The sequence below is a fragment of the Enterobacter cloacae complex sp. SHL012 genome (assembly GCF_049237505.1).
GTDB classification, from domain to species: Bacteria; Pseudomonadota; Gammaproteobacteria; order Enterobacterales; family Enterobacteriaceae; genus Enterobacter; species Enterobacter kobei.
In genome coordinates this window covers 1-57,671 of sequence record NZ_JBMKIZ010000006.1, presented here as the reverse complement: position 1 = coordinate 57,671, position 57,671 = coordinate 1, and the positions used below count along the sequence as shown (strand labels likewise).

The window sequence follows — 57,671 nt, the reverse complement described above, 5'->3', positions numbered from 1 at the left end:
GGAACAGAAACGTCAGATTGTGGCGCAGTTCCGCCAGAACTCGCTGCTGCGTCTTAAGCCGGGTGATGAAGCAGAAGTGGTGTTTAATGCGCTGCCGGGCCAGGTATTTACCGGGAAACTCACCAGCGTCCTGCCGGTGGTGCCGGGAGGGTCGTACCAGGCGCAGGGGGCGTTGCAGGCATTGACCGTCACACCGGGCACGGATGGTGTACAGGCGCTGATTGAACTGGAGCCTAACGCCGACGTCGATGCGCTACCAGACGGTATCTATGCCCAGGTGGCGGTCTATTCAGACCATTTCGCCCACGTCTCGGTGATGCGTAAAGTGTTGCTGCGCATGACCAGCTGGATGCACTACCTCTACCTCGATCATTAATCCCGCCAGGGCAGGAATGCGACATCCATACCTGCCCTTTTTTCATCCCGTGATCCATACTGACCTTTTTCCGGCATCAAGGATCAGGCAATGAAACTCATCGGTAGCTACACCAGTCCCTTCGTGCGAAAAATCTCGATTCTCCTGCTGGAGAAAGGGATGACATTCGAATTCGTCAATGAACAGCCCTACAACGCTGAAAACGGCGTCGCGCAGTACAACCCGCTGGGAAAAGTTCCGGCGCTGGTGACGGACGAGGGTGAATACTGGTTCGACTCCCCGATTATTGCGGAGTATATCGAGCTGTTGGGCGTGGCCCCGGCCATGCTGCCGGCTGACCCAAAAGCGGCGCTGGCGGTGAAGCAGATTGAAGCCCTGGCCGACGGCATTATGGATGCGGCGCTGACTTCCGTGCGTGAGCAGGCAAGGCCCGCCGCACAGCAGTCAGAAAACGAACTGCTGCGCCAGCGGGAAAAAATCAACCGCAGTCTGGATATGTGCGAACAGCTCATCCGGGAGGGAAAAATTCACACCGATAGCCTGAACCTGGCCACCATCGCCATTGCCTGCGCCATCGGGTATCTCAATTTCCGCCGCGTGTCCCCCGGCTGGTGCGTTGACCGACCGTTGCTGGTGAAGCTGGCTGAAACGCTCTTTAGCCGCGAGAGCTTTGCCCGTACCGAACCGCCAAAGGCTTGACGCGGGTTATAACACTTCGCTGCAGGAGGCGGTACAATCTCTCCACATGTTAACTCCCTCTCCCGTCGGGAGGGGGGAAGATATTTACTCGCCAGGCGCTTTCATGACTACTCATCATTCGCTCTACAGCCAGATCCCCGCTACCGATCGTCTTCTTCGCGAACCTCGCATTCATGCTGTTGTGGAGCGTTTCGGCCATACCGCGACGGTTGAGATGTTACGCCTGCTTCAGGACGAAGCCCGATGCGCCATTCAGGCAGAAAATAGCTTGCCCGACTGGTGTAGCGCGTGGGAGCTGGAAGTGGAACATCGGCTGGACAAGAACGCGCAAAGCGCATTACGCCCGGTGATCAACCTTACCGGTACCGTGCTGCACACCAACCTGGGCCGCGCGCAGCAGGCGGAAGAGGCCGTGGCTGCGGTCGGGCAGGCCATGCGAACGCCGGTGACGCTGGAGTACGATCTGGACGGCGCAGGACGCGGGCATCGCGATCGTGCCCTGGCGGATCTGCTGTGCCAGCTGACCGGTGCAGAAGATGCCTGCATTGTGAATAACAACGCCGCAGCGGTGCTGCTAATGCTGGCGGCCACCGCCAGTGGCAAAGAGGTGGTGGTATCCCGCGGCGAGCTGGTGGAAATTGGCGGGGCGTTTCGCATTCCGGACGTGATGCGCCAGGCGGGCTGCACGCTGCATGAGGTCGGTACCACCAACCGTACCCATGCGAAAGATTATCGCGCAGCGGTGAATGAAAACACCGCCCTGCTGATGAAGGTTCACACCAGCAATTATCAGATTGAAGGCTTCACCAAAACGGTTGATGAGGCCGAGCTGGCGGAAATTGGGCGCGAACTGAATATCCCGGTGATTGCCGATCTCGGCAGCGGTTCGCTGGTGGACCTGAGCCAGTACGGCTTGCCAAAAGAACCGATGCCGCAAGAGATGATTGCGGCGGGCGTCAGCCTGGTGAGTTTTTCCGGCGACAAACTGCTGGGCGGGCCGCAGGCCGGGATTATCGTCGGCAAACGCGAGCTGATTGCCCGGCTGCAGCAGCATCCGCTCAAGCGCGCCCTGCGAGCCGATAAAATGACCCTTGCCGCGCTGGATGCGACGCTGCGGCTCTATCTCCATCCGGAGAAGCTGGCCGACCGCCTGCCTGTGCTGCGTCTCTTAACCCGTGATGCCGCCTCGATTCGTGCGCAGGCCGAGTTATTGCTGCCGCGCATCGCCCCGCACTACCCTGATTTTGACGTTCGGATTGAGCCCTGCCAGTCGCAGATTGGCAGCGGTTCGCTGCCGGTGGACAGGCTGCCGAGCGAAGCGCTCACGTTTACCCCGCGTGACGGGCGCGGCAGCCATCTGGAGGCCCTGTCGTTACGCTGGCGCGCCATGCCTGTGCCGGTTATCGGGCGGATTTACGATGGACGAATGTGGCTGGATCTGCGCTGCCTTGATGATGAAGAGCGATTTCTGGAGATGTTGTTGAAATGATTATTGCCACCGCCGGTCATGTCGACCACGGAAAAACTACGTTGCTGCAGGCGATTACTGGCATAAACGCCGATCGTCTGCCGGAAGAGAAAAAGCGCGGCATGACTATCGACCTGGGCTATGCCTACTGGCCCCAGCCAGACGGCCACGTGCTGGGTTTTATTGATGTACCAGGGCACGAGAAGTTTCTGTCTAACATGCTGGCGGGGGTGGGGGGTATCGATCATGCCCTGCTGGTCGTGGCCTGCGATGACGGCGTGATGGCGCAAACCCGCGAGCATCTGGCAATCCTCCAGCTGACCGGCAACCCGCAGCTGACCGTAGCGCTGACGAAAGCTGACCGCGTGGATGACGCGCGCGTCGGCGAGGTGCGCGAAGGGGTGCAGGCCACCTTACGGGAGTATGGTTTTGCCGATGCGCCGATTTTTGTCACCGTGGCCACCGAGGGACGCGGCATCGACGAACTTCGTCACCATTTGCAGCAACTGACGTCACGTGACCACGCAAGTCATCATCGCTTCCGTCTGGCGATTGATCGGGCATTTACCGTAAAAGGGGCGGGCCTGGTGGTCACCGGTACCGCGTTGAGCGGTGAAGTGAAGGTGGGCGATAGCCTGTGGCTGACGGGCGTTAACAAACCGATGCGCGTGCGCGGCTTACATGCACAGAACCAGCCCGCAGAGCAGGCGCATGCCGGGCAGCGGATCGCGCTGAATATTGCCGGAGATGCGGAAAAAGAGCAGCTTAACCGCGGCGACTGGCTGCTGGCCGATGCTCCGCCAGAGCCGTCTGAACGCGTGATTGTCTCTCTGCAGACGAATGTGCCGCTGACTCAGTGGCAGCCGCTGCATATTCACCACGCGGCCAGCCATATCACCGGACGCGTGTCGCTGCTGGAAAACGATCTTGCCGAACTGGTTTTCGATTCACCGCTCTGGCTTGCAGACAACGACCGTCTGGTTCTGCGGGATATCTCCGCGCGGGAAACGCTGGCCGGGGCACGGGTGGTGGCGCTTAACTCGCCGCGACGCGGCAAGCGTAAACCGGAATATCTGCAATGGCTGGCCGCGCTGGCACAGGCCCCTGATGATAACGCCGCGCTGCGGGTGCATCTCGATCGCGGTGCAGTGAACCTGGGTGATTTTGCCTGGGCACGCCAGCTGAGCAGGGAAGGATTAGACCCGCTGACCCGGCAGCCGGGCTTTATTCAGGCCGGTAATAGCCTGTTGAATGCCCCGGTTGCCGCACGCTGGCAGCGCAAAATACTCACCACTCTCGCGACGTATCATGAACAGCATCAGGATGAGCCTGGTCCGGGGCGTGAGCGTCTGCGCCGCATGGCGCTGCCGATGGAAGACGATGCGCTGGTGCTGGTGCTGATTGAAAACATGCGCGAAAGCGGGGTGATTAAAAGCCACCACGGCTGGCTGCACCTGCCGGATCACAAAGCCGGATTCACCGCAGAGCAGGAGGTTATCTGGCAGAAAGTGGCTTCGCTGTTTGGTGATGAGCCGTGGTGGGTTCGCGATCTGGCGCGCGAAACGAACACCGACGAGCAGGCGATGCGTCAGGTATTGCGCCACGCGGCGCAGCAGGGGCTGATAGTCGCGATCGTGAAAGATCGTTATTACCGTAACGATCGTATTGTGGCGTTTGCTAACCTGATACGCGAGCTGGATCAGGCGCGCGGCTCTACCTGTGCAGCCGATTTTCGCGATCGGCTGAACGTAGGGCGCAAGCTGGCGATTCAGATCCTGGAATATTTCAATCGTATTGGGTTTACGCGTCGCCGCGGTAACGACCATGTTCTGCGAGATTCGTTATTATTTCCTGAAACTCCGTGACCCCCGTCGTAAACACCGTTACCGGTTGGCGAGAAAATCGCCAGCCGGGACTACCCTTGTTGTACACCAACAGCAAGGAGACGGTCATGACAAACAATCCTCCCTCTTCGCGTATCCAGCCTGGCGAGTATGGTTTTCCCCTCAAGCTAAAGCCTCGTTATGACAACTTTATTGGCGGCGACTGGGTAGCCCCCGTCGACGGCGAATACTATTCCAACCTGACCCCCGTTACCGGCCAGCCGCTGTGTGAAATAGCCAGCTCCGGCAAGCGCGATATCGATCTGGCGCTGGATGCGGCGCACAACGCGAAAGACAAATGGGGGCATACCTCCGTTCAGGATCGGGCAGCCATTCTGTTCAAAATCGCTGACCGGATGGAGCAGAATCTGGAACTGCTGGCGACGGCAGAAACCTGGGATAACGGCAAGCCGATCCGGGAAACGATGGCGGCAGACGTGCCGCTGGCCATTGACCACTTCCGCTATTTTGCCTCCTGTATTCGCGCTCAGGAGGGCGGAATCAGCGAGGTCGACAGCGACACCGTGGCGTATCACTTCCACGAACCGCTGGGCGTGGTAGGGCAAATTATTCCGTGGAACTTCCCGCTGCTGATGGCGAGCTGGAAAATGGCGCCCGCGCTGGCAGCAGGCAACTGCATTGTGCTCAAACCGGCGCGTCTGACCCCGCTTTCGGTTCTGCTGCTGATGGAAATCGTTGGCGATCTCCTGCCGCCGGGCGTGATTAACGTGGTGAACGGTGCGGGTGGCGAGATAGGGGAGTATCTGGCTACGTCTAAACGTATCGCCAAAGTGGCATTTACCGGGTCGACGGAAGTGGGCCAGCAGATCATGCAGTACGCCACGCAGAACATCATTCCGGTGACGCTTGAGCTCGGGGGCAAATCCCCGAACATCTTCTTTGCAGACGTGATGGAAGAAGAGGATGCCTTCTTTGATAAAGCCCTGGAAGGGTTTGCGCTGTTTGCGTTTAACCAGGGTGAAGTCTGTACCTGCCCGAGTCGCGCGCTGGTGCAGGAGTCTATCTATGAACGCTTCATGGAGCGCGCCATTCGCCGCGTAGAATCTATCCGCAGCGGGAACCCGCTTGATAACGTCACGCAGATGGGGGCGCAGGTCTCACATGGACAGCTGGAGACCATCCTCAACTACATTGATATCGGCAAGAAAGAGGGCGCAGATATCCTGACCGGCGGACGCCGTAAGGTACTTGGTGGCGATCTGCAGGACGGGTATTACCTTGAGCCGACGATCCTGTTTGGCAAGAACAACATGCGCGTCTTCCAGGAGGAGATTTTCGGACCGGTGCTGGCGGTGACCACCTTCAAAACGATGGAGGAGGCACTGGAGATTGCCAACGACACGCCGTATGGCCTGGGGGCAGGCGTCTGGAGCCGCAACGGTAATCTGGCCTATAAAATGGGCCGGGGCATTCAGGCCGGGCGCGTCTGGACCAACTGCTATCACGCCTATCCGGCACACGCCGCATTTGGGGGTTATAAGCAATCCGGCATCGGGCGTGAAACCCACAAGATGATGCTGGAGCATTACCAGCAGACGAAATGTTTGCTGGTCAGCTACTCCGATAAACCGCTGGGCCTGTTCTAGTCGCCCTGCTCAGGCCGTCCCTGGGCGGCCTGAGCAATTTGCTGGCGCAGGCAATTGAGGACGCCATCAAGGACGTACTGCACACGCCAGGGCTGGTATTCACGTTTGCGGAATATCGCGGTCAGATCGAGCCACCACTCTTCCTGATGCGGGAAGCAGGGAACCAGCATGCCTTGCGCTAATTCTTTTTTCAGGCTCTCTTTAGGTGCGAATACGATGCCAAGGTTATTTCTTGCCAGCTCCAGCGCCGTCTGCGTATTGTCACAAATATAATTTCCGGTCACCCTGTAATCTTGCACGTTATCACTACCATGGGTACGAAAACGCCAGATATTTGCATCGTCGACCAGCATGGAATCGATCAGAATACATGAGTGATTAATTAAATCGTCAGGTCCGGCTAACGGATGATTATTTAAATATTCCTGAGTGGCGAATGCCGTAACGGAATATTTTGTTAATACGCTGGCGACCAGACTTCCATCTTTTGGTTGTGCATAGGTAATTAAAATATCGCAGTCATCCGGGAAGGAAACGCCTTCTGAAAATTCATTGCGGTCCAGGTTGTACGTTTTCAGGGAGATACGAATGTCGCCGATGTCTTTTATCTGATGGATGACATGGCGCGCGAGGTAGGTGACAATTCCCGTGGGTGCGTAAAGGGTCACTTTGCCCCGCTTTTCATGCTTATAATCGGCAATGAAATTCACGAGCTGATCGTTTTTGTCCAGCGAAGCGTCAATATAGGGAAGTAACGCTTCACCAAACTGAGTAAGCGCAAGCTGACGGGTCGTGCGCTCAAAAACCTTTAGTCCAACCCGCGCTTCAAAATCAGAGAGATATTTACTGACGTTAGCCTGCGCCATACCCAACAGGGCAGCAGCATCACCAATGCTGTGAGTGGCGGCGATGACGGAGATTATTTTTAATTCGCGTGGCTTTAGCTGTAATTTACTCATCATGCGTGCCCATCTATATCATTATATATATAATATTATATAAACCGCAGCGTTGCATTGGCAAATTTGTAACCATTATTATTCGCCCCGCTTGTTTGGCGTTTAAATGGATTACTTTGATGACTATTAAATACAATTTACTTATCGCTGCCACGTTATTTGCAGCCACGTCTGCGATGGCCGGTGACTTTTCAATAGGGGCGGGGGCTGTATTTAATGAGTCGCCTTATAAGGGGTATAACGAAAATACCACTGCGGTGCCGTTAATCAGTTACGAAAGCGATCGTTTTTATGTGCGCCAGACCACGGGCGGCTGGATCCTGTGGAAAGACGCAAAAAATGAACTCAGCCTGACCGCATCATGGATGCCGCTGCATTTTGATCCCGATGACAATGACGACCATCAGATGAAACAGCTTGATGAGCGTAAGGCGTCCGCTTTCCTCGGTGGCGCGTACTATCACCATGAAAGCTGGGGTTCTTTGAAAGTGGCGGTCTCTGGCGATGCCACGGATGAAAGCGGCGGCATGATTGGAGAAGTCTCCTACTTTCGACCCATCAGGATGGAACGTCTGACCCTGACGCCATCTGTGGGTGTTTTTTATACCGACGAAAGCTATAACGACTACTACTACGGCGTATCCGGCAACGAGTCTCGCCGCTCAGGTCTGAAGCAATACACCGCCGGTGACAGCTGGACGCCATACGTTGGCCTGGCGGCTAAATATCAGTTAACTCAGAAGCTGTACCTTAACGCCAGCGCGGTCTACACCGTGTTGCCTGACGACGTGAAGAACAGCCCGATGATCGACCGCGACGACAGCTTCGTGCTGATGACCGGGCTGACCTGGCGCTTCTGATACGTTAAAGCCGGTTTACTCCCTCTCCCCGTGGGTGTGTACAGTCCGGGGGGAGGGCAACAGACCGCAAATATTCAGCCTTCATCCACCCATATCCGCATCTCCCCTTCTCCCCGGTTTGCCCAACTGAACCAGGGAATAAAGGTCAGCGTCTGGGGCTGACGCTGTACCGGCGAGCGATCGTACTGCCACAGCGCATCCGTATCCTTCGCGTGATAACCGCGCCCCTCCGCCTGTATCAACATTTTGTGCGCGAAAATGCCTTTGCCTTCAAATACCCGGAACGCACTGTTTTCAGGCAAAGAGAGGTTATGCAGATTTGCGCCGTTATCAGCTTCTTCCAGACAGTAAACCAGGGGCCCGCGCTGAAGCGCGACTTTACCTGCCTGCTGGCGCACCTGCGGGTTACCGTACACGCGGCGAACCGGCATAGGGAGTGTCAGAGTCAGCGTGTCGCCCTCATGCCAGCAACGGTTGAGGTAAAGATATCCACGAACGACCTCCCCGGTGACGCGTTCACCATTCAGCGAAACAGCCGGTTCGGCGCACCAGTCCGGCAGCCGCAGGGCCAGCGTGTGAGTCACCGGAACAGGCGAGGTTATTTCGATGGTCACCTGATCCTGCCACGGATAGTTACCGCTAATACGTAGCCGGAGTGTGTTTTCATCAATCTGTATGGCGACATCGTTCCCCACATACAGGTTGATCAACAGGGCATCCGGGCGAACGGTATAAATGTAATGTCCCAGTGAGGTCAGCACGCGGGCGATATTCGGCGGACAGCAGGCGCAGCCGAACCATCGCTGGCGGACGGGCTTCACGTGATCGTAGATATGGTTGAACGCCAGCGTTTTCGGATGTACCTCCAGCGGGTTCACATAGAAGAAGTGTTTTCCGTCCAGCGCCATGCCACCGAGTACCGTGTTGTATAACGCGCGCTCCATCACGTCGGCGTAGTGGCTATCTGCCTCCATCTCGAGCATCCGGCGTGCAAACATCATCAGGCCAATGGAGGCGCAGCTTTCCGCGTAGACCGTATCGTTGGGCAGATCGTAATCGCTGCTGAACGCCTCGCCGCTACTTTGCGAGCCAATCCCGCCGGTAATGTACAGCTGGCGCTGCGCCATGTTATTCCACAGCCGCAGGCAGTCCTGGCGTTTACCTTCGTCGCCGCTCAGGCGCGCCAGATGCGCCATGCCCGCCATCAGGTAGACAAAGCGTACCGCATGACCGATGGCCGTTTGTTGTTCAGCAAGAGGCTGATGTGCCTGGCTGTAGGCTTTGTCCTTGACCATCCACGCAGGTCCATAGGTATTCCAGTATGACGTTTTGCCACGCTTCTCGTACTCGATATCGTAGAAGTGAGGCTGGGTGCCGCGTTCCTCAATAAAGTATTTCACCAGATTGAGGTAGCGTGGTTCCTGCGTGACGTCGTACAGCCGCATCAGCGCCAGCTCGATTTCCGGGTGGCCAGGATAACCGTGCAGCTGCGTTTCGCCAGGGCCAAACACGCTGTCGATATGGTCTGCCAGCCTGCACACCACATCCAGCAGGTTGCGTTTACCGGTTCCCTGAAACCAGGCCACGCCAGCCTCAATCATATGCCCGGCGCAGTACAGCTCGTGGCATTCGGCCAGATTGGTCCAGCGCGCCTCGGGGGCCTTAACCGTAAAGTACGTATTGAGATAGCCATCTTCACACTGTGCTGCGGCAATCAGTTCAATGACCTCGTCGGCGGTTTTTTCCAGTTCAGCATCCGGTTTCTGGCATAGCGACCACGCCACGGCCTCCAGCCATTTCGCCACGTCGCTGTCCTGAAACACCATCCCGTAGAATTCACCCTCTTCCAGACCCGCGGCAATGCGGAAGTTGGTGATGGCGTGGCTGGGTTCAGCCTCTGCCACGCGATCGTTCAGCGCTTCCCACTGGTAGGGGATCACCACATCACGGACCAGTCGTTGATACTGCCCGAGAAACGGGTCATTGATTTTCAGTTGGTGCAGATCGGGTTCCATTACGGACATCGTATTCTCCTCAGGAAGGGACATGACGCTGGCGCAGATCGGTGGCAATGCGCGACATCAGTGGATTGTTAAGCCTGCACCAGCGGATAGTGACCGCCAGCAGCAGATGGAAAAGGGCAGGCAGCAGTGTCTCCATGGCGGTGATGCCCTGTAACGAGGCTGGCGTCTGGTTACCCATGCCCGGCTGATAGGCTACGGTGATAAACACCAGGCTGATGATCCCGGCGCTGGATGCCCATGCGAGCTTGATGAAAAACAGGTTGAAGGCGAAGTTCATGCCCGATGAGCGCACGCCGTTTTTCCATTCACCGTAGTCATCGGCAAAAGCCATCAGCGAGAAGTGCAGTGGCAGGGTAAAACCGAGGATCACGCCATTGCTTAAAATAATCACCAGCCAGAGCGTCTGGTGCGCCGGGCCTCCCGGCAGAAACCACATGCCCACCGCAAGCGCAGCGAGCACCAGGTTGGTGTAGTAGTAGAGTTTGACGGTATCAATACGGCGCGACAGCGGATTGACGATCACCGCACCCAGAATGGCCGCAAAAGTCACCATCGTGAAAAACAGCGAGGTATAGGCCGTGCTGCCCTGCAGGACGTAGGTGATGAAGTACATGTATCCGCCGCCGCGAATGTTGAAAACGTTGATCAGCAGAAACGACATCACCAGCATCAGGAGCAGTTGATCGTTTTTACGCAGGCCCGCAAGGTGCTCGCGTAAGGTGAATTTACCCATCAGCGCCAGCGGAACGCGCTCGCGAACCCAGAAGAAGCAGCAGAGAAACATCATCACGGCGACAGCACACAGGACGCCGACGCCAAGCTGATAACCCTTTGCGGCATCGCCCTGACCGAGCTCCGCGACCAGCCATGGCAATCCCACAGAGACCAGAAAACCCGCCACGCCGCACAGCACAAAGCGCCATGACTGGCAGGCGATCACCTCGTTGTGTCGGGTAGTCATGGTGTTAATCAGCGCGCAGTAGGGCACGTTAATGGCGGTATAACCAACGGACAACAGCAAATAGGTACCAAACGCCCAGGCGATTTTCACCCCCATGCTGGCTTCCGGTACGGTGAACGTCAGCACGCCAATCACCCCGATGGGGAGCGCCACCCATAGCTGCCAGGGACGAAAACGTCCCCAGCGGCTCTGCGTGCGGTCAGCAATCACGCCCATCACCGGATCGGAGATGGCATCAAACACACGAAGAGCAATAAATAGCGTGCCCACGAGCGCGGGAGTGAGGCCAAAGACATCGGTATAGAAAAAGGTCAGGAAATTCATGATCAGGCAGGTAATTACCGTCCCGCCCGCATCACCCAGGCCGTAGCCAATTTTTTCGCGGACGGACAGCCGGTCATCTGCCGCCCCTTGTGTCACGTCTGATTCAGTAATCGGTGTGGAAGTCATGAAGTAACTCCTCGATGAACGAATTTATTATCGTATTTATGCAAGGTACCCATTTATTCTGCATTGAACGGCAAGGCCAACAAGGGAAGGGAAAAGTATAAAAAGGTGACGATTCCGACCTGATGAAGAAAATGTGATTTCGATCGGACAGTTATTCAGATATTAGTTAATAATCAATGCGTAAATTGAATATTGATGGCAATAAAAGCGGAATGGTGAATATCCATGCTCGAATTATCCATAGCGCTTCCGATTAAGGTCCAAAATGGCGGGCTATTTATTTCCCGGGGCGTGGGTCGCCATCCTGCGCGGAAATTAACATCGTGGGAGATTATTTTTGTCGAAAAAGGGACATTAACGATCCAGGAAGAAAATACGGTGTTTGAGGTGCGTGCGGGGGAGACGTTACTGCTTTGGCCTGACAGGCGACACGTGGGCGTAGGCGAATTCCCTGTCGATCTTAAATTTTACTGGCTGCATTTTGAGATTGAACATTACCCCTCTTCACAACCCAATCTGGCGATAGAACAGCATTGTCGCGTGAGGGACGCCCAGTCTGTCATTTCTCTTTTCCGCCAGTTCTTAAGCGAGCAGGAGAAATTACAGCGAACCATGGCGCTTGAAATCATTTTACTGCTGATCTTACAGCAAATTTCCCGTCCTTCCGGATATGAAGACAGCGCCAATGAAGCCGGTGCGGCCATGGCGTGGAAGGCGAAACAGCTTATTCGCACACAGTTTCATTTACCGCTTTCAACGTCGCTACTGGCAAAAGAGCTGCACTGCAATGCGGATTATCTTGGGCGAGTATTTCGCCGGACATTTCATTTAACCCTGACGGAGGCCATTCATCGCCAGCGTGTCCGGGCGGCAGAAAAATTACTGCTCAACGAGGCCGCATCATTAACCGAAGTAGCGACACGCTGCGGTTTTAATGATGTGGGCTATTTTCGACAGATTTTTTCTAAGCACACCGGTCTAACGCCCGCCGTCTGGAAACGGCGGTACTGTAAAGAGCATATTAATTCTGGTTGACCTGTCTCGGGGTCGCCAGATTATGCCCGCTGTGCAGCATCATCTGGCGTAACGCGTCACTGACCGTCTTCGCGCCAGGCTTTTTCGATTTCTTCGGCGAGAATTTTGACGCCCGCTTCAATTTTTTCCGGATCGGGCACGTAGTTCATACGCATGCACTGGTGCGTGTGCGGCCACGGCTTATCCAGACCCGGGAAGAAGTAATCACCCGGCACCATCAACACACCGCGTTTTTTCAGACGCTGGTAGAGCAGTTCGGTGGTGATCGGCAGGTCCTTAAACCACAGCCAGAGGAAAATCGCCCCCTCAGGTTTGTGGATCAGGCAGCGCTCTTCCGGCAGGTAGCGGCGAATCGTCGCGATGGTTTCCTGAACGCGCTGATAATAAAACGGCTTGATAACCTCGTTAGACAGGCGCAGCAGGTCGTTGCGCTTAATCATTTCACACATCATTGCCGGACCGATGCCGCCCGGTGAAAGGCTGATAATGCCGTTCATATTGGTAATGGCGGTGATGATTTTCTCGTTGGCGATGATGATGCCGCAGCGGCTACCCGGCAGGCCCAGCTTAGAGAGGCTCATACACAGAACGATATTCGGGTTCCACAGCGGACGCGCTTCGCTGAAGATAATGCCCGGGAACGGCACGCCGTAGGCGTTATCGATCACCAGCGGAATGCCGTGCTGATTTGCCAGCGCATCCAGTTTCATCAGCTCGTCGTCGGTAATGACGTTGCCCGTTGGGTTAGTCGGACGGGAGACGCAGATCATGCCCGTCTCTTCACCGATATGCAGATGTTCAAAATCGACGTGATATTTGAACTGGCCTTCCGGCAGCAGCTCAATGTTAGGGCGTGCGGAGACGAACAGATCCTCTTCCAGACCGGAATCGGCATAGCCGATATATTCCGGGGCCAGCGGGAACAGCACTTTTTTGGTCGTGCCGTCGGCGCGACGTCCAGCGAACAGGTTAAACAAGTAGAAAAACGCGCTCTGGCTGCCGTTTGTTAGTGCAATATTCTGTGGTTCGATATCCCAGCCCAGCTCGTCACGCAGCATTCCAGCGAGGAGCGCCAGCAGTTCAGTTTTGCCCTGAGGACCGTCGTAATTGCAGAGCGCATCGGTCGCTTTGCCGTTTTCCAGCATCTGAGCGAGCAGCGTCTGGAAATAGGTATTCATCTCCGGAATTTGAGCCGGGTTTCCGCCGCCGAGCATGATTGCGCCCGGTGTGCGCAGCCCGTCGTTGAGGTCCTCCATCAGGCGAGTAATGCCTGAATGGCGGGTGAATTTGTCGCCGAAAAGTGAAAACGTCATAGCAGGTGATCTGTCGAGCTTATTTTGAAAGTGGGTAACCATAACGCTAGCACCGTGTTGGTGCAAATCGGGTGGTGTGGTCGGATTTGTTGTTTTGTGTGGCGGGTAAGGATTTATTCAGTGAATTGTTCTGGCGGTTTTTTCTCCCCTCACCCCGGCCCTCTCCCCTGTGGAGAGAGGGTTAGGGTGAGGGGGGGATTATTGATTACCAGCCCATACCACCATGACTTTATCGCCCTTGTGCTCGCGCACAAAGCCATACCCTTCTTTCAGCGACAGCGTGGTTTGCTTGCCTTCGCCGATCGCCGGGTGACGGGCGCGGAACTGACCCAGCATTTGCCAGTGGGCGACGGTTGACGCCTGCGTGCCCGTGACATCCTGCCAGTTCATATCCGAACGGGTGCCCTGAAGCGGGTCGGAGCCCGTCGGGCCGAACGGACGTTCGGATTCATCCCCGTAATAGATTTGTACGCTGCCCGGTGCCAGCAGGAGCAGCTCAGCCGCGCGCTGACCACCTTCGCGGAACAGGCGTGTGTCATGGGAGGAGAGGTAGCTCAGAACGTTGAAGCTTTGCAGCTTTTCTGCCATCTGCTGCCACGTCAGGTCGATATCGGCCAGGCAGTTCACCGCCTTTGCCGCCTGCTCCTGATAATCAAAGTTGATCATCGCATCGAAACCGTGGCGGTAATAATCACTCTGCATCACCCCGTGACCCCAGGATTCCCCGGTCATCCAGAACGGTGCGTTGTCGAGCTTTTTGTCCGGGTTCGCCCCTTTCCAGGCCGCCAGTGCCTGACTTGTCTGATCTTTTAGCTGCTGCCAGGCCGCAAGCTCGACGTGCTTCGCGGTATCGACCCGAAAACCGTCGATGCCGTAGTCTCGTACCCACTGGCTGAGCCAGTGAGTCAGATAGTCGCGCGGGGTATATCCCGGGATGGCCTTCGCGTGGGTATCGGGTTTGTGCTGATAAAAATTGGGTAACCCGGAAGGGACGGTGGATTCCGTTTTCAGGTCGGGCAGGAACGCCAGCGACATCGTCAAATCATCAAAGCCAGGGTTGTCGTAATCACCGATGTCGGTACGGATCCATTTCTTGCCCCACCATTTTTCCCATGCGGCTTTGTCGCTGAAGTTAATGTAGTCATTGAAGCTGTGCCAGGTTTGGCCTGCACCTGGCTTCCAGTCGGTCCAGTGTTCACCCAGCGTTTTTTTCAGCTCATCACCCTGTAAATACAGCGCGCCAAACTGATACGCCTGCATGTCTGCTAGCGTCGCGTAGCCCGTGTGGTTCATGACGATATCGAACAGGATGCGGATACCACGCTTGTGTGCTTCATCGACAAGATGGCGCAAATCTTCTTCGGTACCCATGTTGGCATCAAGCTTTGTCCAGTCCTGGGTGTAATAGCCATGATACGCATAGTGAGGGAAATCCCCTTTGGTCCCCCCGCCTACCCAACCATGGATCTGCTCAAGCGGAGAGCTTATCCAGAGCGCATTCACCCCCAGTTGCTGTAAATAATCGAGCTTGCTGGCAAGTCCCTTGAGGTCGCCACCGTGGAAGGTGCCAATCTCCTGCATGCCGTCTTTATGGCGGCCATAGCTGTTGTCGTTGCTCGGGTCACCGTTCACATAGCGGTCGGTCAGGACAAAATAGACGGTGGCGTTCTGCCAGCTAAACGGTGCGGGTTTATCCGTTTCGGCGCGCTCAAGCAGCAGCAGGCCATTACTGCCAGCGGCGGGCTGCAGGGTAATGTTTCCGTTCTGTACCGTCGCGGTCTGTTTGCTGTAGAAATCACGCACTACTGTCCCTTCCGGGAAAGTATCGCTAACGTTCAGCGTCAGCGGTTTACCATCCCACTTCGGACACTGGCGGGTAGCGGTTGCCACCGGTTGTTCTGCTGCACTCTGAATTGTCAGCAGCAGTGTGGGCGTGCCGGAGCGAGTATCAATCCGCATCTGATATTCACCGTCGCGGAAAAGGCGCCACTGCGGCGGCGTGCTATCGCAGGGTTTGAGCGACAGCATCTCATTGAGTTTTATCGCCTCTGATGGCTGCCAGCACGTCTTGTCAAAACTCAGCGTAAGAGGACGCGTACCCTTCGCAAGCTTTGCCTGGCTGGTGAAAATCCCGGTGCCTTCGGCGCTAAAACTATTAAACCCCGGTGATGACCAGTCAGCGTGTGCCAGTGCGGGTAGCATCAGAAAAGCCAGAGCGGTGCGTTTCATTCCATTTTCCTGTCGCGGCATTTTTAACCAGTTTGCCATCAGGCGGAGGGTAAAAACTCATCCTCCAGCGCTTTCTGCCAGGAGGACGTGTGAGGATGAGTGATCCCGCGCAAAATTAGGCAGTTATCTGCGATATCGCGCACAAATTTTCAGGAGTGCTGTTTTTATAAGCAAGTTTCAGGTGACATAGTTTCGGATTTGGACTATTTCTATACGTGCTCTTGAAGTCTATTTTTGATATGATTTGAGATTCCGCTCTCAAATTTGTGAAAAAAATAAGGTGTTAGGATGATGACATCCGACCAGGAGACCTAATGATATCGACTCCCATTCGACGATATGGGGCTGCGATACTCATGTTACTCACCATGGCATTTTCAGGTGAGGTGCTTGCGAAGACGCACACGGATACAACGAGTAAGAAAGCCCACGTAATAAAGACGACAAGTAGTAAGGTTAGCAGTAAACAAGAGTATTCTCGCAATAGTGCAAAGAGTAGTTCACTTCCTGATTTGCGAAAATACCCTTCCGGAACACCAAGGAAAAAAGCGTTTCTCCGGACGGTAATGCCTTACATCACGAGTCAAAATGCCGCGATTACTGCGGATCGTAACTGGCTGATTTCCAAACAGTACGATAGCCGCTGGTCGCCCTCAGAACGCGCGCGTCTGAAAGATATCACGAAGCGCTACAAGCTGAGCTGGAACGGTAACACCCGTCGTGTGCCGTGGAATGCTCTCCTTGAACGTGTCGATATCATCCCGAATAGCATGGTTGCGACCATGGCGGCAGCCGAAAGCGGCTGGGGAACGTCAAAGCTGGCGCGTAATAACAACAATCTTTTCGGTATGAAGTGTGTGAAAGGTCGTTGTAATAATGCGCCTGGCAAGGTGAAAGGCTATTCTCAGTTTGAATCAGTCAAAGATTCCGTGGGTGCCTATGTGGTCAATCTGAATACGCATCCGGCCTACTCATCCTTCCGTAAATCACGTGCTCAGTTGCGTAAAGCGGATCAGGAAGTGACGGCCAGTACGATGATCCACAAGCTGAAGGGTTATTCGACGAAGGGGCAGAGCTATAACAACTATCTGTTCGCGATGTACCAGGATAACCAGCGCTTAATCGCCGCCCATATGTAATCACTAAAAACGCCTTCTAAATGAAGGCGTTTTCTTTTCTATATCAGCACCTCGCTGTGGCGATCCCGATACTCTTTTGGCGTGGTGTCATACTCTTTGCGAAACACCGAATAGAAATATTGCAGCGACGGATAACCGCACATCTGTGAGATTTCGTTGATCGACAGTGATGTTGAGATGAGCAGGCTGCGGGCTTTCTCCAGTTTCTCCGCATGGATGACGGCATGAATGGTTTCGCCCACTTCTTCTTTGAAACGCTTCTCCAGATTCGAACGAGAAATGCCCACCGAATCCAGAACCTGATCGACCTTAATTCCTTTACAGGCGTGGTTGCGAATATAGTGCATCGCCTGAATGACGGCCGGGTCACTCAGGGAACGATAGTCGGTTGAGCGACGCTCCACGACGCGGACAGGGGGTACCAGCAAACGCTGAAGCGGCAGAGACTCTTTATCCAGCAGACGATGCAGCAGCTTCGCTGCCTGATAGCCCATCTGACGGGTGCCCTGTGCCACAGAGGAGAGCGCCACGCGGGAGAGATAGCGGGTGAGTTCTTCGTTATCAATGCCAATCACGCACAGCTTCTCGGGCACCGGGATATGTAAATGCTCGCAGACCTGCAGCACGTGGCGGGCGCGGGCGTCGGTGACGGCAATAATGCCGGTTTGCGGGGGCAGCGTTTGCAGCCAGTCCGCCAGCCGGTTTTGCGCGTGCTGCCAGTTTTCCGGAGCCGTCTCCAGCCCCTGATACACTACGCCGCGATACTTCTCCTGCGCGACCAGCTGGCAAAACGCATGCTCGCGCTCGACTGCCCAGCGCTTGCCGCTGGTGGCGGGTAAACCATAGAACGCGAAACGATGGACGCCTTTCTCTTTTAAATGAAGAAAAGCGGCTTCGACCAGGGCATGATTATCGGTGGCGATATAGTGAACCGGCGGGTAATTTTCGGGGGAATGGTAGGAGCCGCCGACGCCCACGATCGGGACGTCGACGTCGGTCAGCAGCTGTTCAATGACGGGATCGTCATAGTCAGCGATGACGCCATCCCCCAGCCAGTCTTTGATGTTCTCCAGACGGGTGCGGAAGTCTTCCTCAATGAAGATATCCCACTCGGATTGCGACGCCTGCAAATATTCACCCACGCCTTCAACGACCTGACGGTCGTAGGCTTTATTGGCATTGAATAACAACGTAATGCGGTGACGCTTTTCAAACATGGCTCACTTCCCAATTAAGTCACAATACGGTTATCAGGCTCGTCGCTTGGTGGCAGAGTCCATCCAGACTGCCAGTAAAAGAATGGCCCCCTTGACGATATACTGCCAAAACGTCGGGACGTCCATCATACTCATCCCGTTATCCAACGACGCCATGATAAATGCCCCCATGACCGCACCCGCCACGCTACCGATACCGCCGGCGAGGCTGGTGCCGCCAATGACGCAGGCGGCAATCGCATCCAGCTCGGCGATGTTACCTGCGGAGGGCGAACCGGCACCCAGACGCGAACTGAGGATCAACCCGGCGATGGCGACCATCAGGCCGTTAATGGCGAACACCGCGAGCTTAGTGCGCTCGACGTTGATCCCCGAGAGACGGGCAGCTTCAAGGTTGCCACCGATGGCATAAATGCGGCGGCCAAACGCGGTGCGCGTCGCCATAAACATCCCGCCCAGCAGTAACAGCGCCAGCAGCAGGACCGGTGTCGGAACACCGCGATAGTCGTTAAGAAGCCAGATGGCGCCCAGCACAATGACCGCAGTCAGCGCATGGCGTCCTACCACGGAGGTTGATGCCGGTGACGCCAGCCCCAGCGCCTGACGACGCATGCGCCCCCGCCACTGCCAGGCGACAAACGCCAGCAAACCTACCACGCCAATCGTAAAGCCCACGCTATCGGAGAGGTAGCTCTGACCAATTTGCGACATGGCGGCGCTGGTGGGGGAGACGGTAGTGCCGTTGGTAATCCCGATTAAGATCCCACGGAAGGCCAGCATCCCCGCCAGGGTAACAATAAACGACGGGACTTTGCGGTAGGCAACCCACCAGCCGTTCCAGGCCCCCAGGACCAGACCCAGTACCAGCGTCACCGCCACGGTCAGCGGCAGCGGCCAGCCAAGCCAGACGTCGAAAATAGCCGCCACGCCGCCGAGCAGGCCCATCATCGAGCCTACAGACAGGTCAATTTCTGCCGAGATAATGACGAACACCATGCCTACGGCCAGGATCCCGGTAATGGCGGTCTGGCGGAGCAGGTTAGAGACGTTACGCGCGCTTAAATATGAGCCATCGGTCATCCAGGTAAAAAACAGCATGATGACGATAATTGCTGCGATCATCACGAAGACCTGCAGGTTCAGCGCTTTTAGCCCTGCGAACGCACCGGGCGTCGGAACGGCGACTTTGATATCAGACGGATTGCTTTTCGACATGACGTTCGCTCCTTAAAGCGGCTTCCATCACCTGCTCCTGCGTCAGGTTCTGGTTAATCAGGTTGGCTTTCAGTTTCCCCTCGTGCATCACCAGCACGCGGTCGCTCAGGCCGAGCACTTCGGGTAACTCAGACGAAATGACAATGACGGCAATCCCTTGCTGAACAAGCTGATTAATCAGTTTGTAGATTTCATATTTGGCACCGATATCAATCCCGCGCGTTGGCTCATCGAGGATTAATATGCGTGGGTTGAGAAGCAGGCAGCGCGCCAGAATCGCTTTCTGCTGGTTACCGCCACTCAGGCGGCCAATCGCCAGTTCCGGGGAGGACGTTTTGACCTTCAGCCTGGCAAGCGACTGAAGAATGCACTGTTGCTCTGCGGCATCGTCCAGGCTGCTCAGCGCGCCGGAGAACCGATCGAGTGCCGCAAGCGTGATGTTTTTCCCCACCGCCATGACCGGTACGATGCCGTCTTTTTTACGATCTTCCGGCACCATAGCAATGCCGCGGGCAATCGCCTGCTGGCAGTTGTCGATTTTCACTGGCTGGCCGTCGATATAAATCGTGCCCTCCCAGCGCCCGGGCCACACGCCAAACAGACACTGTACGGCCTCCGTGCGTCCGGCGCCGACGAGGCCCGCAATCCCGAGAATTTCGCCGCTGTGAAGAGAAAACGAGACGTTATTCACGCGTTTAATGTGGCGGTTAACGGGGTGCCACGCGGTCAGGTTTTCCACACGCAGCACTTCCTCGCCTCTGGCGTGTGGCTCATTCGGGTAGAGCGCCGTCAGCTCGCGGCCTACCATCATGGTGATGATGTCATCTTCACTCATGCCTGCCGCTTCGCGCGTGCCGATGTGTTGCCCGTCGCGAATGACACAGATGGTGTCCGAAATGGCTTTAACCTCGTTTAGCTTGTGCGAAATGTAGATACAGGCGATGCCGTGGTTTTGCAAATCGCGGATGATATTGAGCAGAACTGCGGTTTCCTGTTCGGTGAGCGAAGCCGTGGGCTCATCGAGGATCAGCAGCCGTACCTGTTTGTTCAGCGCCTTAGCAATTTCTACCAGCTGCTGTTGCCCCAGACCCAGATCGCCCACGCGGGTATCCGGTGAAATATTGAGGCTCACCTGCGCCAGCAGCTTTTCACAGCGGAGCGTCATGGTGTCGTAATCCAGTACGCCGTGGCGGGAAATCTCGGCTCCAAGGAAGATGTTTTCCAGCACGGTGAGATGCTTCACCAACGCCAGCTCCTGGTGGATAATGGCGATCCCTTTACGTTCGGTATCGCGAATGTGTGTCGCCTGGATCACTTCACCGGCAAAGACAATTTCGCCTTCGTAACTGCCGTGTGGGTAGATCCCACACAGAACTTTCATCAACGTTGATTTGCCCGAACCGTTCTCGCCGCACAGCGAAACCACTTCGCCGGGGTTCAACCGGAGGCTGACGTTGTCGACGGCCTTCACTGCGCCGAAGCGCTTGGTGATGCTTTTCATTTCAAGTAAATAAGGCATACCTGCTCCACATAACCCGAGGGAAGAACAGTACAACGTGATGCGCCCCCGCAGAGCGGGGGCCGCGCTGGATTACAGTTCGCTCTTCTTGTGGAAACCGTCTTTAATCACGGTGGCGTCAATGTTCTCTTTATTGACTTCAATTGGCGTGAGCAGGCGAGCCGGAACATCTTTCAGCCCGTTATTCAGCGTCGCGTCTGCTTTAGGCTGCTTGCCATTGCCCAGCTCCACGGCGATTTCAGCCGCGGTATTGGCAAGCTCGGTAATCGGTTTGTAGACCGTCATGGTTTGTGTGCCAGCGATAATGCGTTTTACCCCTGCCAGGTCGGCATCCTGCCCGGAGATCGCGACTTTCCCGGCCAGCCCCTGGGCGCTCAGCGCCTGGATAGCACCGCCTGCGGTGGCATCGTTGGAGGCCACGACCGCATCAATTTTGTTGTTGTTGGCCGTCAGCGCGTTTTCCATAATTTTCAGCGCGTTTTCTGGCAGCCATCCGTCGGCCCACTGATCGCCAACCACCTTAATTTTCCCATTGTCGATGTAGGGTTTAAGGACTTTCATTTGTCCTTCACGGAACAGTTTGGCGTTGTTATCTACCGGAGAGCCACCCATCAGGAAATAATTGCCCTGAGGCACTTTGTCGATCAGGCTTTGCGCCTGTAATTCACCCACTTTTTCATTGTCGAACGAAATATAATAATCAATATCCGCATTATTAATCATGCGGTCATAAGCGAGAACTTTTATGCCCTCTTGCTTCGCTTCTTTCACTACGTTACTTAATACCTGGCCGTTATAAGGGATAATGACCAGAACATCGACACCACGGTTAATCATATTCTCGATCTGTGACATTTGCGTTTCTTCATTGCCATTCGCTGACTGAACAAAGACATTCGCACCGAGTGATTCCGCTTTTTTCACAAAGATATCGCGATCTTTTTGCCAGCGCTCCAGGCGCAGGTCGTCAATCGCCATGCCAATTTTGACCTCTTTGGCATGTCCTGCAAAGCTTACAAGGAGGAGAGTAGTGCAGATCGTTAGGGTCAGGTTCTTTATCTTCATAATTATTAGGCCTTTTGTAGGGGTATGTGTTGCTGAGATAAAAGAAACATTCACTGCTGGGACGCAGCAAATTTTTAACGCGGAAAGGCGGGCTGGCAATTACAGATTTTTATCTTCTCATTACGATATTTGGTTTATTTCTGAATTTATGACCGCGATCGGATTTTAAAATGCGTAACGTCTTAATTACATTTGATTCTGGAATTTACGCCGAAAAATAGTTTGCCTGCGCATTATTTTGCGAGCCAGCGCACAGTTGTGCATTCTCTCAATAGCAGTGTGAAATAACGTAATTGAGCAACCCAAAATGTCTATTCACTATTACTCCTGTATCAACGACTCGCCGCATACCCTGATTATGGAGCTCAATATGCAAGCTTATTTCGACCAACTCGATCGTGTTCGTTACGAAGGCCCAAAAACGACCAATCCTTTAGCATTTCGTCACTACAACCCGGATGAGCTGGTTCTGGGTAAGCGCATGGAAGACCATCTGCGCTTTGCCGCCTGTTACTGGCATACCTTCTGCTGGAACGGCGCCGATATGTTCGGTGTGGGTTCCTTTGACCGCCCATGGCAGCAGCCGGGTGAAGCCATCGAGCTGGCGAAACGCAAAGCCGATGTGGCATTTGAGTTTTTCCACAAGCTGAACGTGCCGTACTACTGCTTCCACGATGTGGACGTCTCGCCGGAAGGTGCGTCTCTGAAAGAGTACCTGAACAATTTCGCGCAGATGGTGGATGTGCTGGCGGCAAAACAGCAGCAAAGCGGCGTGAAGCTGCTGTGGGGTACCGCAAACTGCTTCACTAACCCACGCTACGGCGCGGGCGCGGCAACCAATCCGGATCCGGAAGTGTTTAGCTGGGCGGCCACGCAGGTGGTGACGGCCATGAACGCCACGCATCAGTTGGGCGGCGAAAACTATGTCCTGTGGGGCGGCCGTGAAGGCTACGAAACCCTGCTCAACACCGATCTGCGCCAGGAGCGCGAGCAGATTGGCCGCTTTATGCAGATGGTTGTCGATCATAAGCACAAAATCGGCTTCCGTGGCACGCTGCTGATCGAGCCGAAACCGCAGGAACCGACCAAGCACCAGTATGACTACGACGTGGCGACGGTGTATGGCTTCCTGAAACAGTTCGGTCTGGAAAAAGAGATTAAAGTTAACATTGAAGCCAACCACGCCACGCTGGCGGGCCACTCTTTCCATCACGAGATTGCGTCTGCGATTGCACTGGGCATATTTGGCTCTGTCGATGCTAACCGCGGCGATGCACAGCTGGGCTGGGATACAGACCAGTTCCCGAACAGCGTGGAAGAGAATGCGCTGGTGATGTACGAAATCATTAAAGCGGGTGGTTTCACTACCGGCGGCCTGAACTTTGACGCTAAAGTACGTCGTCAGAGCACCGACAAATACGATCTGTTCTACGGCCACATTGGCGCGATGGACACCATGGCGCTGGCGCTGAAAGTCGCCGCTCGCATGATTGAAGACGGTGAGCTGGATAAGCGTGTTGCGAAGCGCTACAGCGGCTGGAACAGTGAGCTGGGTCAGCAAATTTTGAAAGGCCAGTTATCACTTGCGGAGATCGCGAAGTACGCTGAACAGCAGCAGCTGGCGCCGCAGCACCAGAGCGGGCACCAGGAACTGCTGGAAAACCTGGTCAACCACTACCTGTTCGATAAATAACAGCACGTAGGCCCGGTAAGCGTTAGCGCCACCGGGCATTTCTGTTAAAGGAGTCACCGTAATGTATATCGGGATCGATCTTGGCACGTCGGGTGTGAAAGCCATCCTGTTAAGCGAGCAGGGCGATGTGTTAGCCACGCAGACGGAAACGCTGCAGGTTTCACGTCCGCATCCGCTGTGGTCGGAACAGGACCCGGAGCAGTGGTGGCAGGCAACGGACCGTGCCATCAAGGCGCTAGGCGAGAAACACCCTCTGCGGGACGTCAAAGCGCTGGGGATTGCCGGGCAAATGCACGGCGCAACGCTGCTGGATAGCCAGCATCGCGTGTTGCGTCCTGCGATCCTCTGGAACGATGGCCGCTGTGCAGAAGAGTGTGCGCTTCTTGAGGAACGTGTACCCACCTCCCGCCAGATCACCGGCAACCTGATGATGCCCGGTTTTACCGCACCGAAACTTCTGTGGGTACAGCGTCATGAACCTGAGATTTTCCGGCAGGTGGCGAAAGTCCTGCTGCCGAAAGATTATCTGCGTTTTCGCATGACGGGTGATTTCGCCAGCGACATGTCTGACGCGGCGGGCACGATGTGGCTCGACGTGGCGAAACGTGACTGGAGCGAGGCGATGCTGGATGCCTGCCATCTGACCCGCGCCCATATGCCCGCGCTGTTCGAAGGTAGCGAGGTGACAGGCACGCTGCAGCCAGCCGTTGCTGAACGCTGGAATATGCCAGCCGTACCGGTGGTGGCCGGAGGCGGTGACAATTCGGCGGGGGCCGTGGGTGTCGGCATGGTGGAGGCAGGGCAGGCGATGCTGTCGCTGGGAACGTCCGGTGTCTATTTTGCCGTTAGCGACGGGTATCGCAGCAACCCTGAAAGCGCAGTGCACAGTTTCTGCCATGCCCTTCCGGGGAAATGGCATTTGATGTCAGTGATGCTCAGTGCCGCATCTTGCCTGGACTGGGCGGCAAGACTCACCGGCATGGCCGATGTTCCGGCGCTCATCTCCGCCGCGCAGCAGGCGGATGACACCGCGGGTACGATCTGGTTTTTACCGTATCTTTCCGGTGAGCGAACGCCGCACAACAACCCGGAAGCGAAAGGGGTGTTCTTTGGTTTAACTCATCAGCATGGCCCGGCTGAGCTGGCGCGTGCGGTTCTGGAGGGTGTGGGCTATGCGCTGGCCGACGGCATGGACGTGGTGCATGATTGCGGCCTGAAACCGTCGAGCGTCACCCTGATTGGCGGCGGCGCGCGGAGCCCTTACTGGCGACAGATGCTGGCTGACATCAGCGGATTGCAGCTGGATTTCCGCACTGGTGGCGATGTCGGGCCCGCGCTCGGCGCCGCACGGCTGGCACAGATAGCCATGAACCCCGAAAAACCGCTTTCACAATTGTTACCGCAGCTTCCGCTTGAACAGGCGCACTTGCCTGACGCAGCACGCCATGCCCGCTATGCGCAGAGGCGCGACGTGTTCCGCAAAATCTATCAGCAGCTGCTGCCGCTGATGTCGTAAACACGCTTGTCCGACAGAGGCTCGAGGATGTCCTTTTTTGGTCTGTGCGTGCCTTCCTTTCCTTGCCAGTATGGTGTTACACCCACTGGCGAGGAGATTTATCATGTCACGTACTGCATTAATCAACATTGATACTCAGCAGTCATTTCACCATCGCAATTACTGGCACGAAGGCGATATTCCTGCCTTTCAGCAGGCGATGCTGGGTCTGATTGAAGGCTGCCAGGCGCGCGGTATTCCGGTCGTTGATATTTTTCATGTAGATGAAGACGGCCCGTTCACACTGCAAAGCGGCTATGTCATACCGATGGCCTTTTTGCGTCATCAGCCGGATGTGGTTTTCCAGAAACATGTCTATAATGCCTTCACGGATACCGGGCTTGACCGCTGGCTGCGCGAGCGTGATATCAACAGACTGATTATCTGTGGCATACGCACGGAACAATGCTGTGAAACCACCGCGCGGGTGGCATCCGATCTGGGCTATGCTGTGACCTTTGTGAGTGAGGCAACGCTGACATTTCCTATGACCTACAAGGGCATTACCCTGAGTGCAGCGGAAATTCGCCATCGTACCGAGACTGTACTGTCCGGGCGCTTTGCCGAGATTAAAACGGTAGTGGAGACGCTGGAGTCACTGTAATGCGCATCGACGTCTGGTTCGTAATGTTGCCAGGGGTGTTGTCATTGGATATGACGGGCCCGGCAGAGACTTTTGTGCTGGCGGGCGACGCGTTTCGTCTGCGTTACATTGGTCCGCAACCCGAGGTGCCGACGTCGATTGGCCTGACGATGGGTGGCATCCAGCCGTTGCCGGAAAGCCTGCCTCGGGGCAGCTTACTGGTATTGCCGGGAGTGAGCGATTCCCGTGTTCAGTTCTCCACGCCACAGGCGCAGCAGATTCAGCACTGGCTGATGCGCCTGCAACCGCAGATCCAACGCCAGGAAATCACCGTTATGTGCGTCTGTTCAGGGGCGTTGCTGGCGGCGAAATCGGGCCTGCTGAATCAGCGGCAGTGTACTACCCATCATGACGTCATTAACCGTCTGCGCACCGCGGCGCCTGGGGCGACGATTAAAGAAAACCGGATATTTGTGCAGGATGAGAACATCTGGACCAGCGCAGGGATCACGTCGGGCATCGATCTGGCGCTGCATATGATTAATCGCCTGTGCGGCCCCGAAAAGGCGCTGGCTGTGGCGCGTGAGATGGTGGTGTGGTTTCGCCGTTCCGGTGACGATCCTCAGCTTTCGCCGTGGCTACGCTACCGAAATCATCTGCATCCGGCGATCCATCGGGCGCAGGATGCGCTCACCGCAGAGCCGCAAAAAACGTGGAGCCTGCCAGATATCGCCGCACTGGCGCACGTCAGCCCACGTCATCTCACTCGGCTTTTCCAGTCACATTTAGGGATTAGCGTTCGCGATTATCTGGAGCAGCTGCGTCTGGCGGTGGCGGAACAGTGGCTGATGCAGGGGCGCGGCGTGGAGCAGGCCTCACTGGCGGCAGGGTTTTCCTCCCCGCGCCAGTATCACCGCGCCCGGCAGCGAAGCGTTAACTGACGAAGCGGCGAGTGTCTATTTTTTGCAGCAGCATCGACAGCAGCAGGCTGATGACCAGCGTGGCGGCAAAAATCCAGATGATATCCAGCACCGGCCAGCTCTTTAGCTCCACACCTCTTGTTCGCAGGGCGTGGATCACCAGCGCGTGAAAACCATAAATTCCGAGCGAGTGCCGCGAAATCACGCTCAGGACCGGGAGTGGCCGCGCGTTGAGCGTGTTTTTAACGAGCGTAAGCAGCGAGACGGCACAGAGAAACACCATCGGTCCGCAATACAGGTACCAGGTATCGGCAAAATTACCGCGCCACTGCAATTCGTGCAGCGTCCCGCGCGATATCACCGCCACGCCTGCGATAAACAGCGACGCACAAAGCCAGTTTAGACTACGTTTTTGCGTCTCCATCATCCCGATGGCGCGCCCCAGCATGCCGTAAAGCACGTAATAGAAGGTATCGCCGTTGATATAGAGATTGACCGGCAACCATTCAAATCCGTCGATTTTCTGCGAGACCGTATTCGGGTTGGCGATGAGGCCAATCACCACCATCAGGGCCAGCAGCATTTTCCCGCTGACGTTTTTCACCTGAATAAGAGGAGAGACGAGATAGATAACGATAATGGCGAAGAAAAACCACAGGTGATAGAACACTGGTTTTTGCAGCAAATATTTGAGTGATACCCCGGCGTTAATTGAGGTGAACAAGGTGATATAGAGCAAGGCAACGGCGCTGTAAAACCCCAGACAGGCCGCGATGCGGGTGAAGTGCCTCGGTTGCGCGCTACGTTCGCCAAAAAAGAGAAAGCCGGAAATCATAAAAAACAGCGGGACGCTGACGCGAGACGCAGAGTTGAGAATGTTGGCAATGTCCCAGTTAACAGAGCTGATGCTGTGCGCATTCGTGACATACCAGGTCGTCGTGTGGATCATGACCACCATCAGACACGCTATTCCTCGCAGGTTATCAATCCAGTTAATTTTTGACGCCATCAGTTCCTCGTATTCCCTGTAAATGGAGTGTGACTGCCATTGTCCAAAAGTCTTCGTTTGGAAAATTCTGAGTTTTATCAGCAGGCTTGCCGGAAGACCGCGAGATTCGCAGAATGGCGGACCTTAATCTATAAAAGCTTTGATACTAAAAATAACAGCCACTGACCAGGACGGTAATAAAAATGATGATGAAGCGAGTGGCGTCACTCTTTCTGCTGCTCATGCTGGCAGGTTGCAGTACGCCACAAGAAGCACCTGTGCAAAAAGCACAGCAGGGCAAAATGAGCCCGGAACGTTCACTGAACATGGAGGCAATCTGTAAAGATCAGGCTGCACGCCGCTATAACTCGGCCGTTCAGAAGATTGATGTCACCGGATTTGAGCGCTTTCAGGGAAGCTATGAGCTGCGGGGCCATACGTCGCGTAAAGAGGGCTTTGTCTGCTCGTTTGATGCAGACGGCCAGTTTTTACACCTCTCCATGCGCTAGCCTGCTCGCATAATCAACAGCCAGACGTCGCCCACGTTCTGGCCTGAAGGCTTATTTCCCAATTTTCCCTAAACAACCCCGTTTCGTACTGTATATCTTGCAGCCAGCGGGTATACTGGTCCCTTCCATTTAAAACCACACGTATCCAGCACGAAATACTATGCAAAAGTTTGATACCAAGACCTTCCAGGGCCTGATCCTGACCTTACAGGATTACTGGGCTCGTCAGGGCTGCACCATTGTTCAACCTTTGGACATGGAAGTCGGCGCCGGCACTTCACACCCGATGACCAGCCTGCGCGCGTTGGGACCAGAGCCAATGGCGACCGCGTATGTGCAGCCTTCCCGTCGTCCGACCGATGGTCGTTACGGTGAGAACCCGAACCGTCTGCAGCATTACTATCAGTTCCAGGTGGTGATTAAGCCATCGCCCGACAATATTCAGGAACTGTACCTCGGGTCGCTGAAAGAGCTGGGTATGGATCCAACCATTCACGATATCCGTTTCGTGGAAGATAACTGGGAAAACCCAACGCTGGGTGCCTGGGGTCTGGGTTGGGAAGTGTGGCTGAACGGCATGGAAGTGACCCAGTTCACTTACTTCCAGCAGGTTGGCGGTCTGGAATGTAAGCCGATCACGGGTGAAATCACCTACGGTCTGGAACGTCTGGCGATGTATATTCAGGGCGTAGACAGCGTTTACGACCTGGTCTGGAGCGACGGCCCGCTGGGTAAAACCACCTACGGCGACGTGTTCCATCAGAACGAAGTGGAGCAATCCACCTATAACTTCGAATACGCGGACGTGGACTTCCTGTTCACCTGCTTCGAGCAGTACGAGAAAGAAGCGCAGCAGCTGCTGGCGCTGGAGACTCCGCTGCCGCTGCCTGCTTACGAGCGTATTCTGAAGGCCGCCCACAGCTTCAACCTGCTGGACGCCCGCAAAGCCATCTCCGTGACTGAACGTCAGCGCTACATTCTGCGTATTCGTACCCTGACCAAAGCCGTTGCTGAAGCTTACTACGCGTCCCGTGAAGCCCTTGGCTTCCCGATGTGCAACCGAAACAAATAAGAGGCGGCCATGTCTGAGAAAACTTTCCTGGTGGAAATCGGCACCGAAGAGCTGCCACCAAAAGCCCTGCGCAGCCTGGCTGAATCTTTTGCTGCGAACGTGACTGCTGAGCTGGATAACGCTGGCCTGGCGCACGGTAAAATTGAGTGGTTTGCTGCGCCGCGTCGTCTGGCGCTGAAAGTGGCAAATCTGGCGGCGTCTCAGCCGGATCGTGAAGTCGAAAAACGTGGCCCGGCTATTGCCCAGGCGTTCGACGCGGAAGGCAAGCCGAGCAAAGCGGCTGAAGGCTGGGCGCGCGGTTGCGGCATCACCGTTGACCAGGCCGAGCGTCTGACCACCGACAAAGGCGAGTGGCTGCTGTATCGTGCGCATGTGAAAGGCGAGAGCGCAGAAGCGCTGCTGCCGGACATGATTGCCACGTCGCTGGCGAAATTGCCGATTCCTAAGCTGATGCGCTGGGGCGCGTCTGACGTCCACTTCGTGCGTCCGGTGCATACCGTGACCCTGCTGCTGGGCGACACCGTTATTCCTGCCACCATTCTGGGCGTGGCGTCCGATCGCGTGATCCGCGGCCACCGCTTTATGGGTGAGCCGGAGTTCACCATCGACAATGCCGACCAGTATCCGCAAATTCTGCTGGAGCGCGGCAAGGTCATTGCTGACTACGAACAGCGTAAAGCCAAAATCAAAGCGGACGCGGAAGAGGCGGCGCGCAAGATTGGCGGTAATGCTGATCTGAGCGACAGCCTGCTGGAAGAAGTGACCTCTCTGGTTGAATGGCCGGTGGTGCTGACCGCGAAGTTCGAAGAAAAATTCCTGGCCGTTCCGGCAGAAGCGCTGGTGTACACCATGAAGGGTGACCAGAAGTACTTCCCGGTCTACGCCAACGACGGCAAGCTGCTGCCAAACTTCATCTTCGTCGCCAACATCGAATCGAAAGATCCGATCCAGATTATCTCCGGTAACGAGAAGGTCGTTCGTCCGCGTCTGGCGGATGCCGAGTTCTTCTTCAATACCGACCGCAAAAAACGTCTGGAAGATAACCTGCCGCGTCTGCAGACCGTGCTGTTCCAGCAGCAGCTGGGTACGCTGCGCGACAAGACCGACCGCATTGCGGAGCTGTCCGGCTGGATCGCCCGCGAAATTGGTGCCGACGTCAACCATGCGACCCGTGCGGGCCTGCTCTCCAAGTGCGACCTGATGACCAACATGGTGTTCGAATTTACCGACACCCAGGGCGTGATGGGCATGCACTACGCGCGTCACGATGGCGAAGCGGAAGACGTGGCTGTGGCACTGAACGAGCAGTATCAGCCGCGCTTTGCGGGTGACGAACTGCCGTCCAACCCGGTCGCCTGCGCCGTGGCGATTGCCGACAAGATGGACACCCTGGCGGGTATCTTCGGTATCGGCCAGCATCCAAAAGGGGACAAAGACCCGTTTGCGCTGCGTCGTGCTGCGCTGGGCGTGCTGCGCATCATCGTTGAGAAGAACCTGAACCTCGATCTGCAGACACTGACCGAAGAAGCGGTGCGTCTGTACGGCGACAAGCTGACCAACGCGAACGTGGTGGACGACGTTATCGACTTTATGCTCGGTCGTTTCCGCGCCTGGTATCAGGACGAAGGTTACACCGTTGACACCATTCAGGCGGTGCTGGCGCGTCGTCCGACCCGTCCGGCTGATTTCGATGCGCGTATGAAGGCGGTTTCCCACTTCCGTACGCTGGAAGCGTCATCTGCGCTGGCTGCGGCTAACAAGCGTGTCTCCAACATTCTGGCGAAATCCGACGAAACGCTGAACGAACGCGTGAACGCCGCAACCCTGAAAGAGCCGGAAGAGATTGCTCTGGCGATGCAGGTTGTGGTGCTGCGCGACAAGCTCGAACCGTATTTCGCGGAAGGCCGCTACCAGGAAGCGCTAGTGGAGCTGGCGGAACTGCGTGACGTGATCGACGCCTTCTTCGAGAAAGTGATGGTGAACGTAGAAGATAAAGACCTGCGTATCAACCGTCTCTCTATGCTCGAAAAACTGCGCGAGCTGTTCCTGCGCGTGGCGGATATTTCGCTGCTGCAGTAATGTGCACGCTGTCATAAACATGTGAGCCGTCTTTCTTTCCGGGTGGCGCTACGCTTACCCGGCCTACATTGTGTAACGGGTTGCACGTTTCATTGTAGGCCCGAGCAAGCGTAGCGCCGCCGGGCGAAACTGACAAAATGCACTTTGCCAGCAGTTTGAAAACCCGCTTCGGCGGGTTTTTTTATGGGGCTTTTGTAGGCCGGATAAGCGCGGCGCCTTCAGGGTATCGGCAAAGTAGTCCTTCCCAAAGGGCTGAGGGAGTATAAGTCGCCCAAAATTTAACCTTGAAACCTTCAACACATTACCGTTATCCTTACCCTCGTTAAATTTCTCGCGCTGGAGTGCCCCCCAAAAATGAACAAACACGACTGATGAATTTCGATCCTTGCTAAACGCCACCGCGTCGGCAGGGGATGTTTTGATTTCATTCAGGAGTGCTTATGGCTCATTTTGCGCAGTCCCCTTCTTTTATTTTGCATCAGGTCACCTGTCAGTTTGCGACGGGGGATATCCTTTTTGGTCCGCTGAATCTTTCTCTGGAACCGTCTCTGTGCGCGCTGGTGGGCCGCAACGGCAGTGGGAAAACACGTCTGCTGCGCCTGCTGGCGGGGCTTGATGAACCCGCAAACGGGCATATCGAACGAACCGGAACACAGGTTTATGTGGCGCAGCAGCAGGATATTTTGCCACACACGACGCTGGCTGAATTGCTCGGGTACGAGGCAATCTTCGCGGCGCGAGCGCGTGTCGACAGCGGAGAGTATCAGCCTGACGATCTGGAAACGCTTGATGGCTTCTGGGATTTAGCAGAACGCCTGAGCGAGGCGTTTGCCCGGGCGAGACTGCCGCCGTTTGATCCGGATAAGCCTGCCGCTGAACTCAGCGGTGGCGAGCGTGTCCGCGCGTTGCTGTGCGGGGCGTTTACGGCGCAAGCGGATTATCTGCTGCTGGACGAACCCACTAACCACTTGGACCGGCAAGGCCGGACATGGTTCTACGACCAGCTTGCCCGTTATCAGGGCGGTGTACTGGTGGCCTCCCATGACCGTGAGCTGCTGGCGCAGGTGCCGCGTATTCTTGAACTGAGTGGCGCGGGTCTTCGCAGCTATGGCGGGAATTATGCGGATTATCAAACCCAGCGCGATGCTGAGCAACAGGCTGCCCGTGCGGCGCTGGAGCACGCGGCGACGGCGCGCAAACGTACCCGCGCGCGCATGCAGAAAGAGCATGACGACGGCCAGCGGCGGTCGGCAAAAACATTGCGCACCGTCGATACCCTCAATATCGCATCGTTCGAACGCGTCAAATATAAAGGCGCGGCAAAGGAACGTATTGGCAGCTGGAAAAAACAGCATAACGAGCAAAATGATGCCCTGAACGCTGCCGTAAACAAGGCGCGTGAGCGGGTTGAAGACGATAACCCGGTGATGTTTACCCTGCCGGGGAGTCAGATCCCGGAAGGAAAACAGGTGCTGGTGATGGAAAATCTGGTGCTGCCGCATGTGCCCGTTCCCCCACTCAACTGGCGGATGGATGGTCCGATGCGCGTGGCGTTAAAAGGACCAAACGGCTGCGGGAAGTCGACGCTGTTAAAAGCGATTCTCGGCGAAATCAGCCCGCGTTCAGGGACCTGCAACGTTTCCGTCAGCTGCGCTTATCTCGATCAACATCTGTCCCGGCTCGATCTCTCGCAGTCGGTCATGACCCACCTCAACCTGGGCAATACGCCCCTTGAAGAGGGGGTATTACGAACCCGTTTAGCGCAGCTTCAGTTGGGGGTCGATAAAGTCGCGCTCCCGCTGGCGGAACTGAGCGGCGGTGAGCGTCTTAAGGCGGCACTGGCCTGCGTATTATGGCGTGCTGAGGCCACGCAGCTCCTGCTGCTGGATGAACCGACCAACCATCTGGATCTGGCCTCGGTTCAGGCCATTGAAGCGGCATTGGCCGGTTTTCCGGGAGCACTGCTGGTGGTGTCACACGATGACGCTTTTTTAAAAGGGTTAACGTTGTCGCACGAGATGATCTGGGAAGAGGCGGGCTGGCGTTGCGAAAGTCTTTAAACACAAGCCCCCGCGAAGGCGGGGGCGTTCAAACGTCACTACGCTATCTGTTTGCTGAGTGCAGGGTTGGCCTGAATCAGGCGCATCAGCTTTAACTCGGTTGGCGTGGGTCTCTCACGTTTTGACTCCCACTCCAGCACCATCGCTACGCTGACACCCATCGCTCTGGCGAATTCTTCTGTCTTCAGACCTGTCCCTTTGCGCAATTGCTCATATTCTGTAAAGGGATTGGCTTTTTGTTGCAGGGTAATCGTCTGCGGTACATCTTTAAAAATGATCTGTTCCAGACTGCTCAGCAGCTCAAACTCAGGATCTTTATATTCCATTGAGAACTCCTCTTAAATCTCACATCGTGATCAAGAACATCAGAGAGCCAATTAAGAATAGTCCCTAATACAAACCCAGGATCGTCACGGGTGTGATTAATCGTGCGGTAACGATCGCTTTATCCGATTCAGCTATATGGATAGTTATGCTAATTACCTGATTAACCATAAGGAGGGCCCGTCAGGTATTTTTTTGTAAATGATAAGAAATAAATCGGCAATAGGCGTTTTACATGAAAAGAGTATCTTGCAAGGCTGACCTGGACTATCCTTGTAAGCCGTCGGGCACGCGTGTGCCGGTGTGCGCTTTTTTGGGTGAAAGGAGTAATAAAATGGCGACAGGAAAGTCCTGCTCTCGCTGGTTTGCGCCTATTGCGGCGTTGTTGATGGTTGTTAGCCTGAGTGGGTGTTTTGATAAAGAAGGCGATCAGCGCAAAGCGTTTATCGATTTTCTGCAGAATACAGTGATGCGCAGCGGCGAGCGGTTACCGACGCTGACTGCGGATCAGAAAAAACAGTTTGGTCCCTTTGTGTCCGATTACGCCATTCTTTATGGGTATTCACAGCAGGTGAGCCAGGCGATGGATTCCGGTATCCGCCCGGTCGTGGATAGCGTAAACGCCATCCGCGTTCCACAGGATTATGTGACTCAGCGTGAACCGCTGCGCCAGTCCAACGGTGCGCTCGGCGTGCTGAGCCAGCAGCTACAGAATGCGAAAATGCAGGCTGATGCGTCACGTTCTGCGCTGAAGCAGGGTGACGATCTCAAACCGGTCTTTGACAAAGTGTATGAGAAAGTGGTGACCAAACCGTCTGAAGCACTGCAACCGCTGATTCCGGCCGCGCAAATTTTCACGCAGCAGCTGGTTCAGGTGGGTGACTTTATCGCCCAGCAGGACACTCAGGTGAGCTTTGTTGCCAACGGCATCCAGTTCCCGACTTCGCAGCAGGCAAGTCAGTACAATACGCTGATTGGGCCACTGGCCTCCCAGCATCAGGCCTTTAGCCAGGCCTGGAGTGCCGCCGTCACGGCCACAGAATAAACCGAAAAAACCCCGCGTCAGGCGGGGTTTTTTTATGCATTGCGAAAATAACGCTTGTCATTCCTCTACCACATCGGTATAACTATTCCCGTCGGTTTGTTACACAGACCTAAAGCAGTTTAGTAAAGCAGTCCAGATTGTTATCCATAGATACCCTTCGTTGTGACCCTTCCTTCATCGCTTAAAAATCTGTAACGCAATCCATCAAGCCGGAAGGCACAATATATTTGTTAATTAAGGTAATTCTATGTCTGCTAAAATGACTGGTCTGGTAAAATGGTTCAACGCTGATAAAGGTTTCGGCTTCATCACTCCTGACGATGGCTCAAAAGACGTGTTCGTACACTTCTCTGCTATCCAGAACGATGGCTACAAATCTCTGGACGAAGGTCAGAAAGTGTCCTTCACCATCGAAAGCGGCGCTAAAGGCCCAGCAGCTGGTAACGTTGTAAGCCTGTAAGCTTCCAACCCAGTAGCACAAAATTCAAAAACCCGCCTTCTGGCGGGTTTTTTCGTTTCTACTGTTGGATCTGCGGGTTAACGCAGTTTTTATCCACTTTTCCACTCAGCGCGGCAATCAGGTTGTCCACTGCGGTAGCCGCCATGTTGTAGCGTGTCTCGTGCGTGGCAGAGCCGATGTGGGGCAGGGCGACGACGTTTGGCATTTTCAGCAGTGGAGAATCCACCGGCAGTGGCTCCTGCTCAAACACGTCCAGACCGGCGGCGTGGATCTCGCCATTTTGCAGGGCTTCAATGAGCGCCTGCTCATCCACCACCGGGCCACGACCCGCGTTGATGAAAATGGCGGATTTCTTCATTTTTTCAAATGCGGATTTGCCAATCAGGTGACGTGTTTCATCCGTCAACGGCAGGATCAGGCAGACAAAATCGGCTTCCTGCAACAGCGTATCCAGCTCACAGTAACGCGCGTTAAAACGTTCTTCCGCTTCACCGTGGTGACGGCGCGCGTTGTACAGTATCGGCATGTTGAAACCAAAATGCGCGCGCTGTGCCAGCGCCAGCCCGATACGCCCCATACCCACGATGCCCAGCGTTTTTCCGTGAACATCCACGCCGAACCAGTCCGGGCCAATGCTTTTTGTCCATTCGCCTGCTTTAACGCGCTCGGCCACTTCAACCACGCGACGGGCGGTGCTGAGCACCAGCGCCATCAGCGTGTCGGCCACGGTTTCCGTCAGGGCATGCGGCGTGTGCATCAGCAGGATTTTGCGGGCGCTCAGGGCATCCACGTCGAAGTTGTCATAACCTACTGAAACAGTTGAAGTAGCACGAAGCTTCGGCATTTTCTCCAGCAGGGCGATGTCCACTTTCTCGCTTGAACCCAGCAGGCCTTCGGCGCTGGCGAACGCATCGGCATGCTGTGCCACGGTCTCCGGACTCAGGTTTTTCACCTGCGTGACGGTGAAGTGCTCTTCCAGGCGTTTCTGCAGATCTTCCGGCAGTGCTTTATACAAAATGACGGACGGCTTCATGCTAATCTCCGTTGATTTTTAAGGATTCAGGCGTGGCGTGCGCCGACGGGGTGCTGTTGATTATTAGCAGGCTTAACAATCAGAGTAAGCCACACGGAGGCAAAAAGCGCCACCCCCATAAAGATGTACGATGCGGATGGGCTGCCGGTGGCTCCGTTCAGGTAACCAACAAACCAGGAGCCGCAGAACGAACCCAGCGCGCCCATGCTGTTAATTAATGCCATGGCACCGCCCGCCACGTTACGCGGCAGCATCTCCGGGATGATGGCAAAAAATGGACCGTACGGGGCGTACATGGCGGCACCGGCAATGACCAACAGGGTATAAGAGGCCCAGAAGTGATTCGCGCCCACGGCCCAGGAGCCGATGAAGGCAAAAGCAGCAATCAGCAGCAGCGGCCAGACGAACACCTTACGGTTTTGCAGCTTATCCGACGCCCAGGAGGCGACGATCATGGCGATGGTCGCAGCCAGATACGGTACGGACGAGAGCCAGCCCACTTCAACCATGCCGAGATTCTCACCGCCGCTGCGGATGATCGACGGCAGCCACAGCACAAAACCGTACACGCCGATACTCCAGGTAAAATACTGCGCGCAGAGCAGGATCACGTTACGGGAGCGGAAGGCTTCACCGTAGTTACGTACCGCCTTCAGACCCTGCTGCTCTTTATCCAGCTGCGCCTGGAGCGCCGCTTTTTCATCTTCGGAAAGCCATTTCGCCTGGGCAGGTTTATCTTTCACCAGCACCCACCAGCAGAATGCCCAAATCACTGCCGGAACCCCTTCGATGATGAACATCTCGCGCCAGCCGAAGGACTGGATCAGGTAGCCGGAGACCACCGACATCCACAGTACGGTGACCGGGTTACCGAGGATCAGGAAAGTATTCGCGCGTGAGCGTTCAGATTTGGTAAACCAGTTGCTGATGTAAATCAGCATCGCGGGCATGACCGCCGCCTCAACGACGCCAAGGATAAAGCGAATGGCGGCCAGGGCAGGAATATTGTTCACCACGCCGGTAAGTGACGCACAGGCGCCCCACAGGATCAGACAAATGAAGATCAGCTTACGCACGCTGCGGCGTTCGGCGTAAATAGCACCGGGGATCTGGAAGAAGAAATACCCCAGGAAGAAGAGGGCGCCCAACAGGGATGAGACGCCCTTAGTGATCCCGAGGTCTTCGGTGATCCCAGCCGCGGATGCGAAACTGAAGTTGGCACGATCAAGGTACGCCAGGCTGTACGTGATAAACACGATTGGCATGATGTACCACCAGCGTTTTACTGCATTGGTCGAACTGTTCATAGGCTTGCCTCTGTTGTTGAGGTTGTTACCGCCGTTGTCTGTAGGGTACACGGTGGTTTAATTATTGGGTGCGGCCTGTGGCCCTCACCCTGGCCCTCTCCCACGGGGAGAGGGAATTTACATGCCGAGCTGTGCTCGTGTCGGTAATCCTTCGCTGTCGCCCTGCACCTGAATGGCCAGTGAGCCAATCTTGTTGCCTCGTGCAACCGCCTGCGGCAGCGGTTTGCCTTCCAGCAGCGCGCTAATGACGCCCACGGCAAAGCCATCGCCCGCGCCGACGGTGTCGACGACGTTCTCGACCTTCACCGCCGCGACCGCGCCTTGCTCGCCTTCGGCTGTTTTAAACCATGCGCCATCGGCGCCGGTTTTCAGCACCACCGCTTTTACCCCTTTATTCAGGTAGAAGTCAGCAATGCCTTCCAGTGTATTTTCGCCGGTCAGGATCATCCCTTCTTTCAGGCCCGGCAGAACCCAGTCCGCCCTGAATGCCAGCCGGTTAAGCTTCTCGATCATTTCCGCTTCGCTTTTCCACAGCACCGGGCGCAAATTTGGATCGAAAGAGATCGTTTTGCCCAGCGACTTCATGGTCGTTGCCGCATGATCCAGCAGCGAATACGAGCTGGCAGAGAGCGCCGCCGCCACGCCGCTCAGGTGCAAATGGCGCGCGGAGGCAAAATAATCGGCGTGGTAATCTTCTACGGAGAGATGGCTGGCGGCCGACCCTTTACGGAAATACTCCACGATGGGATCGGTTCCATTTTCAACTTTAGACTTAAGCTGAAAGCCGGTGGGGAAGCGTCCGTCGAGCGTAACGCCTGCGGCATCAATCCCCTCTTTTTTCAGCGAATCGAGAACGAAGTGGCCAAAGCTGTCATCGCCCACGCGGCTGACCCAGCCGACGTTCAGGCCCAGACGCGCCAGGCCGGTTGCGACGTTCAGCTCTGCGCCCGCCACGCGTTTGATAAAGTGCTCTACCGCGCTCAGCTCGCCCGTTTCGGTGGCGACAAACATTGCCATGGCTTCGCCAATCGTGATGACATCCAGCGTCTTGTGCATGATTTACTCCTCGCGCAGCAGGTTGACGTAATGGCGGGTAACGGCGGTTAAATCCCCCCCTTCCAGCGGGAACTCGATACCGCGCGGGGCATCGGCAGGCAGCTGGCGAAGCAGATCCAGCCAGCGGGAATCGGCACCGTCCGGCGCGACGGCGCGAAAGTTATCTTTATGCGGAACGGCGGCTTTAACGTGGATATAGCTCACGGCAGGCGCCAGATGACGCGCGGCCTCTTCCGGGGAGTCACCGACCCACAGCCAGTTGCCCATGTCAAAAGTCAGCGTGACGGGAAGCGCCCTTTCGCGACAGGCGGCCTGAAAGCGTTGCATCGGTGCAAGCTGGCCGCAGTCGGTCTGATCGTTTTCCACAACCAGCGCTATACCGCTGGTATTGAGCAGAGTACGTAAGGCATCGAGAGGCTGCGTGTAGCTAAAATGGCCCAGGGAAACCTTCAGCCACAGCGCGTTCAGGGTGCTGGCTTCTGAGAGATACCGCGGCAGGTCCGGGTTGAGGGTGCCATCGGGCATAAACAGGGCGGCAGGTGCTGAGTAACACGCCAGCAGGCCCAGAAGCTCAATGGACTCACCGAGCGCAGGCAGCGCCAGTAACTCTTCGCTATTGAACAGCTCGCGGCGGATCTCCACTCCGTCGGCGCCTGCACCCGCAATAACGGGAAGCATCGCCCGCTGACCGCCCGCCTGTCGCACCTGCTCCGCGCCATACGCGGCGGTGACCACCATGATTTTCCTGCCCATCTTCGGACTCCATCGCAACATATCAATACTATTACGCTAGATGGAACCGGTTCCAAAGAAAAGCTCAGGATGTCGAATTTATGATCGCTATCACAAGGGGAAATTAACGTGCGGTGGAGCCGCGGACGATCAGCTCGCCGGAGAAGACCTGCTCGCGTACGGCCTCACTGGTGCCTTCAATACGACGAACCACTTGTTCTACAGCAGCATAGCCAATCTGCCAGGTGGGCTGTTTGAGGGTGGTAATGCCGACGCCAGCCAGCTCCGCCCACTCCAGTTCATCAAACCCCAGCAGACCGATATCGCTGCCCCAGTGCAGGCCAATACGCTTGAGTGAGCGGGCAACCTGCAGGGTTAGTGCCCCGTTGGCGGAGATAACGGCTTTGCGCATCCCGCGATGGCGCGTGTGGAACTGGCGTAGGGTATTGTCGAGCTGATCGGCTTCGTGAAGCGGCGTTTCGGCATTTTCGGCGATCACGCCAGGATAACGCGCCAGCGTGGCACGAAATGCAGCCAGCCGATCGCGTCGGGTATTTACCATGCCCAGCGGTTCGCTCAGAAAGAGAATCGCCTCGAAACCTTGTTCAATCAGATGCTCGGTCGCGGTCGTGGCGGCCTGGGTGTTATCCAGCCCGACCACATCGCAGGCGAATTCCGGGATTTTACGGTCGATGAGGACCATGGGCAGGGAGGATTGCTGCAGACGGTTCAGCCCCTCTTCACGCATGCCCACCGCGTTGACCACAATCCCTTCCACCTGGTAGCTGCGCAGCAGATCGAGATAGTGCAACTCCTGGTCGACCTCGTTGTTGGTATTACAGACCAGAGGCGTAAAACCTTTTTCGCGGCAGGCGGCTTCGATACCGCTGAGCACGTTTACAGAGTAGGGGTTAGTGATATCCGCGATGATAAGTCCGATAAGGCGGGTGCGGCCACGTTTGAGCCCGCGGGCCATCAGGCTGGGGCGGTAGTCGAGATCGGCAATAGCCTGTTCAATACGCGCCAGCAATGCATCGGACAATAGATGTTTCTCGCCGTTAAGGTAGCGCGAAATGCTGGTTTTACCGGTTCTGGCGGCTTTCGCCACGTCGCTGATGGTGGCCCGGGCTGGTTTGCTCATCGCTGATTTCCCTGAATTTAGTGAGAATACCTTAACGGGAAAATCGGACGAATCAAGTAATTTGCCCGGTGGCGCAGCGCTTACCTGGGGTGCGGTCTGGTGCCCTCACCCCAACCCTCTCCCACGGGAGAGGGAGAAATGCGATTACTGAATTGGACTCAACGTAATCTCTACGCGACGGTTCTGCGCTTTACCTTCCGCCGTGCTGTTGCTGGCGATAGGGTTGGCAGGGCCCATGCCGCTGGTGCGGATGCGGTTCGCTTCCACACCCTGGGCGATCAGCGAGCTGGCAACGGAATCCGCGCGCTGCTGTGACAGACGCATGTTCAGATCCTGGCTGCCGGTGCTGTCGGTGTAGCCAATCACGTTCACGGCGGTCTTGTTGTACTCTTTCAGCACCATCGCCACGCCGGTCAGCGTGTTCGCACCCGCTGGTTTCAGCGTTGCGCTGCTGCTATCAAAGGTCACGTTGTTCGGCATGTTCAGAATGATGTTATCGCCGCTGCGCGTCACGCTTACGCCGGTTCCCTTCATTTTGTCACGCAGTTTTGCTTCCTGCACATCCATGTAATAACCGACGCCGCCGCCCAGTGCTGCCCCCGCCGCTGCGCCAATCAGCGCGCCTTTACCGCGGTCTTTTTTGGAGGAGGAGAGTGCTCCAACGCCTGCGCCGACCAGCGAGCCGATACCTGCGCCGATGCCGGATTTACCCGCTTCGCGCTCACCGGTGTAAGGGTTGGTTGTGCAGCCAGAAATAGCCAGTGCACCGCTCACCAGAGCGGCAATAACGAGTACGCGTTTTTTCATCTTCTTTCCTTAATCCTTTTTATTCTTTGCCACGGCGTGCGTGGCAGTTGATTATGACGTCCAGATACGGAGAAAATTCCGGGTATAACTCTGAAATTTGTGACAAACCATAAACGGCCTCAGCAAGAAGGCCGTAAAACCTGCACGCAACCAGGAGCGCACGCTTGAGCACCTCAACGAAAACCATTCTGACCGCCGCCCACTGGGGGCCGATGCTGGTCGAAACCGATGGCGAAAATGTTTTGTCGTCCCGCGGGGCACTGCCAACACAACATCCCAACTCTTTACAGACCGTCGTTCGCGATCAGGTGCATAGCAAAACGCGCGTGCGCTGGCCGATGGTGCGTAAAGGTTTTCTGGCTTCGCCGGACAAACCGCAGGGTATTCGCGGCCAGGATGAGTTTGTTCGCGTGAGCTGGGATGACGCGCTGGCGTTGATCCACGCCCAGCATAAGCGCATCCGCGAACGTTACGGCCCATCGTCCATTTTTGCCGGATCTTACGGCTGGCGTTCGAACGGCGTGCTGCATAAGGCGTCGACGCTGCTGCAGCGTTACATGAGCCTGGCGGGCGGTTATACCGGACATCTGGGAGATTATTCCACTGGCGCTGCGCAGGCGATCATGCCGTACGTGGTCGGCGGTAACGAAGTTTACCAGCAGCAGACCAGCTGGCCTCTGGTGCTGGCGCATACCGATGTGGTGGTGCTCTGGAGTGCCAACCCGCTTAACACGTTGAAAATTGCCTGGAATGCCAGTGACGAGCAGGGCATTGGCTATTTCGACGCGCTGCGCAAAAGCGGCAAGCGCATCATCTGCATTGACCCGATGCGCTCTGAAACCATGGATTTCTTCGGCGACAGCGCCGAGTGGATTGCGCCGCATATGGGCACCGACGTGGCAATGATGCTGGGTATCGCCCATACGCTGGTCGAAAACGGCTGGCACGATGACGACTTCCTCACGCGCTGTACCACCGGCTTCGATAAGTTCGCCGACTACCTGACGGGCCAGTCCGATGGGGTGGCGAAAACGGCAGCGTGGGCGGCAGACATTTGTGGCGTTTCTGCGGAGAAAATCCGCGAACTGGCGGACTTGTTCCATAAAAATACCACGATGTTAATGTCCGGCTGGGGGATGCAGCGCCAGCAGTTTGGCGAGCAGAAGCACTGGATGCTGGTCACGCTTGCCGCCATGCTCGGACAGATCGGTACGCCGGGCGGCGGTTTTGGTCTCTCCTATCATTTTGCCAACGGCGGAAACCCAACGCGCAAAGCGGCGGTGCTGGCTTCTCTGCAAGGTTCGGTGGTGGGCGGCGTGGATGCCGTGGATAAAATCCCGGTGGCGCGAATCATTGAAGCCCTGGAAAACCCGGGCGGTTTTTATCAGCACAACGGTCTGGACCGCCATTTCCCGGATATTAAATTTATCTGGTGGGCGGGCGGGGCGAACTTCACGCACCATCAGGATACCAATCGCCTGATCCGCGCCTGGCAAAAGCCGGAGCTGGTGGTGATTTCCGAGTGTTTCTGGACCGCTTCGGCCAAACATGCGGATATTGTGCTGCCGGCGACCACGTCGTTTGAGCGTAACGATCTCACCATGACCGGCGATTACAGCAACCAGCATATGGTACCGATGAAGCGCGTTGTGGCGCCGCGCGATGAAGCACGTGATGATTTTGACGTGTTTGCTGAACTGAGCGAGCGGTGGGAAGCGGGCGGTCGCGAACGTTTTACCGAAGGGAAAACGGATCTGCAATGGCTGGAGACGTTTTACCAGATCGCAGGGCAGCGCGGTGCGGCGCAGGGCGTAACGCTGCCGCCATTTTCTGCGTTTTGGGAAGCGAACCAGTTGATCGAAATGCCGGAAAGCGAACAGAACGCGCAGTTCGTCCGTTTCGCTGATTTCCGCCGCGACCCGGAGAACCATCCGCTGAAAACCGAGAGCGGCAAGATTGTGATCTACAGCGAGCGCATCGCCAGCTTTGGCTATGCCGATTGCCCGCCACACCCTTCCTGGCTGGAGCCAGACGAGTGGCACGGCAACGCCCAGCCGGAGCAGCTGCAGGTGTTATCTGCTCATCCCGCACATCGTCTGCACAGCCAGCTTAACTACTCCTCACTGCGCGAGCAGTATGCGGTCGCCGGGCGAGAGCCGATCACGCTGAATACCCATGACGCTAAAGCCCGCGGGATTGCGGACGGCGATGTGGTGCGCGTCTGGAATCATCGTGGTCAGGTGCTGGCAGGGGCGGTGGTCAGCGACGGGATTAAACCGGGCGTGATCTGTATTCACCAGGGCGCATGGCCCGATCTTGAGCCTGCCGAGGGGGGGATCTGTAAAAACGGGGCGGTTAACGTGCTGACCAAAGATCTCCCCAGCTCGAAGCTGGGGAACGGTTGTGCAGGGAATACGGCGCTGGCCTGGGTCGAGAAATACCAGGGGCCTGAGCTTACCTTAACGGCGTTTGATCCGCCTGCCAGCTCATAATCCAGGTCGGGTGCTGGGTATCGTCCTGCCAGGCGCTGTCTTCGATGCGAAAGCCCTGTGCATGATAGAAATTCACCGCCCGGACGTTTTTCTGATAGACCTCCAGGCTTAAATGCGGGAAGCGCTGTTGAACATGGTTCAGCAGCGCGCCTCCAATACCTTGCCCGATATACGTTGGCCTGACGAACAGCGCCCCTACAAACTGCGACTGTATAATGCTAATAAAACCGCGCAGCGTACCGTCCTCTTCCCACACCCAGGTTTCCGCCGCCGGGAGGTAGACTTCTCGCACCATGGCTTCGTTCTCCTTCCAGTAGCTTGCGCTGATAAACGGGTGCGCTTCGGTGGTGCTTTCAAGCCACAGGCTCAGGAGCGGATCGGCATTGTCATTTTGCCATTTGCGGATCATGTTGCCTCCCCGGATGACAGAAGCAGCCGGTAACATGGTCATTGACCAGGCCACAGGCCTGCATAAAGGCGTAGCAGATGGTGGAGCCGACAAACTTAAAGCCGCGCTTTTTGAGGGCCTTAGAGAGCGCGTCCGACTCCGGCGTGGAGGCCGGGATCTCCGCCAGCGTGGTGGCCTGAGTGAGCTGCGGCGTGTTATTCACAAACGACCAGACAAACGCAGAGAAGGGCTCGCCGTTTTGCTCCATCGCCAGGTAGGCGCGGGCATTGCCGATGATGGCCTGGATCTTACCGCGATGGCGGATGATGCCAGCATCTTGCACCAGGCGTTCTACGTCTTCATCGGTCATGGCGGCGACGGCGACGGGGTCGAACTGGTGAAAGGCTTTGCGGTAGTTTTCACGTTTCTTCAGTACCGTAATCCATGACAATCCCGCCTGCTGTCCCTCAAGGCAGATCATCTCAAAAAGTTTTCTGCCCCCCGTCTCCGGCACGCCCCATTCCCGATCGTGATAGTCGATATAAAGCTGATCCTGGCTTACCCAACCGCAACGTTCCATCCGTTATCTCCCTTACTGATGCTGATTTCGCAAAATTTTCATTCCGTCTGTCTTGACGTGCCTCGTATAAAGACAATAGTTAATACAGGGCCATATGCCCGAGAAATGCTTCCTGAATAACGACAAATATCGCCGAATTCGGCTCTCTCTGGGGTCGCTTTGATGATGATAAAAAAAATCAGTGGTCGCCATGCTGTTTCTGGCCTGGTGGGGATTTCAGCCTGCCTGTTGTTTTGTCATACAGCGTCTGCCTGGCAACAGGAATATATCGTTTCAGACGCCCAAAATAATACGGCGGAACGCTATACATGGGACGCGGATCACCAACCGCGTTATGAAGATATTCTTGCTGAGCGTATTCAGTCTTCGCAAAATTTGCCTGGGCTTGCCCTGGCTGTTCCCTCAGGTGCCACCACGGACGCGGCGATGAGCCTGGGATGGAATTTTCCGGTTTCAGCGCGGATCACCACCGGTCCGGTGATGTCCTGGCGGTATGACGGTTCGACGCCGATGATGATCAATGAGTTTGGCGATAGCGCGACGACGCAGACGCTCGCCGATCCGCTCTGGCATGCCAGCGTGAGCACGCTAGGCTGGCGCGTAAATACTCAGTACGGCGATCTTCGTCCCTGGGCGCAGGTGAGCTATAACCAGCAGTTTGGTGAAAACCAGTGGAAATCGCAGTTTGGCATGCCGCAAACGCCGGCCCCTGCTCAAAACGGTAACTGGATGGATGTCACTGTTGGAACGGATATGCCTTTTAATACGCACATGGCGGCGTATGCGTCGCTGGCTCAGGGGGAACGCACCACGACCGGTGAAGAGTTTCTCTATACCCTGGGGGTGAGCGCGAATTTTTAATGTTGTTACTTTTTTAAACGTAGCGATAACATCTCGAAAACAATAATCACAGGCTTTACAGCGATAGCAGGTACTAACCTGCTGTCGCTTTGTTCCCCGGCAAGGTCATTCATTCCCGATTCCAGGCATTTCATTCCGTTTCTCCTGCATTTCATGCCGTTTTACCCCATCACTGATAGGGTTTTGTTTATCGTTGCCCTCAGCGAATTCTTCTAATTTCTGTTGCAGGACAACGGCCATGAACACATCAACTTATAACCGTACGCGTTGGCTCACGCTCTTTGGCACCATCGTCACCCAGTTCGCGCTGGGATCGGTCTATACCTGGAGTCTGTTTAACAGTGCGCTTTCCGACAAACTTGGCGCACCGGTCAGCCAGGTGGCGTTTTCTTTTGGTCTGCTGAGCCTGGGACTGGCGATCTCGTCTTCCGTCGCGGGCAAGCTGCAGGAGCGTTTTGGCGTGAAGCGCGTGACCATGGCGTCCGGCATTTTGCTCGGTCTGGGCTTCTTCCTGACGGCGCATTCCAGCAACCTGATGATGCTGTGGCTGAGTGCTGGCGTCCTGGTGGGCCTGGCAGACGGTGCGGGCTATCTGCTGACGCTGTCGAACTGCGTGAAGTGGTTCCCGGAGCGTAAGGGGTTAATCTCCGCCTTTGCCATTGGTTCTTATGGCCTGGGCAGCCTCGGCTTTAAGTTTATTGATGCCCATCTGCTGGCGTCCGTTGGCCTCGAAAAGACCTTCATGATATGGGGTGCCATCGTGCTGGTGATGATTCTGTTCGGTGCCACGCTGATGAAAGATGCCCCGCAGCAGGAAGTGAAATCCGTTAACGGCGTGGTGGAGAACGACTTTACGCTGGCGCAGTCCATGCGCAAACCGCAGTACTGGATGCTGGCGGTGATGTTCCTGACGGCCTGCATGAGCGGTCTGTACGTCATTGGCGTGGCGAAAGATATCGCCCAGGGAATGGTGAAACTGGATGCGGCAACCGCGGCGAATGCGGTGACGGTTATTTCCATCGCCAACCTGTCTGGTCGCCTGGTGCTGGGGATCTTGTCCGACAAGATTGCCCGTATCCGCGTCATTACGATAGGGCAGGTGGTCTCTCTGGTGGGGATGGCGGCGTTACTGTTCGCCCCGCTGAATGAAGCGACATTCTTTGCAGCAATTGCCTGCGTGGCCTTTAACTTTGGCGGCACCATTACCGTCTTCCCGTCGCTGGTAAGCGAGTTCTTTGGGCTGAATAACCTGGCGAAAAACTACGGGGTTATCTATCTCGGCTTTGGGATCGGCAGTATCTGCGGCTCGCTGATTGCCTCGCTGTTCGGCGGGTTCTACGTGACCTTCTGCGTGATATTTGCTTTGCTGATTATTTCGCTGGCACTGTCCACGACGATTCGTCAGCCGCAGCGCGAAATATTTAAAGAAGTTCATGTATAATCACGACGAGAAAGGCCGGTAATTCGGCCTTTTTATTTTTCTTAAGACTGGAAAAAAAGCGATATTGTCTGTTTTGGGATTTGCTTTTTTGTAAATAACTGTACCGATCACACTCTCTTTTGCCACTTTTCCTCTTCCCTGTGGTCTACTTATCACGCTTGTAGACGTTTCATTGAACGATCCCCTGAGCGTATGTCTAATCTGCCCACTTTTTAATCGAGATGGGCGGCGGTACTGTCCCTTTTTCCGGGTAGCTTGCATGAAATACATTAAATCGATGGCGCAACAAAAGCTCTGCTTTTTGCTGGCGTTGTACATCGGCCTGTTTATGAATGGCGCAGTTTTTTTTCGTCGGTTTGACGGTTACGCGCATGATTTCACCGTCTGGAAAGGAATTGCAGCGGTTGTCGAATTGGTCGCTGCAGTACTGGTTACCTTCTTCTTACTACGAGTTCTGACTCTGTTTGGCCGCCGCGTGTGGCGTGTTCTGGCAACGTTTATTGTGCTTTGCTCGGCGGGTGCAAGCTATTACATGACGTTTATGAACGTCGTCATAGGATACGGCATTATTGCCTCCGTAATGACGACCGACATCGATCTTTCTAAAGAAGTCGTTGGGTTACACTTTATTCTCTGGCTGGTGGCTGTCAGCGCTTTACCGTTGTTGCTCATCTGGAGCAACCGCTGCCGGTATACGCTTGTGCATCAGATTCGAACGCCAGGTAAACGCTTTAGAAGTGTCGCATTGGTACTCCTGGCGGGCCTGATGGTGTGGGGACCGATTCGCTTGCTGGAAGTGAAGCAGAGAAGTGATGAACGTACCTCTGGCGTGGATATGCCAAGCTACGGTGGCGTGGTCGCCAACTCTTACCTGCCGTCTAACTGGATCTCTGCTCTGGGGTTGTATGCGTGGGCGCAGGTGGACGAATCTTCTGATAATAAATCGCTGATGAACCCGGTGAAGAAATTTACTTATGAAGCACCGAAAGATATCGACGATACCTATGTCGTCTTTATCATTGGCGAAACAACGCGCTGGGATCATATGGGGATTCTGGGCTATGGCCGTGATACCACGCCTGAGCTGGCTCAGGAGAAAAACCTGATTGCCTATCGCGGCTACTCCTGTGATACCGCCACTAAGCTCTCCTTGCGTTGCATGTTTGTTCGTGAGGGTGGGACGAGCGATAACCCACAGCGTACCTTAAAGGAACAGAACGTTTTTTCTGTGCTTCATCAGCTCGGGTTTAGTGCCGATCTTTATGCTATGCAGAGCGAGATGTGGTTCTACAGCAACACCATGGCAAAGAACATCGCTTATCGTGAGCAAATTGGCGCGGAGCCGCGAAATCGTGGCAAGGCAGTCGATGATATGCTGCTGATCGACGAGATGAAAAACTCTCTCAATGGCAATCCGGATGGCAAGCATATGATCATCCTGCATACCAAAGGGTCTCACTATAACTATACCCAGCGCTATCCTCGCAGCTTTGCTAAATGGACACCGGAATGTGTTGGCGTCGATAAAGATTGCACCAAAGACCAGTTAATTAACTCATACGATAACTCAGTATTGTATGTGGATCATTTTATCAAGTCGGTGATTGACCAGGTACGCGATAAGAAAGCGATCGTGTTCTATGCGGCTGACCATGGTGAGTCCATTAATGATTTTGAGCATCTTCACGGCACACCCCGTAAAATGGCACCGCCGGAGCAGTTCCGCGTGCCGATGATTATGTGGATGTCGGATAAGTATCTGGAAAACCCTGACAAAGCCGCAATGTTTGCTCATCTGAAAAAAGAGGCGGAGATGAAGGTGCCACGTCGCCACGTTGAACTGTACGACACCATTATGGGTTGTCTCGGCTATACCTCACCAAATGGTGGAATTAACGAAAACAACAACTGGTGTAAACTGCCTGATAGCACCGCAAAAGCCGCGCAGTAGCGGCTCTGGCGAGAATATCGCCAGTTGAATAGCTTTTTGAAAATAAGGGATTGACGGGGGCGCACCTCAGCAGTAAGATGCGCTCCGCATTCGGCGAGTAGCGCAGCTTGGTAGCGCAACTGGTTTGGGACCAGTGGGTCGGAGGTTCGAATCCTCTCTCGCCGACCACATTCTGAAAAGGGCTAACCGCAAGGTTAGCCCTTTTTGCATTATGACCTTAGCCCGCCAGAGTCACCAAAACGCCCCTTATCCTGGCTTCTCCCTGCCTGTTAACGATTTTGTGACATAATCCATTGTATTTTTTTATATATAGATTGATCTTTTTTCGCGTTGCTTATGGATAACCTCAGCATTTTTCGCTGTGCGTTTTAACGTTCGCGGTATTTAGTGCTCAGATAATCACCATTCTGCAAGAAAATTTACCCATTCTGAATAAAAGTTAATCACTGATTGTTGCGAAATATGTAGATATTTGTGCTGCAAGATGGCGAGTAGCATAAATTTCCCTGCTGAAAACTGGCATACATAGTTTTTTTAATCTTTGTTTGCGGTTTCTCACACTCCACGTAAATCCCCGTCACCTGTATTGACGTTTTCACATTCTGTTGACAGATTGTAGGGCATGAGGGGCATTTCAGGGACGATCTGCGCTGCAACTCAAACGCTCTTCTGAAAGGATTCTCCATCCCTTTACTGCCTTCGGGCACCACCGACCGGACCGGGTAAAAAATAAATAAAGGTCTGGCGGCGTAACACAACAAAGCAAAACATCACATTGGAGCAGAATAATGAGTATTTCCTTGAAGAAGTCAGGGATGCTGAAGCTTGGTCTGAGCCTGGTGGCTATGACCGTGGCAGCAAGCGTACAGGCAAAAACCCTGGTTTACTGTTCTGAAGGCTCGCCGGAAGGCTTTAACCCACAGCTCTTTACCTCTGGCACGACGTACGACGCAAGCTCTGTACCGATCTATAACCGTCTGGTTGAATTCAAAACCGGCACCACCGAAGTGATTCCGGGTCTGGCTGAGAAGTGGGACGTCAGCGAAGACGGTAAGACCTATACCTTCCACCTGCGTCAGGGCGTGAAGTGGCAGGACAGCAAAGAATTTAAACCAACGCGTGACTTTAACGCCGACGACGTTGTGTTCTCCTTCGACCGTCAGAAAAATGCCCAGAACCCGTACCACAAAGTGTCGGGCGGCAGCTATGAGTACTTCGAAGGGATGGGTCTGCCTGACCTGATCTCAGAAGTGAAAAAAGTGGACGATAAAACCGTGCAGTTCGTGCTGACGCGTCCGGAAGCGCCATTCCTGGCTGACCTGGCCATGGACTTCGCCTCTATTCTCTCTAAAGAGTATGCGGACAACATGCTGAAAGCCGGCACGCCTGAGAAAGTGGACCTGAACCCAATCGGTACCGGCCCGTTCCAACTGCTGCAGTACCAGAAAGACTCCCGTATTCTGTATAAAGCCTTCCCGGGCTACTGGGGCACCAAGCCGCAGATCGACCGTCTGGTCTTCTCCATCACGCCTGATGCGTCCGTGCGTTATGCAAAACTGCAGAAAAACGAATGTCAGGTGATGCCATACCCGAACCCGGCTGACATCGCGCGCATGAAGCAGGATAAGAACATTAACCTGCTGGAACAGGCGGGCCTGAACGTGGGCTACCTCTCCTTCAACACCGAGAAGAAACCGTTTGATGACGTGAAGGTGCGTCAGGCGCTGACCTACGCGGTGAACAAAGAAGCGATCATCAAAGCCGTTTACCAGGGCGCAGGCGTTGCAGCCAAGAACCTGATCCCACCAACTATGTGGGGCTATAACGATGACGTTAAAGACTACAGCTACGATCCTGAGAAAGCGAAAGCGCTGCTGAAAGAAGCGGGCCAGGATAAAGGCTTCACCGTTGAGCTGTGGGCGATGCCGGTACAGCGTCCGTACAACCCGAACGCACGCCGTATGGCGGAAATGGTTCAGGCTGACTGGGCGAAAGTTGGTGTACAGGCCAAGATCGTGACCTACGAGTGGGGCGAGTACCTGAAGCGCGCCAAAGCGGGTGAGCACCAGGCGGTGATGATGGGCTGGACCGGTGACAACGGGGATCCGGACAACTTCTTCGCTACCCTGTTCAGCTGCGCGGCGGCGAAAGACGGTTCTAACTACTCTCGCTGGTGCTACAAGCCGTTTGAAGACCTGATCCAGCCGGCGCGTGCGACCGACGATCACAACAAACGTATTGAGCTGTACAAGCAAGCGCAGGTTGTTATGCACGATCAGGCTCCGGCGCTGATTGTTGCTCACTCCACCGTGTATGAGCCAGTGCGTAAAGAAGTGAAGGGCTATGTGGTTGATCCACTGGGCAAACACCACTTCGAAAACGTATCGGTTGAATAATTAAAAGCAACGCCAGGCGGCGTTGCGCTTGCACTGGCCTACGGTATGTAGGCCGGGTAAGCGTAGCGCCACCCGGCAGCAGTGCTTTATTTCCTCTCTGAAAGGAGAGGGGATAAGATTTGTGAGCAATACAGACGTCACGCCACTGGTCGTGCGTCATCAGAGAGAATCCGGGTTATGTTGCAGTTCATCCTCCGACGTCTGGGACTTGTTATCCCGACGTTTATCGGTATCACCCTTCTCACTTTTGCCTTCGTCCATATGATCCCCGGCGACCCGGTAATGATTATGGCGGGCGAGCGTGGTATCTCCCCTGAACGTCATGCGCAGCTTCTGGCTGAACTCGGCCTCGATAAGCCGATGTGGCAGCAGTACCTCCATTATATCTGGGGCGTGTTGCACGGTGACTTAGGGATTTCGCTGAAAAGCCGTCTTCCGGTGTGGGACGAGTTCGTGCCGCGTTTTAAAGCGACACTGGAGCTTGGCGTCTGCGCCATGATTTTCGCCACTGCGGTGGGTATTCCAGTTGGGGTACTGGCTGCCGTTAAACGTGGCTCAATTTTCGACCACACCGCTGTTGGCCTGGCGCTGACCGGCTACTCCATGCCTATCTTCTGGTGGGGCATGATGCTGATTATGCTGGTTTCGGTGCAGCTTAACCTGACGCCCGTTTCCGGGCGCGTCAGCGATATGGTTTTCCTCGACGACACCAATCCGTTGACCGGCTTTATGCTGATTGATACGGCTATCTGGGGTGAAGAGGGGAACTTCATCGATGCCGTCGCGCATATGATCCTGCCAGCCATGGTGCTGGGCACCATCCCTCTGGCGGTGATTGTGCGTATGACCCGTTCCTCCATGCTGGAAGTGCTGGGCGAAGATTACATCCGTACCGCACGCGCCAAAGGGTTAACCCGTATGCGCGTCATCATCGTACATGCGCTGCGTAACGCCATGCTGCCGGTGGTGACCGTTATTGGTCTTCAGGTGGGTACGTTGCTGGCAGGGGCTATCCTGACCGAAACCATCTTCTCCTGGCCCGGCCTTGGACGCTGGTTGATTGATGCGCTGCAACGCCGTGACTATCCGGTCGTGCAGGGCGGGGTGCTGCTGGTCGCGACGATGATTATCCTCGTCAACCTGCTGGTCGATTTGCTGTACGGCGTGGTGAACCCGCGTATTCGTCATAAGAAGTAAGGGGCCATCATGTCACACGTTTCTGAAAACAAAGTGGTTGCTGCACCGGTTCCGATGACACCGCTGCAGGAGTTCTGGCACTACTTCAAGCGCAATAAAGGTGCGGTAGTAGGGCTGGTGTATGTCGCAATCATGATCCTGATTGCGGTGTTTGCGAACTTCCTCGCACCTTATAACCCTGCGGATCAGTTCCGCGATGCGCTGCTTGCGCCTCCTGCGTGGCAGGATGGCGGTAGCCTGGCACACCTGCTGGGTACCGATGATGTAGGCCGCGATGTGCTGTCGCGTCTGATGTACGGTGCGCGTCTGTCGCTGCTGGTTGGCTGCCTGGTGGTGGTGCTGTCCCTGATTATGGGGATTGTGCTTGGTCTGGTGGCGGGTTACTTCGGCGGCATCGTCGATAACATCATTATGCGTGTTGTCGACATCATGCTGGCGCTGCCAAGCCTGCTGCTGGCGCTGGTGCTGGTGGCGATCTTCGGTCCGTCTATCGGTAACGCCGCGCTGGCGTTGACCTTCGTGGCGCTTCCTCACTACGTGCGTTTAACCCGTGCGGCGGTGCTGGTGGAAGTGAACCGCGACTACGTCACCGCGTCTCGCGTGGCGGGGGCGGGGGCGATGCGCCAGATGTTCGTCAATATCTTCCCGAACTGCCTTGCGCCGCTGATTGTTCAGGCGTCGCTCGGTTTCTCAAACGCCATTCTTGATATGGCCGCTCTTGGCTTCCTGGGCATGGGTGCGCAGCCACCAACACCGGAGTGGGGCACGATGCTCTCCGACGTGTTGCAGTTCGCACAAAGCGCCTGGTGGGTTGTCACCTTCCCGGGTCTGGCAATCCTGCTGACGGTGCTGGCATTTAACCTGATGGGTGATGGCCTGCGTGATGCGCTTGATCCCAAACTGAAGCAGTAAGAGGCACGAGATGGCGTTATTAAATGTAGATAAATTATCGGTGCACTTCGGAGACGAAGGCACCCCATTTCGCGCCGTGGACCGCATCAGCTACAGCGTAAATCAGGGCGAAGTGGTGGGTATTGTCGGGGAATCCGGTTCCGGTAAGTCGGTGAGCTCACTGGCGATTATGGGGCTTATCGATTATCCCGGCCGTGTGATGGCGGAAAACCTGCAGTTCAATGGTCAGGATCTGAAGCGCATTTCCGAAAAACAGCGCCGCCAGCTGGTGGGCGCGGAAGTGGCGATGATTTTCCAGGACCCGATGACCAGCCTTAACCCGTGTTACACCGTCGGCTTCCAGATTATGGAAGCGATAAAGGTGCATCAGGGCGGTAATAAGAAAACCCGTCGCCAGCGCGCGATCGATCTGCTGAATCAGGTGGGTATTCCTGACCCGGCATCGCGTCTGGACGTCTACCCGCACCAGCTCTCTGGCGGGATGAGCCAGCGCGTGATGATCGCGATGGCGATTGCCTGTCGGCCAAAACTGCTGATTGCGGATGAACCGACGACGGCGCTGGACGTGACCATTCAGGCGCAAATCATCGAACTGCTGCTGGAGTTGCAGCAGCAGGAAAATATGGCGCTGGTCCTGATTACGCATGACCTGGCGCTGGTGGCCGAAGCGGCGCACAAAATCATCGTGATGTATGCAGGCCAGGTCGTCGAGACCGGAAGTTCGCACGATATCTTCCGCGCACCGCGTCACCCTTATACGCAGGCTCTGCTGCGTGCGCTGCCGGAGTTTGCCCAGGATAAAGCGCGCCTGGCGTCACTGCCGGGTGTGGTGCCGGGTAAATATGACCGTCCGCAGGGCTGTCTGCTTAACCCGCGCTGTCCGTATGCGACGGACAAATGCCGGGCGGAGGAGCCAGAGCTGAACCAGCTTGCTGACGGCCGTCAGTCGAAATGCCACTACCCACTCGATGATGCCGGGAGGCCAACACTATGAGTACGCAACAGGCCACCACGCAACAACCGCTGTTGCAGGCCATCGACCTGAAAAAACACTACCCGGTGAAGAAGGGGATTTTTGCCCCTGAGCGCCTGGTGAAAGCGCTGGACGGCGTCTCCTTTACCCTCGAGCGCGGCAAAACGCTGGCGGTGGTTGGGGAGTCGGGCTGTGGTAAATCTACGCTGGGCCGTCTGTTGACGATGATTGAAGTCCCGACCGGCGGTGAACTTTATTATCAGGGGCAGGATCTGCTCAAACACGATCCTCAGGCGCAGAAGTTGCGTCGTCAGAAAATCCAGATTGTGTTCCAGAACCCGTACGGTTCTCTGAACCCGCGTAAAAAAGTGGGACAGATTCTGGAAGAGCCGCTGCTCATTAACAGTAATCTGAGCAAAGAGCAGCGCCGCGAAAAAGCGCTGGCGATGATGGCGAAGGTCGGCCTGAAAACCGAGCATTATGACCGCTACCCGCATATGTTCTCCGGTGGCCAGCGTCAGCGTATTGCCATCGCCCGCGGCCTGATGCTCGACCCGGACGTGGTGATTGCCGATGAGCCCGTCTCCGCGCTCGACGTTTCCGTGCGTGCGCAGGTGCTGAACCTGATGATGGATCTCCAGCAGGAACTGGGGCTCTCTTACGTGTTCATCTCCCACGATCTGTCGGTTGTCGAACACATTGCGGATGAAGTGATGGTGATGTATCTGGGTCGCTGCGTGGAGAAGGGGAGCAAAGACCAGATCTTTACTAACCCGCGTCACCCGTATACCCAGGCCCTGCTGTCTGCGACGCCGCGCCTCAACCCGGACGATCGCCGTGAGCGTATTAAGCTGACGGGTGAGTTGCCAAGCCCGCTGAATCCGCCTCCTGGGTGTGCATTTAACGCCCGCTGCAGTCGCCGTTTTGGTCCCTGCACGCAGCTGCAGCCGCAGCTGAAGGATTATGGTGGTCAACTGGTCGCCTGTTTCGCGGTCGATCAGGATGAAAATGGCGAGAAGCCACATGCATAAAGAAAAAAACCGGCGTTAAGCCGGTTTTTTTATGTCTGCGCAATTATTTCCGCAAGCGAATCTGGTCGACTGCGTGCTTCTCGCTCTTGGTGAGGATCAGACTTGCGCGTTCACGCGTCGGCAGGATGTTCTCTTTCAGGTTCACGTAGTTAATCTCATTCCACAGCCCCGTCGCCACCTTAATGGCCTCTTCTTTTGACAGCTGCGCATAGTTATGGAAGTAAGAGTCAGGATCGGTGAACGCGCCTTCCCGGAACTTCAGGAAGCGGTTGATGTACCAGCTCTGGAGAAGATCTTCCGGCGCATCAACATATATAGAGAAATCGACGAAGTCTGAAACGAACACATGATGTGGGTCATGAGGATAATCCATCCCGCTCTGCAGGACGTTTAACCCTTCCAGGATCAGGATATCCGGCTGGACCACCGTTTTATCCCCATCCGGGATACGATCGTAGATCAGGTGTGAATAGACCGGTGCCGTGACGTGAGGCACCCCGGATTTCAGGTCAGAGACAAATTTCACCAGACGGTGCATATCATAAGAGAGCGGGAAGCCCTTCTTCTTCATTAGCCCGCGTTCTTTTAATACTTCGTTCGGGTGCAGGAAGCCGTCGGTGGTAATTAACTCAACGCTGCGGTGTTCAGGCCAGCGGCTCAACAGCGCCTGCAATACGCGCGCGGTGGTGCTTTTACCCACGGCCACGCTGCCCGCAATGCTGATGATATAAGGAATGCGCTGACCGTTCGTTCCGAGGAACTGCTCCAGTACCGCCTGACGGCGCAGGTTGGAGCTGATATAGAAGTTAAGCAAGCGAGAAAGGGGGAGATAAATTTCTGCCACCTCTTCCAGGGACAGATCTTCGTTTATCCCTTTTAACCGTGCGATTTCACCTTCCGTCAGCGTCATAGGGACGGAATCACGCAGGGCAGCCCACTGGCTGCGGTTAAAGTGAAGATAAGGCGTCATTAACGTTTGCTCTTTTTTGCTCATAAGCATGCTTCAGTGAGCCAGCTCAATACTGCCGGATCGTGGCTCATCACACAGTTAATTTTGGACAATGGGCAGGAGGTTAACACCAGATGGCAGGAATAATAAGAAAAAAGATGGAAAGCGCTACGTTACGCGGAAGCCGTCACGCTACGGTGTATCCCGTGCAAACGACCCTTGCATGTTGATTATTTGACCGCGAATGACTACTTTTACAGCGCTTAGTATGCTGTTCGCATAAAATGTGAGCGAAAGAACGTTTTATGCAAATTTTTAGTTGCATGACCGCGCAGGTATCCATAGAATGCGCGCTACTTGATGCCGACTTAGCTCAGTAGGTAGAGCAACTGACTTGTAATCAGTAGGTCACCAGTTCGATTCCGGTAGTCGGCACCATCAAGTCCGGTGGGGTTCCCGAGCGGCCAAAGGGAGCAGACTGTAAATCTGCCGTCACAGACTTCGAAGGTTCGAATCCTTCCCCCACCACCACTTTCTGGCAGCGTAAATGCCGCCGGAGCTGGTTGGAAAAATTAGCCAGCTCAAACTGAAAAAGAGAGAAATCTCTTTTTTTGTTACAGAAAGAACTGGGTAGCCGAGTTTCAGGATGCGGGCATCGTATAATGGCTATTACCTCAGCCTTCCAAGCTGATGATGCGGGTTCGATTCCCGCTGCCCGCTCCAATACGTGCTGATATGGCTCAGTTGGTAGAGCGCACCCTTGGTAAGGGTGAGGTCCCCAGTTCGACTCTGGGTATCAGCACCACTTCACTTCTCCTTCCCGTTTCTCTCTGTTTCAATTTTACTGTATTCAACAATTCAGGCATTTCGCCTGGTTGATGTGGTGATATCACCGATTTATCCGTGTCTTAGAGGGACAATCGATGTCTAAAGAAAAGTTTGAACGTACAAAACCGCACGTTAACGTCGGTACTATCGGCCACGTTGACCATGGTAAAACAACGCTGACCGCTGCAATCACTACCGTTCTGGCTAAAACCTACGGTGGTTCTGCTCGTGCATTCGACCAGATCGATAACGCACCAGAAGAAAAAGCTCGTGGTATCACCATCAACAC

48 protein-coding genes and 5 tRNA genes (1 of these 53 running past the window's edge) are annotated in these 57,671 nt (G+C 55.4%); 33 read left to right on the top strand and 20 right to left on the bottom strand.

Going from position 1 to position 57,671, the window contains the following annotated elements; translation table 11 throughout:
• The 5 genes from ACOTY9_RS18150 to aldB all read left to right on the top strand — a co-directional run.
• On the top strand, window positions 1–376 hold the 3' end of the coding sequence (locus ACOTY9_RS18150; RefSeq protein WP_014882020.1) for an HlyD family secretion protein. 761 nt of this gene lie to the left of the window's left edge; only the last 376 of its 1,137 coding nucleotides appear in the window; its start codon lies off the left edge, out of view; its stop codon occupies window positions 374–376.
• 90 nt (window positions 377–466) lie between these two features.
• A complete protein-coding gene (locus tag ACOTY9_RS18145) occupies window positions 467–1,075 on the top strand; it encodes a glutathione S-transferase (protein WP_014882021.1) in 609 nt (202 codons plus the stop codon).
• A gap of 103 nt (window positions 1,076–1,178) precedes the next feature.
• Window positions 1,179–2,564, top strand: a complete 1,386-nt coding sequence (gene selA / locus ACOTY9_RS18140; RefSeq protein ID WP_014882022.1) for an L-seryl-tRNA(Sec) selenium transferase — start codon at window positions 1,179–1,181, stop codon at window positions 2,562–2,564.
• Window positions 2,561–4,408, top strand: coding sequence for a selenocysteine-specific translation elongation factor (gene selB / locus ACOTY9_RS18135; protein ID WP_283945513.1), 1,848 nt, complete (start codon window positions 2,561–2,563; stop codon window positions 4,406–4,408). The genes selA and selB overlap by 4 nt, the downstream gene beginning before the upstream one ends.
• A gap of 86 nt (window positions 4,409–4,494) precedes the next feature.
• Window positions 4,495–6,033: an aldehyde dehydrogenase AldB gene (aldB, locus tag ACOTY9_RS18130; RefSeq protein WP_014882024.1), complete on the top strand. Its 1,539-nt coding sequence runs from the start codon at window positions 4,495–4,497 to the stop codon at window positions 6,031–6,033.
• Here aldB and ACOTY9_RS18125 read toward each other — a convergent pair.
• Window positions 6,030–6,995: a LysR family transcriptional regulator gene (locus ACOTY9_RS18125; RefSeq protein ID WP_059361794.1), complete on the bottom strand. Its 966-nt coding sequence runs from the start codon at window positions 6,993–6,995 to the stop codon at window positions 6,030–6,032. The genes aldB and ACOTY9_RS18125 overlap by 4 nt on opposite strands.
• Before the next feature lie 116 nt (window positions 6,996–7,111).
• Here ACOTY9_RS18125 and ACOTY9_RS18120 point away from each other — a divergent pair, with 116 nt between their 5' ends.
• The gene (locus ACOTY9_RS18120) at window positions 7,112–7,852 is read left to right on the top strand and encodes a MipA/OmpV family protein (RefSeq protein ID WP_014882026.1); all 741 of its coding nucleotides are present in this window, start codon (window positions 7,112–7,114) and stop codon (window positions 7,850–7,852) included.
• Between the two features lie 74 nt (window positions 7,853–7,926).
• Here ACOTY9_RS18120 and ACOTY9_RS18115 read toward each other — a convergent pair whose 3' ends face one another.
• Together ACOTY9_RS18115 and ACOTY9_RS18110 are read right to left on the bottom strand one after the other, a co-directional pair.
• Window positions 7,927–9,876 (bottom strand): glycoside hydrolase family 127 protein, encoded by a 1,950-nt coding sequence (locus ACOTY9_RS18115; protein ID WP_348566016.1) that lies wholly within the window; start codon window positions 9,874–9,876, stop codon window positions 7,927–7,929.
• A 10-nt stretch (window positions 9,877–9,886) separates the two neighbouring features.
• Complete coding sequence (locus ACOTY9_RS18110; RefSeq protein ID WP_348566015.1) at window positions 9,887–11,287, bottom strand: MFS transporter; 1,401 nt, start codon at window positions 11,285–11,287, stop codon at window positions 9,887–9,889.
• Window positions 11,288–11,512: 225 nt separating this feature from the next.
• Between ACOTY9_RS18110 and ACOTY9_RS18105 the strand changes: the two genes are divergently transcribed.
• A complete protein-coding gene (locus ACOTY9_RS18105) occupies window positions 11,513–12,322 on the top strand; it encodes an AraC family transcriptional regulator (protein WP_014882029.1) in 810 nt (269 codons plus the stop codon).
• 56 nt (window positions 12,323–12,378) lie between these two features.
• On the opposite strand, the gene avtA is transcribed toward ACOTY9_RS18105, so the two are convergent.
• Both avtA and ACOTY9_RS18095 read right to left on the bottom strand, forming a co-directional pair.
• Entirely contained in the window at window positions 12,379–13,635 is a 1,257-nt protein-coding gene (avtA, locus tag ACOTY9_RS18100; protein WP_014882030.1) for a valine--pyruvate transaminase, read from the bottom strand.
• A 198-nt stretch (window positions 13,636–13,833) separates the two neighbouring features.
• The gene (locus ACOTY9_RS18095; RefSeq protein WP_014882031.1) at window positions 13,834–15,864 is read right to left on the bottom strand and encodes an alpha-amylase; all 2,031 of its coding nucleotides are present in this window, start codon (window positions 15,862–15,864) and stop codon (window positions 13,834–13,836) included.
• A 314-nt stretch (window positions 15,865–16,178) separates the two neighbouring features.
• Between ACOTY9_RS18095 and ACOTY9_RS18090 the strand changes: the two genes are divergently transcribed.
• Window positions 16,179–17,003 (top strand): protein bax, encoded by an 825-nt coding sequence (locus tag ACOTY9_RS18090; RefSeq protein ID WP_014882032.1) that lies wholly within the window; start codon window positions 16,179–16,181, stop codon window positions 17,001–17,003.
• Window positions 17,004–17,041: 38 nt separating this feature from the next.
• Here ACOTY9_RS18090 and xylR read toward each other — a convergent pair whose 3' ends face one another.
• The 4 genes from xylR to xylF all read right to left on the bottom strand — a co-directional run bounded on the left by xylR (window position 17,042) and on the right by xylF (window position 22,019).
• Window positions 17,042–18,220, bottom strand: a complete 1,179-nt coding sequence (gene xylR, locus ACOTY9_RS18085; protein WP_014882033.1) for a D-xylose utilization transcriptional activator XylR — start codon at window positions 18,218–18,220, stop codon at window positions 17,042–17,044.
• Between the two features lie 33 nt (window positions 18,221–18,253).
• Window positions 18,254–19,435, bottom strand: coding sequence for a xylose ABC transporter permease XylH (gene xylH / locus ACOTY9_RS18080; RefSeq protein ID WP_014882034.1), 1,182 nt, complete (start codon window positions 19,433–19,435; stop codon window positions 18,254–18,256).
• Window positions 19,413–20,954, bottom strand: a complete 1,542-nt coding sequence (locus ACOTY9_RS18075; RefSeq protein WP_014882035.1) for a xylose ABC transporter ATP-binding protein — start codon at window positions 20,952–20,954, stop codon at window positions 19,413–19,415. Before ACOTY9_RS18075 ends, xylH begins: the two co-directional genes overlap by 23 nt.
• A gap of 72 nt (window positions 20,955–21,026) precedes the next feature.
• Window positions 21,027–22,019 carry a D-xylose ABC transporter substrate-binding protein gene (gene xylF / locus ACOTY9_RS18070; protein ID WP_014882036.1) on the bottom strand — a complete coding sequence of 331 codons (993 nt, stop codon included), beginning with the start codon at window positions 22,017–22,019 and terminating at the stop codon, window positions 21,027–21,029.
• Window positions 22,020–22,389: 370 nt separating this feature from the next.
• On the opposite strand from xylF, the gene xylA reads away from it, so the two are divergent.
• The 4 genes from xylA (at window position 22,390) to ACOTY9_RS18050 (ending at window position 26,791) form a co-directional block, all read left to right on the top strand.
• Window positions 22,390–23,712, top strand: coding sequence for a xylose isomerase (gene xylA, locus ACOTY9_RS18065; protein ID WP_086527836.1), 1,323 nt, complete (start codon window positions 22,390–22,392; stop codon window positions 23,710–23,712).
• A 61-nt stretch (window positions 23,713–23,773) separates the two neighbouring features.
• Entirely contained in the window at window positions 23,774–25,228 is a 1,455-nt protein-coding gene (gene xylB / locus ACOTY9_RS18060) for a xylulokinase (RefSeq protein WP_045134447.1), read from the top strand.
• Between the two features lie 103 nt (window positions 25,229–25,331).
• The gene (locus tag ACOTY9_RS18055; RefSeq protein WP_347485969.1) at window positions 25,332–25,871 is read left to right on the top strand and encodes a cysteine hydrolase family protein; all 540 of its coding nucleotides are present in this window, start codon (window positions 25,332–25,334) and stop codon (window positions 25,869–25,871) included.
• Entirely contained in the window at window positions 25,871–26,791 is a 921-nt protein-coding gene (locus ACOTY9_RS18050; RefSeq protein ID WP_048996519.1) for a GlxA family transcriptional regulator, read from the top strand. Before ACOTY9_RS18055 ends, ACOTY9_RS18050 begins: the two co-directional genes overlap by 1 nt.
• On the opposite strand, the gene ACOTY9_RS18045 is transcribed toward ACOTY9_RS18050, so the two are convergent.
• Entirely contained in the window at window positions 26,784–27,779 is a 996-nt protein-coding gene (locus ACOTY9_RS18045; RefSeq protein WP_348566014.1) for an acyltransferase, read from the bottom strand. The genes ACOTY9_RS18050 and ACOTY9_RS18045 overlap by 8 nt on opposite strands.
• 182 nt (window positions 27,780–27,961) lie before the next feature.
• Between ACOTY9_RS18045 and ACOTY9_RS18040 the strand changes: the two genes are divergently transcribed.
• From ACOTY9_RS18040 to ACOTY9_RS18025, 4 genes are all read left to right on the top strand, one after another.
• Entirely contained in the window at window positions 27,962–28,267 is a 306-nt protein-coding gene (locus tag ACOTY9_RS18040; protein ID WP_014882040.1) for a YsaB family lipoprotein, read from the top strand.
• 160 nt (window positions 28,268–28,427) lie between these two features.
• The gene (gene glyQ / locus ACOTY9_RS18035; RefSeq protein ID WP_003860141.1) at window positions 28,428–29,339 is read left to right on the top strand and encodes a glycine--tRNA ligase subunit alpha; all 912 of its coding nucleotides are present in this window, start codon (window positions 28,428–28,430) and stop codon (window positions 29,337–29,339) included.
• A gap of 9 nt (window positions 29,340–29,348) precedes the next feature.
• Window positions 29,349–31,418, top strand: coding sequence for a glycine--tRNA ligase subunit beta (gene glyS / locus ACOTY9_RS18030; protein WP_014882041.1), 2,070 nt, complete (start codon window positions 29,349–29,351; stop codon window positions 31,416–31,418).
• A gap of 440 nt (window positions 31,419–31,858) precedes the next feature.
• The gene (locus ACOTY9_RS18025) at window positions 31,859–33,478 is read left to right on the top strand and encodes an ABC-F family ATP-binding cassette domain-containing protein (RefSeq protein WP_348566013.1); all 1,620 of its coding nucleotides are present in this window, start codon (window positions 31,859–31,861) and stop codon (window positions 33,476–33,478) included.
• Between the two features lie 38 nt (window positions 33,479–33,516).
• Here the strand turns inward: ACOTY9_RS18025 and ACOTY9_RS18020 are convergent, their stop codons facing one another.
• Entirely contained in the window at window positions 33,517–33,804 is a 288-nt protein-coding gene (locus ACOTY9_RS18020; RefSeq protein WP_014882043.1) for an HTH-type transcriptional regulator, read from the bottom strand.
• 332 nt (window positions 33,805–34,136) lie between these two features.
• On the opposite strand from ACOTY9_RS18020, the gene ACOTY9_RS18015 reads away from it, so the two are divergent.
• Both ACOTY9_RS18015 and cspE read left to right on the top strand, forming a co-directional pair.
• Window positions 34,137–34,847: a DUF3053 domain-containing protein gene (locus ACOTY9_RS18015; RefSeq protein ID WP_014882044.1), complete on the top strand. Its 711-nt coding sequence runs from the start codon at window positions 34,137–34,139 to the stop codon at window positions 34,845–34,847.
• 247 nt (window positions 34,848–35,094) lie between these two features.
• Window positions 35,095–35,307 carry a transcription antiterminator/RNA stability regulator CspE gene (gene cspE / locus ACOTY9_RS18010; RefSeq protein ID WP_003860775.1) on the top strand — a complete coding sequence of 71 codons (213 nt, stop codon included), beginning with the start codon at window positions 35,095–35,097 and terminating at the stop codon, window positions 35,305–35,307.
• 58 nt (window positions 35,308–35,365) lie between these two features.
• On the opposite strand, the gene ghrB is transcribed toward cspE, so the two are convergent.
• From ghrB to ACOTY9_RS17980, 6 genes are all read right to left on the bottom strand, one after another.
• Window positions 35,366–36,340, bottom strand: coding sequence for a glyoxylate/hydroxypyruvate reductase GhrB (ghrB, locus tag ACOTY9_RS18005; protein ID WP_048996526.1), 975 nt, complete (start codon window positions 36,338–36,340; stop codon window positions 35,366–35,368).
• 26 nt (window positions 36,341–36,366) lie between these two features.
• Complete coding sequence (locus tag ACOTY9_RS18000) at window positions 36,367–37,647, bottom strand: MFS transporter (protein ID WP_023331751.1); 1,281 nt, start codon at window positions 37,645–37,647, stop codon at window positions 36,367–36,369.
• Window positions 37,648–37,764: 117 nt separating this feature from the next.
• Window positions 37,765–38,703, bottom strand: coding sequence for a sugar kinase (locus ACOTY9_RS17995; protein ID WP_058690623.1), 939 nt, complete (start codon window positions 38,701–38,703; stop codon window positions 37,765–37,767).
• A gap of 3 nt (window positions 38,704–38,706) precedes the next feature.
• Entirely contained in the window at window positions 38,707–39,456 is a 750-nt protein-coding gene (locus ACOTY9_RS17990; RefSeq protein ID WP_348566012.1) for a sugar phosphate isomerase/epimerase, read from the bottom strand.
• A gap of 103 nt (window positions 39,457–39,559) precedes the next feature.
• Window positions 39,560–40,576 (bottom strand): LacI family DNA-binding transcriptional regulator, encoded by a 1,017-nt coding sequence (locus ACOTY9_RS17985; RefSeq protein ID WP_014882049.1) that lies wholly within the window; start codon window positions 40,574–40,576, stop codon window positions 39,560–39,562.
• Window positions 40,577–40,720: 144 nt separating this feature from the next.
• A complete protein-coding gene (locus ACOTY9_RS17980; RefSeq protein ID WP_045134441.1) occupies window positions 40,721–41,383 on the bottom strand; it encodes an OmpA family lipoprotein in 663 nt (220 codons plus the stop codon).
• A 212-nt stretch (window positions 41,384–41,595) separates the two neighbouring features.
• Here ACOTY9_RS17980 and ACOTY9_RS17975 point away from each other — a divergent pair, with 212 nt between their 5' ends.
• Complete coding sequence (locus ACOTY9_RS17975; protein ID WP_348566040.1) at window positions 41,596–43,875, top strand: molybdopterin guanine dinucleotide-containing S/N-oxide reductase; 2,280 nt, start codon at window positions 41,596–41,598, stop codon at window positions 43,873–43,875.
• Here ACOTY9_RS17975 and ACOTY9_RS17970 read toward each other — a convergent pair.
• Together ACOTY9_RS17970 and tag are read right to left on the bottom strand one after the other, a co-directional pair.
• Entirely contained in the window at window positions 43,838–44,284 is a 447-nt protein-coding gene (locus ACOTY9_RS17970; protein WP_048996533.1) for an N-acetyltransferase, read from the bottom strand. The genes ACOTY9_RS17975 and ACOTY9_RS17970 overlap by 38 nt on opposite strands.
• Entirely contained in the window at window positions 44,262–44,843 is a 582-nt protein-coding gene (gene tag / locus ACOTY9_RS17965; RefSeq protein ID WP_087529154.1) for a DNA-3-methyladenine glycosylase I, read from the bottom strand. Before tag ends, ACOTY9_RS17970 begins: the two co-directional genes overlap by 23 nt.
• Window positions 44,844–45,005: 162 nt before the next feature.
• On the opposite strand from tag, the gene ACOTY9_RS17960 reads away from it, so the two are divergent.
• The 9 genes from ACOTY9_RS17960 (at window position 45,006) to dppF (ending at window position 55,605) form a co-directional block, all read left to right on the top strand.
• Window positions 45,006–45,704 carry an autotransporter domain-containing protein gene (locus ACOTY9_RS17960; protein ID WP_014882053.1) on the top strand — a complete coding sequence of 233 codons (699 nt, stop codon included), beginning with the start codon at window positions 45,006–45,008 and terminating at the stop codon, window positions 45,702–45,704.
• A gap of 238 nt (window positions 45,705–45,942) precedes the next feature.
• Window positions 45,943–47,145, top strand: a complete 1,203-nt coding sequence (locus ACOTY9_RS17955) for an L-lactate MFS transporter (RefSeq protein ID WP_248197412.1) — start codon at window positions 45,943–45,945, stop codon at window positions 47,143–47,145.
• 259 nt (window positions 47,146–47,404) lie between these two features.
• Window positions 47,405–49,096 (top strand): kdo(2)-lipid A phosphoethanolamine 7''-transferase, encoded by a 1,692-nt coding sequence (gene eptB, locus ACOTY9_RS17950; RefSeq protein WP_348566011.1) that lies wholly within the window; start codon window positions 47,405–47,407, stop codon window positions 49,094–49,096.
• A gap of 91 nt (window positions 49,097–49,187) precedes the next feature.
• Window positions 49,188–49,264: transfer RNA gene (locus ACOTY9_RS17945), tRNA-Pro, on the top strand.
• A gap of 620 nt (window positions 49,265–49,884) precedes the next feature.
• A complete protein-coding gene (gene dppA, locus ACOTY9_RS17940; RefSeq protein ID WP_014882056.1) occupies window positions 49,885–51,492 on the top strand; it encodes a dipeptide ABC transporter periplasmic-binding protein DppA in 1,608 nt (535 codons plus the stop codon).
• Between the two features lie 177 nt (window positions 51,493–51,669).
• The gene (gene dppB / locus ACOTY9_RS17935) at window positions 51,670–52,689 is read left to right on the top strand and encodes a dipeptide ABC transporter permease DppB (protein WP_014882057.1); all 1,020 of its coding nucleotides are present in this window, start codon (window positions 51,670–51,672) and stop codon (window positions 52,687–52,689) included.
• 9 nt (window positions 52,690–52,698) lie between these two features.
• The gene (dppC, locus tag ACOTY9_RS17930; protein WP_014882058.1) at window positions 52,699–53,601 is read left to right on the top strand and encodes a dipeptide ABC transporter permease DppC; all 903 of its coding nucleotides are present in this window, start codon (window positions 52,699–52,701) and stop codon (window positions 53,599–53,601) included.
• 10 nt (window positions 53,602–53,611) lie between these two features.
• Window positions 53,612–54,595 (top strand): dipeptide ABC transporter ATP-binding protein, encoded by a 984-nt coding sequence (gene dppD / locus ACOTY9_RS17925; RefSeq protein WP_047026817.1) that lies wholly within the window; start codon window positions 53,612–53,614, stop codon window positions 54,593–54,595.
• A complete protein-coding gene (gene dppF, locus ACOTY9_RS17920) occupies window positions 54,592–55,605 on the top strand; it encodes a dipeptide ABC transporter ATP-binding subunit DppF (RefSeq protein WP_023331759.1) in 1,014 nt (337 codons plus the stop codon). The genes dppD and dppF overlap by 4 nt, the downstream gene beginning before the upstream one ends.
• A gap of 43 nt (window positions 55,606–55,648) precedes the next feature.
• On the opposite strand, the gene coaA is transcribed toward dppF, so the two are convergent.
• Window positions 55,649–56,599 carry a type I pantothenate kinase gene (gene coaA / locus ACOTY9_RS17915; protein ID WP_014882061.1) on the bottom strand — a complete coding sequence of 317 codons (951 nt, stop codon included), beginning with the start codon at window positions 56,597–56,599 and terminating at the stop codon, window positions 55,649–55,651.
• 317 nt (window positions 56,600–56,916) lie between these two features.
• Between coaA and ACOTY9_RS17910 the strand changes: the two genes are divergently transcribed.
• From ACOTY9_RS17910 to ACOTY9_RS17890, 5 genes are all read left to right on the top strand, one after another.
• Window positions 56,917–56,992: transfer RNA gene (locus ACOTY9_RS17910), tRNA-Thr, on the top strand.
• 8 nt (window positions 56,993–57,000) lie between these two features.
• Window positions 57,001–57,085 (top strand) — tRNA-Tyr (locus ACOTY9_RS17905).
• Between the two features lie 117 nt (window positions 57,086–57,202).
• A tRNA-Gly gene (locus ACOTY9_RS17900) sits at window positions 57,203–57,277 on the top strand.
• Window positions 57,278–57,283: 6 nt separating this feature from the next.
• A tRNA-Thr gene (locus tag ACOTY9_RS17895) sits at window positions 57,284–57,359 on the top strand.
• Between the two features lie 118 nt (window positions 57,360–57,477).
• Window positions 57,478–57,671 (top strand): GTP-binding protein (locus ACOTY9_RS17890; protein WP_004929415.1); only part of this gene is annotated, 194 nt, incomplete at its 3' end.

Bases quoted from the DNA above. Each gene is read 5' to 3' on its own strand.
- ACOTY9_RS18145 (WP_014882021.1), top strand. From the start codon at position 467: ATGAAACTCATCGGTAGCTACACCAGTCCCTTCGTGCGAAAAATCTCG.
- selA (WP_014882022.1), top strand. From the start codon at position 1,179: ATGACTACTCATCATTCGCTCTACAGCCAGATCCCCGCTACCGATCGT.
- selB (WP_283945513.1), top strand. From the start codon at position 2,561: ATGATTATTGCCACCGCCGGTCATGTCGACCACGGAAAAACTACGTTG.
- aldB (WP_014882024.1), top strand. From the start codon at position 4,495: ATGACAAACAATCCTCCCTCTTCGCGTATCCAGCCTGGCGAGTATGGT.
- ACOTY9_RS18125 (WP_059361794.1), bottom strand. From the start codon at position 6,995: ATGATGAGTAAATTACAGCTAAAGCCACGCGAATTAAAAATAATCTCC.
- ACOTY9_RS18120 (WP_014882026.1), top strand. From the start codon at position 7,112: ATGACTATTAAATACAATTTACTTATCGCTGCCACGTTATTTGCAGCC.
- ACOTY9_RS18115 (WP_348566016.1), bottom strand. From the start codon at position 9,876: ATGTCCGTAATGGAACCCGATCTGCACCAACTGAAAATCAATGACCCG.
- ACOTY9_RS18110 (WP_348566015.1), bottom strand. From the start codon at position 11,287: ATGACTTCCACACCGATTACTGAATCAGACGTGACACAAGGGGCGGCA.
- ACOTY9_RS18105 (WP_014882029.1), top strand. From the start codon at position 11,513: ATGCTCGAATTATCCATAGCGCTTCCGATTAAGGTCCAAAATGGCGGG.
- avtA (WP_014882030.1), bottom strand. From the start codon at position 13,635: ATGACGTTTTCACTTTTCGGCGACAAATTCACCCGCCATTCAGGCATT.
- ACOTY9_RS18095 (WP_014882031.1), bottom strand. From the start codon at position 15,864: ATGAAACGCACCGCTCTGGCTTTTCTGATGCTACCCGCACTGGCACAC.
- ACOTY9_RS18090 (WP_014882032.1), top strand. From the start codon at position 16,179: ATGATATCGACTCCCATTCGACGATATGGGGCTGCGATACTCATGTTA.
- xylR (WP_014882033.1), bottom strand. From the start codon at position 18,220: ATGTTTGAAAAGCGTCACCGCATTACGTTGTTATTCAATGCCAATAAA.
- xylH (WP_014882034.1), bottom strand. From the start codon at position 19,435: ATGTCGAAAAGCAATCCGTCTGATATCAAAGTCGCCGTTCCGACGCCC.
- ACOTY9_RS18075 (WP_014882035.1), bottom strand. From the start codon at position 20,954: ATGCCTTATTTACTTGAAATGAAAAGCATCACCAAGCGCTTCGGCGCA.
- xylF (WP_014882036.1), bottom strand. From the start codon at position 22,019: ATGAAGATAAAGAACCTGACCCTAACGATCTGCACTACTCTCCTCCTT.
- xylA (WP_086527836.1), top strand. From the start codon at position 22,390: ATGCAAGCTTATTTCGACCAACTCGATCGTGTTCGTTACGAAGGCCCA.
- xylB (WP_045134447.1), top strand. From the start codon at position 23,774: ATGTATATCGGGATCGATCTTGGCACGTCGGGTGTGAAAGCCATCCTG.
- ACOTY9_RS18055 (WP_347485969.1), top strand. From the start codon at position 25,332: ATGTCACGTACTGCATTAATCAACATTGATACTCAGCAGTCATTTCAC.
- ACOTY9_RS18050 (WP_048996519.1), top strand. From the start codon at position 25,871: ATGCGCATCGACGTCTGGTTCGTAATGTTGCCAGGGGTGTTGTCATTG.
- ACOTY9_RS18045 (WP_348566014.1), bottom strand. From the start codon at position 27,779: ATGGCGTCAAAAATTAACTGGATTGATAACCTGCGAGGAATAGCGTGT.
- ACOTY9_RS18040 (WP_014882040.1), top strand. From the start codon at position 27,962: ATGATGATGAAGCGAGTGGCGTCACTCTTTCTGCTGCTCATGCTGGCA.
- glyQ (WP_003860141.1), top strand. From the start codon at position 28,428: ATGCAAAAGTTTGATACCAAGACCTTCCAGGGCCTGATCCTGACCTTA.
- glyS (WP_014882041.1), top strand. From the start codon at position 29,349: ATGTCTGAGAAAACTTTCCTGGTGGAAATCGGCACCGAAGAGCTGCCA.
- ACOTY9_RS18025 (WP_348566013.1), top strand. From the start codon at position 31,859: ATGGCTCATTTTGCGCAGTCCCCTTCTTTTATTTTGCATCAGGTCACC.
- ACOTY9_RS18020 (WP_014882043.1), bottom strand. From the start codon at position 33,804: ATGGAATATAAAGATCCTGAGTTTGAGCTGCTGAGCAGTCTGGAACAG.
- ACOTY9_RS18015 (WP_014882044.1), top strand. From the start codon at position 34,137: ATGGCGACAGGAAAGTCCTGCTCTCGCTGGTTTGCGCCTATTGCGGCG.
- cspE (WP_003860775.1), top strand. From the start codon at position 35,095: ATGTCTGCTAAAATGACTGGTCTGGTAAAATGGTTCAACGCTGATAAA.
- ghrB (WP_048996526.1), bottom strand. From the start codon at position 36,340: ATGAAGCCGTCCGTCATTTTGTATAAAGCACTGCCGGAAGATCTGCAG.
- ACOTY9_RS18000 (WP_023331751.1), bottom strand. From the start codon at position 37,647: ATGAACAGTTCGACCAATGCAGTAAAACGCTGGTGGTACATCATGCCA.
- ACOTY9_RS17995 (WP_058690623.1), bottom strand. From the start codon at position 38,703: ATGCACAAGACGCTGGATGTCATCACGATTGGCGAAGCCATGGCAATG.
- ACOTY9_RS17990 (WP_348566012.1), bottom strand. From the start codon at position 39,456: ATGGGCAGGAAAATCATGGTGGTCACCGCCGCGTATGGCGCGGAGCAG.
- ACOTY9_RS17985 (WP_014882049.1), bottom strand. From the start codon at position 40,576: ATGAGCAAACCAGCCCGGGCCACCATCAGCGACGTGGCGAAAGCCGCC.
- ACOTY9_RS17980 (WP_045134441.1), bottom strand. From the start codon at position 41,383: ATGAAAAAACGCGTACTCGTTATTGCCGCTCTGGTGAGCGGTGCACTG.
- ACOTY9_RS17975 (WP_348566040.1), top strand. From the start codon at position 41,596: ATGCTGGTCGAAACCGATGGCGAAAATGTTTTGTCGTCCCGCGGGGCA.
- ACOTY9_RS17970 (WP_048996533.1), bottom strand. From the start codon at position 44,284: ATGATCCGCAAATGGCAAAATGACAATGCCGATCCGCTCCTGAGCCTG.
- tag (WP_087529154.1), bottom strand. From the start codon at position 44,843: ATGGAACGTTGCGGTTGGGTAAGCCAGGATCAGCTTTATATCGACTAT.
- ACOTY9_RS17960 (WP_014882053.1), top strand. From the start codon at position 45,006: ATGATGATAAAAAAAATCAGTGGTCGCCATGCTGTTTCTGGCCTGGTG.
- ACOTY9_RS17955 (WP_248197412.1), top strand. From the start codon at position 45,943: ATGAACACATCAACTTATAACCGTACGCGTTGGCTCACGCTCTTTGGC.
- eptB (WP_348566011.1), top strand. From the start codon at position 47,405: ATGAAATACATTAAATCGATGGCGCAACAAAAGCTCTGCTTTTTGCTG.
- dppA (WP_014882056.1), top strand. From the start codon at position 49,885: ATGAGTATTTCCTTGAAGAAGTCAGGGATGCTGAAGCTTGGTCTGAGC.
- dppB (WP_014882057.1), top strand. From the start codon at position 51,670: ATGTTGCAGTTCATCCTCCGACGTCTGGGACTTGTTATCCCGACGTTT.
- dppC (WP_014882058.1), top strand. From the start codon at position 52,699: ATGTCACACGTTTCTGAAAACAAAGTGGTTGCTGCACCGGTTCCGATG.
- dppD (WP_047026817.1), top strand. From the start codon at position 53,612: ATGGCGTTATTAAATGTAGATAAATTATCGGTGCACTTCGGAGACGAA.
- dppF (WP_023331759.1), top strand. From the start codon at position 54,592: ATGAGTACGCAACAGGCCACCACGCAACAACCGCTGTTGCAGGCCATC.
- coaA (WP_014882061.1), bottom strand. From the start codon at position 56,599: ATGAGCAAAAAAGAGCAAACGTTAATGACGCCTTATCTTCACTTTAAC.